50 protein-coding genes, 1 other RNA gene and 1 pseudogene (1 of these 52 running past the window's edge) are annotated in these 57671 nt (G+C 36.1%); 35 read left to right on the top strand and 17 right to left on the bottom strand.

Annotation, left to right across the window (positions count from 1 at the left end):
• From ACUTSE_RS15150 to ACUTSE_RS15115, 8 genes and pseudogenes are all read left to right on the top strand, one after another.
• Nucleotides 1-700: pseudogene (locus ACUTSE_RS15150) on the top strand (hypothetical protein); its annotated part reaches 1067 nt to the left of the window's first position; the annotation flags it as partial.
• A gap of 26 nt (nt 701-726) precedes the next feature.
• The gene (locus ACUTSE_RS15145; protein WP_445640848.1) at nt 727-3234 is read left to right on the top strand and encodes a beta strand repeat-containing protein; all 2508 of its coding nucleotides are present in this window, start codon (nt 727-729) and stop codon (nt 3232-3234) included.
• A gap of 18 nt (nt 3235-3252) precedes the next feature.
• The gene (locus tag ACUTSE_RS15140; protein WP_445640847.1) at nt 3253-5298 is read left to right on the top strand and encodes a hypothetical protein; all 2046 of its coding nucleotides are present in this window, start codon (nt 3253-3255) and stop codon (nt 5296-5298) included.
• A 7-nt stretch (nt 5299-5305) separates the two neighbouring features.
• Complete coding sequence (locus ACUTSE_RS15135) at nt 5306-5809, top strand: hypothetical protein (protein WP_445640846.1); 504 nt, start codon at nt 5306-5308, stop codon at nt 5807-5809.
• Nucleotides 5810-5881: 72 nt separating this feature from the next.
• On the top strand, nt 5882-8425 hold the full coding sequence (locus tag ACUTSE_RS15130; RefSeq protein WP_445640845.1) for a hypothetical protein: 2544 nt from the start codon (nt 5882-5884) through the stop codon (nt 8423-8425).
• Between the two features lie 15 nt (nt 8426-8440).
• Nucleotides 8441-9766, top strand: a complete 1326-nt coding sequence (locus tag ACUTSE_RS15125) for a gliding motility-associated C-terminal domain-containing protein (protein WP_445640844.1) — start codon at nt 8441-8443, stop codon at nt 9764-9766.
• Between the two features lie 11 nt (nt 9767-9777).
• On the top strand, nt 9778-10710 hold the full coding sequence (locus ACUTSE_RS15120; RefSeq protein ID WP_445640843.1) for a PorP/SprF family type IX secretion system membrane protein: 933 nt from the start codon (nt 9778-9780) through the stop codon (nt 10708-10710).
• An 11-nt stretch (nt 10711-10721) separates the two neighbouring features.
• Nucleotides 10722-12683 (top strand): OmpA family protein, encoded by a 1962-nt coding sequence (locus ACUTSE_RS15115; protein ID WP_002986169.1) that lies wholly within the window; start codon nt 10722-10724, stop codon nt 12681-12683.
• Nucleotides 12684-12797: 114 nt separating this feature from the next.
• Here the strand turns inward: ACUTSE_RS15115 and ygiD are convergent, their stop codons facing one another.
• On the bottom strand, nt 12798-13631 hold the full coding sequence (ygiD, locus tag ACUTSE_RS15110; protein WP_445640842.1) for a 4,5-DOPA-extradiol-dioxygenase: 834 nt from the start codon (nt 13629-13631) through the stop codon (nt 12798-12800).
• 343 nt (nt 13632-13974) lie between these two features.
• On the opposite strand from ygiD, the gene ACUTSE_RS15105 reads away from it, so the two are divergent.
• The 3 genes from ACUTSE_RS15105 to ACUTSE_RS15095 all read left to right on the top strand — a co-directional run bounded on the left by ACUTSE_RS15105 (nt 13975) and on the right by ACUTSE_RS15095 (nt 19452).
• Nucleotides 13975-17094 carry a SusC/RagA family TonB-linked outer membrane protein gene (locus ACUTSE_RS15105; protein ID WP_445640841.1) on the top strand — a complete coding sequence of 1040 codons (3120 nt, stop codon included), beginning with the start codon at nt 13975-13977 and terminating at the stop codon, nt 17092-17094.
• An 8-nt stretch (nt 17095-17102) separates the two neighbouring features.
• Nucleotides 17103-18770, top strand: coding sequence for a SusD/RagB family nutrient-binding outer membrane lipoprotein (locus ACUTSE_RS15100; protein WP_445640840.1), 1668 nt, complete (start codon nt 17103-17105; stop codon nt 18768-18770).
• A 178-nt stretch (nt 18771-18948) separates the two neighbouring features.
• A complete protein-coding gene (locus ACUTSE_RS15095; RefSeq protein ID WP_445640839.1) occupies nt 18949-19452 on the top strand; it encodes a DUF2199 domain-containing protein in 504 nt (167 codons plus the stop codon).
• A gap of 131 nt (nt 19453-19583) precedes the next feature.
• On the opposite strand, the gene ACUTSE_RS15090 is transcribed toward ACUTSE_RS15095, so the two are convergent.
• On the bottom strand, nt 19584-20195 hold the full coding sequence (locus tag ACUTSE_RS15090) for a hypothetical protein (RefSeq protein WP_445640838.1): 612 nt from the start codon (nt 20193-20195) through the stop codon (nt 19584-19586).
• A 302-nt stretch (nt 20196-20497) separates the two neighbouring features.
• Here ACUTSE_RS15090 and ACUTSE_RS15085 point away from each other — a divergent pair, with 302 nt between their 5' ends.
• Both ACUTSE_RS15085 and ACUTSE_RS15080 read left to right on the top strand, forming a co-directional pair.
• Complete coding sequence (locus ACUTSE_RS15085) at nt 20498-20698, top strand: hypothetical protein (RefSeq protein ID WP_445640837.1); 201 nt, start codon at nt 20498-20500, stop codon at nt 20696-20698.
• 286 nt (nt 20699-20984) lie between these two features.
• Nucleotides 20985-21545, top strand: a complete 561-nt coding sequence (locus ACUTSE_RS15080; protein ID WP_445640836.1) for a helix-turn-helix domain-containing protein — start codon at nt 20985-20987, stop codon at nt 21543-21545.
• Nucleotides 21546-21566: 21 nt separating this feature from the next.
• Here ACUTSE_RS15080 and ACUTSE_RS15075 read toward each other — a convergent pair whose 3' ends face one another.
• From ACUTSE_RS15075 to porX, 4 genes are all read right to left on the bottom strand, one after another.
• A complete protein-coding gene (locus tag ACUTSE_RS15075) occupies nt 21567-21941 on the bottom strand; it encodes a DUF4258 domain-containing protein (RefSeq protein ID WP_002986154.1) in 375 nt (124 codons plus the stop codon).
• A 62-nt stretch (nt 21942-22003) separates the two neighbouring features.
• Nucleotides 22004-23200, bottom strand: a complete 1197-nt coding sequence (locus ACUTSE_RS15070; RefSeq protein WP_002986153.1) for an alanine dehydrogenase — start codon at nt 23198-23200, stop codon at nt 22004-22006.
• A 10-nt stretch (nt 23201-23210) separates the two neighbouring features.
• Entirely contained in the window at nt 23211-23627 is a 417-nt protein-coding gene (gene tsaE, locus ACUTSE_RS15065; RefSeq protein ID WP_002986148.1) for a tRNA (adenosine(37)-N6)-threonylcarbamoyltransferase complex ATPase subunit type 1 TsaE, read from the bottom strand.
• Nucleotides 23628-25181, bottom strand: a complete 1554-nt coding sequence (gene porX, locus ACUTSE_RS15060; protein ID WP_115090930.1) for a T9SS response regulator signal transducer PorX — start codon at nt 25179-25181, stop codon at nt 23628-23630.
• Nucleotides 25182-25348: 167 nt separating this feature from the next.
• Here porX and ACUTSE_RS15055 point away from each other — a divergent pair, with 167 nt between their 5' ends.
• The 4 genes from ACUTSE_RS15055 to ACUTSE_RS15040 all read left to right on the top strand — a co-directional run bounded on the left by ACUTSE_RS15055 (nt 25349) and on the right by ACUTSE_RS15040 (nt 29345).
• Nucleotides 25349-26344 (top strand): glycosyltransferase, encoded by a 996-nt coding sequence (locus tag ACUTSE_RS15055; protein ID WP_353102124.1) that lies wholly within the window; start codon nt 25349-25351, stop codon nt 26342-26344.
• 11 nt (nt 26345-26355) lie between these two features.
• Nucleotides 26356-26955 carry a dephospho-CoA kinase gene (gene coaE, locus ACUTSE_RS15050; RefSeq protein ID WP_445640835.1) on the top strand — a complete coding sequence of 200 codons (600 nt, stop codon included), beginning with the start codon at nt 26356-26358 and terminating at the stop codon, nt 26953-26955.
• A gap of 74 nt (nt 26956-27029) precedes the next feature.
• The gene (locus ACUTSE_RS15045) at nt 27030-28616 is read left to right on the top strand and encodes a sensor histidine kinase (RefSeq protein ID WP_445640834.1); all 1587 of its coding nucleotides are present in this window, start codon (nt 27030-27032) and stop codon (nt 28614-28616) included.
• 9 nt (nt 28617-28625) lie between these two features.
• On the top strand, nt 28626-29345 hold the full coding sequence (locus ACUTSE_RS15040; protein ID WP_002986137.1) for a response regulator transcription factor: 720 nt from the start codon (nt 28626-28628) through the stop codon (nt 29343-29345).
• 126 nt (nt 29346-29471) lie between these two features.
• On the opposite strand, the gene ACUTSE_RS15035 is transcribed toward ACUTSE_RS15040, so the two are convergent.
• Genes ACUTSE_RS15035 through ACUTSE_RS15025 form a run of 3 tightly spaced genes read right to left on the bottom strand, consistent with a single transcriptional unit; the run spans nt 29472 to nt 31579 of the window.
• On the bottom strand, nt 29472-30410 hold the full coding sequence (locus ACUTSE_RS15035; RefSeq protein ID WP_002986135.1) for a LysR family transcriptional regulator: 939 nt from the start codon (nt 30408-30410) through the stop codon (nt 29472-29474).
• A gap of 43 nt (nt 30411-30453) precedes the next feature.
• Complete coding sequence (locus ACUTSE_RS15030; protein ID WP_445640833.1) at nt 30454-31065, bottom strand: hypothetical protein; 612 nt, start codon at nt 31063-31065, stop codon at nt 30454-30456.
• A 16-nt stretch (nt 31066-31081) separates the two neighbouring features.
• Nucleotides 31082-31579, bottom strand: coding sequence for an RNA polymerase sigma factor (locus ACUTSE_RS15025; RefSeq protein ID WP_002986131.1), 498 nt, complete (start codon nt 31577-31579; stop codon nt 31082-31084).
• Nucleotides 31580-31971: 392 nt separating this feature from the next.
• On the opposite strand from ACUTSE_RS15025, the gene ACUTSE_RS15020 reads away from it, so the two are divergent.
• The 10 genes from ACUTSE_RS15020 to ACUTSE_RS14975 all read left to right on the top strand — a co-directional run bounded on the left by ACUTSE_RS15020 (nt 31972) and on the right by ACUTSE_RS14975 (nt 42425).
• Entirely contained in the window at nt 31972-32622 is a 651-nt protein-coding gene (locus tag ACUTSE_RS15020) for a succinate dehydrogenase cytochrome b subunit (RefSeq protein WP_445640832.1), read from the top strand.
• A gap of 11 nt (nt 32623-32633) precedes the next feature.
• Complete coding sequence (locus tag ACUTSE_RS15015) at nt 32634-34553, top strand: fumarate reductase/succinate dehydrogenase flavoprotein subunit (protein ID WP_445640831.1); 1920 nt, start codon at nt 32634-32636, stop codon at nt 34551-34553.
• 8 nt (nt 34554-34561) lie between these two features.
• On the top strand, nt 34562-35317 hold the full coding sequence (locus ACUTSE_RS15010) for a succinate dehydrogenase/fumarate reductase iron-sulfur subunit (RefSeq protein WP_002986124.1): 756 nt from the start codon (nt 34562-34564) through the stop codon (nt 35315-35317).
• 1 nt (nt 35318) lies between these two features.
• Entirely contained in the window at nt 35319-36509 is a 1191-nt protein-coding gene (locus ACUTSE_RS15005) for a porin (RefSeq protein WP_445640830.1), read from the top strand.
• Nucleotides 36510-36528: 19 nt separating this feature from the next.
• Nucleotides 36529-37959, top strand: a complete 1431-nt coding sequence (locus ACUTSE_RS15000; RefSeq protein WP_445640829.1) for an anion permease — start codon at nt 36529-36531, stop codon at nt 37957-37959.
• A 70-nt stretch (nt 37960-38029) separates the two neighbouring features.
• A complete protein-coding gene (locus ACUTSE_RS14995) occupies nt 38030-39334 on the top strand; it encodes a cryptochrome/photolyase family protein (protein ID WP_445640828.1) in 1305 nt (434 codons plus the stop codon).
• A gap of 22 nt (nt 39335-39356) precedes the next feature.
• A complete protein-coding gene (locus ACUTSE_RS14990; protein ID WP_002986118.1) occupies nt 39357-40412 on the top strand; it encodes a linear amide C-N hydrolase in 1056 nt (351 codons plus the stop codon).
• 124 nt (nt 40413-40536) lie between these two features.
• Complete coding sequence (locus ACUTSE_RS14985; protein WP_445640827.1) at nt 40537-41517, top strand: tyrosine-protein phosphatase; 981 nt, start codon at nt 40537-40539, stop codon at nt 41515-41517.
• Nucleotides 41518-41548: 31 nt separating this feature from the next.
• Nucleotides 41549-42223 carry a DUF2461 domain-containing protein gene (locus ACUTSE_RS14980; RefSeq protein WP_445640826.1) on the top strand — a complete coding sequence of 225 codons (675 nt, stop codon included), beginning with the start codon at nt 41549-41551 and terminating at the stop codon, nt 42221-42223.
• 67 nt (nt 42224-42290) lie between these two features.
• Nucleotides 42291-42425 carry a hypothetical protein gene (locus tag ACUTSE_RS14975; protein ID WP_445640825.1) on the top strand — a complete coding sequence of 45 codons (135 nt, stop codon included), beginning with the start codon at nt 42291-42293 and terminating at the stop codon, nt 42423-42425.
• Nucleotides 42426-42490: 65 nt separating this feature from the next.
• Here the strand turns inward: ACUTSE_RS14975 and ACUTSE_RS14970 are convergent, their stop codons facing one another.
• Nucleotides 42491-43567: a glutaminyl-peptide cyclotransferase gene (locus ACUTSE_RS14970; protein WP_445640824.1), complete on the bottom strand. Its 1077-nt coding sequence runs from the start codon at nt 43565-43567 to the stop codon at nt 42491-42493.
• A gap of 88 nt (nt 43568-43655) precedes the next feature.
• On the opposite strand from ACUTSE_RS14970, the gene ffs reads away from it, so the two are divergent.
• An RNA gene (gene ffs, locus ACUTSE_RS14965) (signal recognition particle sRNA small type) lies at nt 43656-43754 on the top strand.
• A 217-nt stretch (nt 43755-43971) separates the two neighbouring features.
• Here ffs and ACUTSE_RS14960 read toward each other — a convergent pair.
• Nucleotides 43972-46938 carry a DNA polymerase III subunit alpha gene (locus ACUTSE_RS14960; RefSeq protein ID WP_445640823.1) on the bottom strand — a complete coding sequence of 989 codons (2967 nt, stop codon included), beginning with the start codon at nt 46936-46938 and terminating at the stop codon, nt 43972-43974.
• A 2-nt stretch (nt 46939-46940) separates the two neighbouring features.
• Nucleotides 46941-48098: a DNA polymerase IV gene (gene dinB / locus ACUTSE_RS14955; protein WP_445640822.1), complete on the bottom strand. Its 1158-nt coding sequence runs from the start codon at nt 48096-48098 to the stop codon at nt 46941-46943.
• Nucleotides 48099-48181: 83 nt separating this feature from the next.
• Here dinB and ACUTSE_RS14950 point away from each other — a divergent pair, with 83 nt between their 5' ends.
• Entirely contained in the window at nt 48182-48949 is a 768-nt protein-coding gene (locus ACUTSE_RS14950; RefSeq protein ID WP_002986099.1) for an XRE family transcriptional regulator, read from the top strand.
• 218 nt (nt 48950-49167) lie between these two features.
• Here ACUTSE_RS14950 and prfB read toward each other — a convergent pair.
• A protein-coding gene (gene prfB / locus ACUTSE_RS14945; RefSeq protein WP_445640821.1) for a peptide chain release factor 2 occupies nt 49168-50263 on the bottom strand; the annotation gives its coding sequence in 2 pieces (ribosomal slippage) (nt 49168-50199 and nt 50201-50263; 1095 coding nt in all).
• Nucleotides 50264-50309: 46 nt separating this feature from the next.
• Here prfB and ACUTSE_RS14940 point away from each other — a divergent pair.
• From ACUTSE_RS14940 to ACUTSE_RS14925, 4 genes are all read left to right on the top strand, one after another.
• The gene (locus ACUTSE_RS14940; RefSeq protein WP_002986095.1) at nt 50310-51335 is read left to right on the top strand and encodes a threonine aldolase family protein; all 1026 of its coding nucleotides are present in this window, start codon (nt 50310-50312) and stop codon (nt 51333-51335) included.
• A gap of 104 nt (nt 51336-51439) precedes the next feature.
• Entirely contained in the window at nt 51440-51757 is a 318-nt protein-coding gene (locus tag ACUTSE_RS14935; protein ID WP_002986093.1) for a DUF6787 family protein, read from the top strand.
• Between the two features lie 164 nt (nt 51758-51921).
• Nucleotides 51922-52422 (top strand): TlpA family protein disulfide reductase, encoded by a 501-nt coding sequence (locus ACUTSE_RS14930; protein ID WP_445640820.1) that lies wholly within the window; start codon nt 51922-51924, stop codon nt 52420-52422.
• A 12-nt stretch (nt 52423-52434) separates the two neighbouring features.
• A complete protein-coding gene (locus ACUTSE_RS14925; protein ID WP_445640819.1) occupies nt 52435-53109 on the top strand; it encodes a thioredoxin family protein in 675 nt (224 codons plus the stop codon).
• 130 nt (nt 53110-53239) lie between these two features.
• On the opposite strand, the gene ACUTSE_RS14920 is transcribed toward ACUTSE_RS14925, so the two are convergent.
• The 4 genes from ACUTSE_RS14920 to dnaA form a co-directional block, all read right to left on the bottom strand.
• The gene (locus ACUTSE_RS14920; protein WP_445640818.1) at nt 53240-53623 is read right to left on the bottom strand and encodes a VOC family protein; all 384 of its coding nucleotides are present in this window, start codon (nt 53621-53623) and stop codon (nt 53240-53242) included.
• Between the two features lie 8 nt (nt 53624-53631).
• Nucleotides 53632-54354: an SAM-dependent methyltransferase gene (locus ACUTSE_RS14915; protein ID WP_002986085.1), complete on the bottom strand. Its 723-nt coding sequence runs from the start codon at nt 54352-54354 to the stop codon at nt 53632-53634.
• A 102-nt stretch (nt 54355-54456) separates the two neighbouring features.
• Nucleotides 54457-54915, bottom strand: coding sequence for a low molecular weight protein-tyrosine-phosphatase (locus ACUTSE_RS14910; RefSeq protein WP_445640817.1), 459 nt, complete (start codon nt 54913-54915; stop codon nt 54457-54459).
• Nucleotides 54915-56354: a chromosomal replication initiator protein DnaA gene (gene dnaA / locus ACUTSE_RS14905; protein WP_002986081.1), complete on the bottom strand. Its 1440-nt coding sequence runs from the start codon at nt 56352-56354 to the stop codon at nt 54915-54917. The genes ACUTSE_RS14910 and dnaA overlap by 1 nt, the downstream gene beginning before the upstream one ends.
• Before the next feature lie 188 nt (nt 56355-56542).
• Here dnaA and ACUTSE_RS14900 point away from each other — a divergent pair, with 188 nt between their 5' ends.
• Both ACUTSE_RS14900 and ACUTSE_RS14895 read left to right on the top strand, forming a co-directional pair.
• Entirely contained in the window at nt 56543-56953 is a 411-nt protein-coding gene (locus tag ACUTSE_RS14900; protein WP_002986080.1) for an acyl-CoA thioesterase, read from the top strand.
• Nucleotides 56954-57006: 53 nt separating this feature from the next.
• Nucleotides 57007-57671 (top strand): hypothetical protein (locus ACUTSE_RS14895; RefSeq protein ID WP_445640816.1); only part of this gene is annotated, 665 nt, incomplete at its 3' end.

The following is a 57671-nucleotide window of genomic DNA, read 5'->3' as shown; positions in this document are numbered from 1 at the left end:
TGTGTTAAAACAAACATCTGCGAAAAACATGATTGAGGATGTTATCACACAAGGTGATCTAGAGGCTAAAAAGCTAAAAGGGGTAGGTATTACAGTTACTGCTGGCGAAAATGCTGGAAATAACTTGAATACAGAAGTAGCAAGTTCTTTATTAAAAGACGTGACTTTAGGTATTGCTGATAAAGCGGTAACAGCTGGTAAATTAGATGCAGGTACAAGTACTTCAGAGGCTCCACGTGTTGGAATTGCTGATCAAGAAGGAAATGTAACCTACCAAGATTTACAAACAGTAGTACAAGCAGAGCAAAAAACAGTAGTGTTAGAAAATGGTACCAATACAACCGTTTCTAAGCGTGTAGATGCTACAAATCCAAATGAGACTATTTGGAAAGTTAATGTAGCAAATGCTGTTAAAACGGTAATGGCAGCAACAGCTTTAGTAGCAGAAGATGCTGTAGTACTAGTAGATGCTAATGCAGCACCAACAGAAGGTATCGTTATCACGCTACCAGAAGCAGACGCAAATAACAAAGGAAAAAAATACACTATTAAAAAACTAGACACGAACGAAGACGGTTATGTAGTTGTTGCAGGAAACGTTGCAGGGTTAAACGGTAAAAAGCTAGAAACAGGCTTACCATACTCTGGATGGGACTTTGTATCAGATGGTACACAATGGCAAATCGTTAACAAATTTTAATCACCTTACTTAATCAGAAATTAATCATGAAAAAAATTATATTATCAGCAGCAGTAGCTTTTACAGTATTAACAACATCGAATGTTGTCGCTCAACAAGGATTTGGAACAAACACACCAGATCGCTCAGCTGCTGTAGATATCGTGTCTAGCAAAAGAGGTTTATTGATTCCTAGAATTGACATTCCTAATTTAGACCAAGCAGCACCAGTTGCAAATCCTGCAAATGCCTTAATGGTGTATAATACAGGATCAACAACGGCAGCAGGTTTTTACTACTGGGATGCAACTTATAATAATAATGCAGGTAGATGGGTGCGTTTCGTATCGTCTAACTCAGGAAACGCAGTAACGGTTTCAGCAGGAACAAATGTTACTGTTAAACCAACAACAGACGGACGTGATACAGATTACAACGTAAGTGTAAAAGGTGGTGCAGAAGCAGGACAAGTATTAGTTACGAAAATAGAAGTAGTAAATGGAGAAACTGTTCACACAACTGAATGGGTAAAGCCAGAAGATTTTATCCAAGGATCAGTAGTTGGTGTAAATGGTGTTACAGCTGAAATCGTTGGTGATAAAGTACAAGTTGGATTAGGTGGAGCTTTAGGTAAAGCAACAACAATTGAAACAACAGCTGGAGATAAAGGAAATACTTTAGCGATTACAGGTTTAGAAAAATTAGACGGTTCTACTGGAAAAGAATTTGACGCAACTGCACAAAATATTGTGATTATGGGAGCGGATGGAATCTTAAAAGTAGTAACGCCAAAAGCACTTTTAGAAGATGTGATTACAGAAGGAGTAAATGGAAAAGCATTGACTTCATCTTCTATTACAGTGGATACAAATGGAGCTACAGCACTTTTAAAAGATGTAAACATCGAGATTACACCTGGTGGAGCTGGTGGAATGGTTTTAGTAACAAAAGATGATAATGGAACTAAAACAACAGAATGGGTAACTCCAGAAAGTCTAGGAAATACAGTAACAGCATCGAACGGTTTAACGAAAGATGCAAACAATGATATCGCTTTAGGTGGTGCTTTATCAAAAGCTACTACAATTACAACAGATGAAACAAATACATTGGCATTAGACGGTTTGAAAGAGCAAGATAAAGCAGGTGTAGCTGGTAAAAATGTAGTTCTTGCTGATTCAAAAGGAGTATTAAGCGAAACAACGCCTGCAAATTTAATTGGTCAAGCAATTGAAGATGGAGGAATTGACGCTAAAACATTAAAAGGAGATGGAATTACGGTAACTGCAGGTTCAACTGTAGGCACATCATTAGAAGTAGCAAGTGCTTTATTGAAAGATGTGACTTTAGGTATTGCGAATGGAGCAGTAACAAATGAAAAAATTGATGCAGGAGCTGTAACAGCAGATAAAATGACATCGAAAGATGCAGCAAGTGGAGACAATGCTGAAGCAGGTAAAGTACCAGTAGCTGATGGACAAGGAGGTGTGACATATCAAAATGTTTCTACTGCTATCGGTAAAGATTTAACAACAGATGGAAAAATCGTTATTGGTACAAATAAAGATTCTCAATTAGAGGATGCAGTATTGGTTCCAACTCATTTAAGCATCAAAGAAGGAAGCATTACAACAGATGAAATCGCGGACGGAACAATTGCAAATATTGATTTAGGAAGTCAAGTGGTTTCTGCTGATAAAATGACATCAAATACTACAGCGAATGGAACAGCGACTCCAGCAGGAGAAGGACAAATTCCAGTAGCAGATGGAAATGGTGGAGTTACGTACCAACAAGTAACAGGTGAGTTGTTAAACGGTAAAGCGTTAACCTCTCCAACAGGATCAATTAGTGTAGTTGGTGGAGAAAAAGCGTTGTTAGATGGTACTACTATTGATATTAAAGGTGGTTCTGCAGCAGGACAAGTTTTAGTTACTAAAGAAGTAATTGATGGTAGTACTACTACCTATGTTACAGAATGGGTAACACCAAATGATTTAGGTAATACAGTAACAGCTTCTAACGGTTTAACAAAAACAGATAACGATATCGCTTTAGGTGGTACAATTGATAAAGGAACAACGCTTGCAATTGCGCCAGGAACATCAAATCCTGATGGAACAGTAACTGGAGGAGGTTCTTTAGCAATTACTGGTTTAAAAACGGCTGATTCAAAGCAAGGAAATAAAACAGTAGTGGTTCAAGCAAACGGACAATTAGCAACAATTGACACAGCTGCCGGAAATGTTACTATCAACCAAGGTGGAGATGTAAATATTAGTGATAATTCAGTAGTAAATAACTATCATCCTTCAATGAGCGAAATCGTGATTGAAGTGACATTAGGAGCTACGGATACAAACTTAAGTTTACCAGTAGTAAACGGAACTGAAGGACAAACTATTAGTGTGAAAATCGTAAATACAGACGAAGACCACAATGGTTACTTAAATATCAAATCTGGAAGTAATGTATTAGCGTATGGAGCTATGCCACACCAAGGATGGATTATCAAATCGAATGGAACGAAATGGATCGTTGTAGGTCGTAACTAACAAAAAAGAAAAACAAAGATGAAAAAAAGATACATTGGAATTGCAGGGCTTGGTTTAGTATTGGCATTAGGTACGCAACAAGTTCACGCACAACAAGGTTTCGGTACAGATAAACCAGCAAAATCAGCAGCAGTAGATATACAATCCTCAAAAAGAGGATTGTTGATTCCACGTGTGGATTTAGTTGAAACAACAAATGGTGTAACACCAGTTAATGCTCCAGCACAATCATTGATGGTGTATAATGAAAAAAAACAAAATGATGTAGTTCCAGGATATTACTATTGGGATACAAATCGTTGGGTTCGTTTTGCACAACAAGGAGATATCACAGCTATTAATTTAGCAGGTGACGTAACAGGGCCAACAAATGCTACGGTAGTAGGAGCTATTCAAGGCGTTGCTGTATCGAACGTAAATCCAACAGCCAATCAAGTATTGACTTTTGATGCAACAGAAGGAAAATGGAAAGCAGTAAGCTTAACAGAAAATAACCTGACAAGTTCAAAAGGAATTACAGGAACTGGAATTACAGTAAGTGGAGAAACAAATGGAGCGAATTCAACCTTGAAAGAGGTAGCTTTAGCTATTACACCAGGTGCAGCGAATCAAGTGATGGTTACAGATGCAACTGGGAAGTTTACAACTTGGGTGGATCAATCAACGATTGCACCAGCAACGACTCATACGATTGGTAAAGTAGAAAATACAAATGGGAATACCCTTATTTCTACTGTAAATGGTGTTGAAGCAACAACAGACATTATTGCTAATGTAAGCAATACCATTACGAATAATACAGTTTTGAATACAACAGTAAATGGACAAACAGGTCAATTAGATTTAGGTCCTGTTATTCAAGCTGGACAAAAAGTTTCTACGGTTGTAGATGGGGTAAACACAACAGTGACCTCTACTGTAGATCCAGCAAGTGCAAATACTACAGTATATCAAGTGAATGTATCGAAAGATGCGATTCAAGGAGAGCAAAAAACAACTTCTGTTGTAGGTAAAGATAATAAAGTATCTGTAGTTACTACAGGAGCGGGTACAACGGGAAACAATACAGAATACACAGTAGGAGTAGAACAAGGAAATCTTGATTTAGCTCAAATCGGTGGATCCTTAACACCAGGGCAAATTGCTCCAGGTACAGAAGGGCAAGTATTGACAACAGTAGAAAAAGGAGGGGATCTTGCTACTTCTTGGGAAACTCCTAAAGAGCATGAAAATATCTATACGCATGATGGAACGTTGATTACTTCAACTCCGAATAAAATACAACGTAAAGTTTCTTTTGGAGATTTTAAAAGCTTGTTTTTTGATCGAAATGGAGATGGTCATGATTTTACATTTGATGATTCAAGACACACTGGTTTGAACATGTATGGTGTTATGTCATCTATTGGTTTAATTGCAAGTGAACTTTCTAATGGGGTTGAATCAAAGTTGAAATTTATCCATAAAACAGATTTATCAGAAATTAATGCTAACTCTAATAAAGGATTAAAAATTGCAGCAGGATATCATAAAGACATTACATTAGGAACATTTTATTTAAATCCTGGCGAAGACAATGAAACCTATGACCCAGCATTAGTAATTAAAGGAGATAGTGGAGTTCAGGTAGTAAATATCAATAAGCCAGCATTCAAAGGAGCTGCAACAGATAAAGTAGTAGTCGCTGATGCAGATGGAGTATTAAAAGCATTAAAAGCAGTAATGCCGAAATTCTTCTATATGCCATCAGTTATGGTGCCAACTGCAGCGAATCAAGCAACGCAAGAAGGGGTTACTTTTGATAATGGAACTCATAGAGGTACTATTAATTTGTACACCATCTATCAGAAACAATTTGGAACACCAGTAATGAGCAGCCCAGGAGCAACAGCTTTACCTGTGTTACCAGCAACGGAGCTAGGTTTCCACGTAACATACGCTACTTCAGGAGTATTTACAATTGAAAGCATCGATGCTCAAGGAGTAATGACTTATACTGTAAACGCAAGTGCGAATGTAAATGCAGGAAGCTTTATTAATATTGTTTTCTCTGTTAAAGAATAACCAAATAATGAAGAAAAATATTTTATATATAACTTTAATTTTTGCTCTGTGCTTTGGAATCAAAGCACAGGCGCAAAATGGTCAAGTGAAAACGGTTGAAGAAAAAATTAGCTCTTTAACACCAAGAGAAGCACAAAGATTTGAAGAGATGATTGCAGGACAAACTTCTTTTGTACTTGTTTCACATGATAGTAATGTTTTTTTTATTGAACGTGAAGGAACCGAATCAAAAGTAATTTTATTAGAAAAAATTTCAGCTGAAACTAACTTAAAAAATTCGCCATATAGATCATCTATTCCAAGTAGTGAGATTTTACTTATTGATACAAGAAACGGAAATGATTATACTGAAATAGTAAATATTGATTTTAAGGCATATTCAAATTTAAAAACAATTGTTATTATTACATATACTGATATAGATTTAATTGCACTTCAAGAATTGGTTTCGACAGTACAAGAATTAACTCAAGTGGAAATCTTGATTGATAAGATAGAAACTGAAATATAAAAGATTATGGAAAAAAAATGGTTAAATCGTAAGATCTTTACTTTAATATTTGTTTTTTTTACATCTTTTGTGATGCTTGGACAAGTACAAAATAAAGTTGATTTTAAATTAAGAAAATCAGCACAAGCACCAGGTAATTTTAAAAATACAGAGATTTATCGTTTGCAAGGAGATTTTACTATGATTGGTAATGCGAACCTATTTGATAACCCTTATACTGATGGGGGATCTAATAGTAATAATACTAAGATGAGTTTTTATAGATTGTCAGGTGATCCAAGCCAAATTAAAAATTCATCTTCTGCAGATTTAGTACTACCAGTAGGAATGAGTAAAGAATGTACTGAAATTGTTTACGCGGGTTTATATTGGTCGGGACGTGGAAATAATAATTCTATGACTTTATCCAATGGTCTAGTAAAAAACAAAATTAAAGTAAAATTACCTGGTAAATCTACCTATGAAGAATTAACAACTTCAGAGATTCATTTTGGGGGCTCAGATGTAAATGGTATGTATACTGGATACATGGATATTACTGAAAAAGTTAGAAATCTTAAGGGAAATGCTTGGGGAACTTATGCAATTGCTGATGTAGCAACTACAATAGGAGATGGTGGTAGTGTTGGTTACTATGGAGGTTGGGGAATTGTAGTTATTTATGCAAATCCAACGATGAAATGGAAAGATATTACAGTCTTTGATGGGTTTAGTCAAATTGCATATGATGGAAAAACTGGGAATTGTATAAAATATCAATGGGGACGGTGTACAGAATATGAGAAAATAACAACTTTTGGAGAGCTAGAAGTTTCGGGTTTTAGAGCTTCTCAATCTGGTGATGTTAAGATAAAAATGGGAATGATGGCTGGAGAAGGTGATAGAGGAATTGAAGGAGATGTTTTTGATATTTTAAAGAAGACACCGAATAATCCTTCAAATTCAGATTGGTATCGTTTAAGTCATAGCAGTAATCAGGAAAATGATTTTTTTAATTCATCTATTTTAACAGGTGGAAACCCAAGAGTTCCAAATCGACTGAATAATTATGGAATGGATGTCGTTATGTTTGATTTACCAAATTCAAATAACCAAATTATTGGAAATAATCAAACTCGTACCAAATTTCGTTTCGGAACTGTACAAGATACTTATGTAATTTATAATATCGTTTTTGCAGTCGATGCCTACGTCCCTGAGATTATTGGAGAAAATAAAGCAATTGCTGTAGATGGCAGTGCTCTTCCAGTGCATAACGGAACAATTACGCCAGGACAGCAATTTGGTTTTGAACTAGATGTATTTAATAAAGGAACAGAAGCGGTAAACGATTCAAAAATAGAAATTCCTGTACCGTCCAATTTACATTTTGCAGGTGCAAATGTACAAACTGGATTTCCAGTAGGTGGAAGCGTAACTTGGTCACCTCCAACAGGTGGTACAAATGATCCTAATGTTACTGCAGGAGGAACTATTGTATGGAATATAGGAGTTTTACCTTTAGATCAACGTGCAGATAAAAGTACTCTATTAGCGAAATTGAAATACTATTTTAAAGTATCAGATAACTGTGTATTATTATCTACGAATGTTTGTGGTTTAGAAGTGCGTATCAATGGTAAAATTTCTGGAACAGGAGCTACTTCTAGAACGAATGTATCTTCTGAATTAGTGAGAGATTACGGAAGTGGTGCGTGTGCAGGACCTGTATACGATGATTTTATGTCAACGATTTCTTTGAGTGTTGATTTCTTACAAAACTGTAACCCACCAGTTGAAAATAATGTCATGCAATTCAAAGCTTTTTGTGATGTTCCAGCTAATGGTTATTCAAGAGAAGAAGTTATTGCTAAATACCCTGTAGGAGCTAAGTTCTTTAGTACAATTCCATCATCTTATGACTCTACTACAGGGGTAGTATTGAATGATTTTGTAGTTAACACAGATGGAAGTAAGAAAATGTACTATGTGATGACACCTGGTATGGGGGATGGATGTTATGCTAGATTAGAAATTAGTGTAGACAAGGTGGTAACTGAACCAACAGCTAAAAATGTGATTGTATGTTTGGGAGAACCAATCGTTTTAGAAAACGCTTTATCTCAAACAGGAGTGACAAATCAATATGCTTTGGTATATTTTGATGCTAATGGAACGACTAAACTTGAAGGTGAACCAAATCCTACAACAGTAGGCGTACATAACTACTTTGTAGCAGAAGGAAAAGACGGATGTGTGGGACCAAAGAAACCATTTACGATCACAATTAATGCTTTACCAGTTATCAATGGTGAAGTAGCTGATATGGAGATTTGTTCGAATTTTGATGTTACAACAACAGTGCAAACAACGGGTTCAGGATTGAGTTATACTTGGGAGTATTCAACAACAGGTACAACATGGCAAACGTTAACGGACACTACTTTTTCGAATAAAGTTGTGGTTACGAATAATACGATTGCAGTGAAACATGCGGATACTCAATTAAACGGTACAAAATTGCGTTTAAAAGTACGTAACAATACTTGTACAGCGACGTCTAATGTATTTGAAATTAAAGTAAAAGATTGTCCTGCTGTAACGAATCCAATGTTGTTAAATTCTGCTATTCAATAATCTAAACGAAAGAGTATGAAAAAAATATATAGCAACCGAGTACTTTTCCTAAGTTTATTAGGTGTTAGTGTAGCGGCAGTAGCACAAGAGAACCAAGCTTCTTTTGTTAACCAAGGGGAGATGGTTGTAGGTAAAGATGGAATTATTTCCACCATCTACAGCTTTGATAACCAGGAGGGAGCTTCTGTAGTGAACGCAGGAACGGCTTATTTTTACCGTGATTTCAACAATAATGGATATTATTCTTTTGATGAAGAAAGAAAGAATAACAGTACAAGTACGGCTGTTTTTACCCGTTATGAAGATGAGCGTGGATCACAGTTGCTAAGTGGTAAATCTCCTTCTAAGTTTTATAATGTACAGCTGAATAACGATACGAAAGAAGTAGCGTTTGATTTGCAAAACAACATCGACGTTCATGGAACAATGGACTTTCTTGATGGAATCATAAAAGTAGATCCTACAATTGATCCAGGAGAAAAAGTATCAAAAGGGATGTTGAGTTTCCACCCTGGATCTAAAGCAACGAATGTAGATGATGCTTCACACGCAGAAGGTTTAGTAGAAAAAATCGGAAATGAACCTTTCCAATATCCAAAAGGAGATAAACAGATGTATCGTTATGCACGTATTACTGCGCCTAAAGATATTAAAGACGTTTTCCTTGGAGAATACCGTACAGATGACAAACAATTCTTTACTGCGCGCGCAGCAACAGCTGGTGTAATCAAAGAATTGGATAAGAATGAGTACTGGTTAATCGATAGAGGAAGTGATACAAAAAGTGATATCCTATTAACGTTGAGTTGGGATGAGCGTACAACGCCAGCTTCTATTATTGCAGATCCAGAAAACGAATTGCACATTGTGCGTTGGGATGCTAAACAACAACTATGGGTAGATGAAGGTGGAGTTGCGGATATGTCAACGAAAGAAATCACGACGGTAGCAGCAGTAAAAGGATATGGATTCTTTACATTAGCAACCGTGAAAAAAGACTGGATTTTAGATGGTGATATCGTAATTTATAACTTGGTAACACCTGATGGAGATGGTAAAAACGATTACTTTATCATTGACAATATCAATAAATATCCAAACAATACCGTAGAGATTTACAACCGTTGGGGGGTAAAAGTATACGAAACTAAAGGCTATGACCCATCAGGAGACGGAAGTTCAAATGTATTCAAAGGATATTCTGAAGGACGTGTAACCATAGATAAGAGCAAGAAATTACCAAGCGGAACATACTATTACGTAGTAACGTATGAGTACAAAGACCAAAATGGTAGTCGCATGATTAAGAAAGCTGCAAATTTACATTTGGAGTCTAATTAAATCAAAACTAGATGAAATTAAAAAACACAATACAGACGATTGTTCTTGGAGGTATAGGTTTGCTCAGCATGACGCAAACCTATGCTCAACAAGATCCACAATATACGCAATACATGTATAACCATTCCAATATCAACCCGGCGTATGCAGGGAGTAGAGAAGGGTTAAACATCTTCGGTTTATATCGCACCCAATGGGTAGGATTAGAAGGAGCTCCTAAGACAGCAACCCTATCGGTGAATACACCTTTAGGAGATTCAGGATTGGGATTAGGAGTGAACTTTGTGAATGATCACTTGGGGGTAATGGATGATAATACACTATCCGTTGATTTATCCTATGCAATTGATTTGAATTACCACACTAAATTAGCCTTTGGATTAAAAGGATCGGCAAATTTATTAGATGTAAACTACAGCAAATTGCATATTTACAATCCGACAGATCCAGTAGCAGAAAATGATATCAAGAATAAATTCACACCCAATGTTGGAGCAGGATTATTCTTATACTCAGATAAAGCGTATGTAGGATTATCTATACCAAATATGTTAACGCGTTCACGTTATAACGACAATGACACGAAAACACTGCGTCAAAAAATGCACGTGTATTTAACAGGGGGGTATGTGTTTGATTTAAATAACGATATCAAATTCAAACCTGCAGCTATGGCAAAAATGGAGCAAGGATCTCCATTGCAAGTGGATCTATCTGCAAACTTTATGTTTGTTGATAAATTTACAGCGGGAATTGCGTATCGTTGGGATGCTTCTGTAAGTGGTTTAGTTGGTTTCCAAGTGTCAGAAAATATCTTTGTTGGATATAGCTACGATGCCGAAACAACGAAATTAGCCAATTATAACTCGGGATCTCACGAGATATTCATGCGATTCACTTTGTTTAACAGCTATAAGCGTATTACTGCGCCAAGGTTCTTCTAATTGTTACAAGTATGGTAAAACAGATAATACAACTGGCAATTCTGAGTGCAGCCTTGAGCTTTAGCTTCTCGGGATACAGCCAGATAAAAAAAGAAAAACAAGCGGATAAAAGTTTTGATCGCTTGGCGTATATTGACGCAATTAAAGTATATGAACGTATTGCCGATAAAGGATTCGTTAATACGTCAATTTTACAAAACTTAGCGGATGCTTACTATTTCAATGGAAAGTTAGTAGAAGCAAATAAATGGTATACGGAGCTATTTGATGGAAATTACGAAGACAAAGATGTAGCCGCTCTATCTTCTGAATATTACTATCGTTATGCACAAACGCTAAAAGCAGCGCAAGAGTATACCAAATCAAAAGAAATGATGGATCGTTTTGCCGCATTAGAGCAAGAGGATTCTAGGTCAGCGTTGTACAACAAAAACCGCGATTACTTAGAGCATATCGAAAACTTTTCGGATCGTTACGACATTAAATTGTTAGACATTAATACGGAGTACTCAGATTACGGAGGAACCCTATTAGGAGATCAATTGGTATTTACTTCAGCACGTGCAACAGAGCACGAAAGTGGAAGTAAAATTCACTCGTGGACCAACGAAAGTTATACTAGCTTATATAGCTCGAAAATTGACCAAAATGGTTTTGGAGAACCTGTGCTTTTCGCACCAGAGATTGAATCAAAGGTGAATGATGCCACAGCTGTTTTTACACAAGATGGAAATACGATGTATTTTACACGTAACAATTCCAAAGCCAGTGGAAAAAGCAAACAAAATAGAGATAAAACTTCTTTATTAAAATTATACAAGGCAGTAAAGCAAGCGGATGGGAAGTGGGGACTAGTAGAGGAATTACCGTTTAATTCGGAAAATTTCAATACAGCCCATCCTGCTTTAACTCCTGACGATAAATGGTTGTATTTTGTCTCAGATAGAAAAGAAACACTTGGACAATCGGATTTATTCCGCGTAGCCTTATATGAAAATGGAGGGTACGGACCAGTGGAAAACTTAGGAAAATCAATAAATACAGAAGGAAGAGAAAGTTTTCCTTTCATATCTTCGGATTTTCAACTATATTTCTCCTCTGATGGGCATCCAGGTTTAGGAGGAATGGATATATTTGTAGCTAAATTATATCCAAACGGTACTTTCGGTCCTGTGGTAAACATGGGAACGCCAATTAACAGCAGCCTTGATGATTTTGGATTCTATCTGGACCCAAAACAAAACAAAGGATTTGTTAGTTCAAACCGCGCAGAAGGTAAAGGATCAGATGATATTTATTTCCTTGCAGAGAAACCGTGTAAACAAACAATTGAAGGTACGGTATACGATAAGGATACCAATGAAGTATTAGCTGATGCCCTTGTGGTAATTTCTGATGCGATGTATCAAAAATCAGATACAATTTATACGAATAGCAAAGGTTATTACGTTACTTCTTTATTAGACTGTGGACATAAGTACCGCATCAAAGCAGAGAAAAAATTATACAATACTGTTGAAGTTGCTTTCAACGTAAATCGCGAACCAGGGGTTAAAACCGTAAATATCGGATTAGAGAAAACGGAAAAACCACTAGGTGTAAATGACGATTTATTCAAGAAGTTAAAACTTCAACCGATTTACTTTGACTTTGACAAGTCGAATATCCGCAGAGATGCTTCGATTGAGTTGATGAAAGTAGTAGAGGTAATGAAAGAATACCCAACATTGAAAATCGATGTTCGTTCGCATACTGATAGTAGAGGAAATGACGAGTACAACATGAGTTTATCTGATCGTCGTGTGAAATCAACAATCAAGTGGATGATTGGACAAGGAATCGATCCAAGCCGTTTAACAGGTCGTGGATATGGGGAAAGTCAATTGCTAAACAAATGTAGTAATGGCGTACCATGTACAGTGGAAGAACATCAGTTAAACAGACGAAGTGAGTTCATTATTATAGAAATGTAATACAAACACATAACAAACAACAAAGCAATTTTTTTTCGATGATCCTGCTGTAGGATTTAAAATAAGCAGCACTAAGCCCACAAGAGCGCTCGATTTATCGAGCGCTCTTACTTTTTATTGGTAGTACATAAAGGAAGTCATACTTAATGAGCCCCCTACATAGGCATCATTGAAGAACATTAACTCATCCTTCTTGTCTTTTAAACCTAAATTGTATAGCATGGGGATATAATGCTCCAGTGTAGGAATAGCAAGGGAAATATGTGGATGTAACTTTTCATAGTCAAGCAGTCGCTTAAAATCATGGTCAACAATCGCTTGTTGAAGCACAGCATTAATTTCTATCGCCCAATCAAACCCGTAATTGTTTTCCATTTGATCCCAAGATAACAAACGCAAATTGTGAATCATATTACCACTGCCAATCAGTAAAACGCCTTTTTTGCGCAATTCACGCAATTGTAAGGCCAATTGATAGTGATAGTCCAATGGTTTATAATAATCAATACTCAGCTGTAAAACAGGGATATTCGCCTGAGGAAATAGATGTCTGGTAATAGACCAAGTACCGTGATCCAATCCCCAATCGTGATCTAAATGAAGATCAAACGGTTGAACTAATTGTTGGGTTTCAACGGCTAAAGCAGGATCGCCAGGTGCGGGATAAGACACTTCAAATAAAGGTTGTGGAAACCCTCTAAAATCGTGTATAGTCTCAGGAAAGTCCATGGCGGTAATCGCACTTCCTTTCGTTAACCAATGAGCAGAAATAACTAATATGGCTTTAGGGGTTGGTAATGACTGACCTAAACTATGCCAATTCTGTGAAAATACAGTATCTGTGATGGCATTCATAGGAGAACCATGTCCAATAAATAAGGTGGGCATCACCTGTTCACTATAGGATAAAGTCTGTGAAAAGCGATAAAGATCTTGAAGTGATTGCATAGTATTTCATTTTGATACGTAAAGTTCTACATTTTATTTTTCTCTTTTGGCTTAAATGTTAAACGTTTAACTACCTATAGAAAAGAAATAAAACCAATGTATTTGGTTGGAATCCTGCTAAATTCTGAAAAACTGAATCTTAAAATTAGTATAAAGTAATGGTGTTTTTTACTTCGATTTTGTGTTGGAACGAGGTAAAAAATTTGAATGTTATAGTTTTTTTGAGATTGTAGTTTTAATAGTATAAGGTGTTTAAAATTGGTTATTAATACCCCTTTGTTTTCTTAATTTTTTATAAAAAGGATGGAATTAATTTTGGTGAGGAAACTAATCAAAAGATATAATGAATTCAAAATTAAGGTATTACTTTCTCTGTTTGTGTTGCTTATTTATTCAGTTCGCACACGCACAAGAGAAAGAACTTGCGGGAACGGTAACAGAAGGCGGGATGCCTTTGCCAGGGGTAACGGTTTTAATTCAGGGAACTCAACAAGGAGTTCAAACGGATTTAGATGGAAAATACATTCTAAAAGTAAAACAAGGGGATGTACTTGTGTTTTCATTCATCGGTATGAAAGAAGTAAAATACAAGGTAACCAATTCAAGTGTTTTTAATGTTGAAATGACAGCAGAGGAAAACATGCTTGAAGCAGTTGTTGTCACAGCTTTAGGAATCAAAAGGGACAAGAAAAAACTGGGGTATTCTTCTCAAGAAGTGAAAGGGGAAACGTTAGCTAGTGCTGGAGAATCTAATGCGGTAAATGCACTCTCAGGAAATGTGGCTGGTTTACAAGTAACTGCTCCATCGACGATGGGAGGTTCTACTCGTATTGTATTACGCGGTGTGAAATCTGTAGTCGGAAATAACCAACCTTTAATTGTTATTGATGGGATTCCACTGGATAATAGCAATTTTGCCGATACGAATATGCAAAGAGGCGCAGGTGGACGCGATTATGGGGATGGATCTGCAGATATTAATCCTGATGATATCGAGTCTGTAACGGTCTTAAAAGGCGGGCCTGCTTCGGCACTTTATGGAAATAGGGGAGGAAATGGCGTAATCATTTATACCACCAAGTCCGCTAAAAATGGTCGAACTGTAATTGAGTTTAATTCAGGACTAGCCTTTGAATCTGTTAATATCATGCCTCGATTGCAAACGCAATACGGTGGGGGGTCAACGGAAACATTTAGAAAACAAGATATTAACGGAAAGACCTACAATATTTCAGAGTATATTCTAGATGAAAGCTGGGGGCCTAAATTGGATGGAACTCCCTATCTTCCTTGGTATGCGTTTGATCCTGAATTTGAACAAGACTACATGAAAGAAGTGCCTTGGGTCAAGGCAAAAAATGATGTAAAATCCTTTTTTAATACAGGAGTAACGTATAATCAATCCGTTTCTATTGCCAAATCCTTCAAAGAAAGCAATATCAGGATGTCCTTCAACAACAACGTAACGGAAGGTATTGTTCCGAATTCAAAACTACAGCGCAATAATTTTACCTTGAATGCTTCAACGCAAATTAGTGAACAGTTAAAAGCGGAAACTAATATCAATTATGTGTATACAAAAGGATTTAACCGCCCAGAAATTGGGTATGGGGATAATTCGGTTGCGGAACGATTCTTTCAGTGGGGACAGCGACAGTTGGATTTCAATAAACTCAAGGATTATAAATTAGCCAATGGAAGTCAACGTTCTTGGAATCGAACGGCTTGGGATAATGGAATGCCCGCTTATTCGGATAACCCGTATTGGGTAGTCTATGAGAATACAGCGCAAGATGTGCGAAATAGACTGTTCGGAAACGTAAAACTAACGTATAATTTTACTGATAATCTATATGCCGTAGGAACGGTATATGGTGATCGCTATGATCTGAGCATAGAAGAACGCGTAGCTGTTGGATCTCAAAGTATGCCTTCTTTTCAAGTGACGAAACGAAACGTTTCAGAATACAATTACGAAGGCCGATTGCATTATGATGCTCAGTTTAACGAGATTGGATTCAATGCCTTTGTCGGTGTAAATAGAAGTGAAAAACGCAATGATTTTGTGCGAGGGGAGAGTGTTGGTGGATTAAACTTACCTAACCTATATAACTTGGATAACAGTGTTTCAGCTGCCAAAGCAACAAATAGGTTTATTCATTCTCGTACCAATTCCGTTTTTGGATCGGCTAGTGTGAATTATCGTGAATTTGCCTTTCTAGAAGGAACTGTACGTACGGATTGGTTTTCAACAGTCAAGCAATCGGTAACTTATCCTTCTTTAACGGGAACGTTTATCTTTTCTAATGTACTCAGTGATGTGGATTGGTTGAGTTTTGGTAAAATTCGCTTGGGTTGGGCACAAGTAGGAAATGATACGGATCCTTACAGAACCAATGATTATTATAGGTTGAATGGGCCATTCTTAGATCAGCCAACGTACGCACTAGAAAATACAGCCAATAATCCCGACTTAAAACCAGAGTTGATGACAACCAAAGAAATTGGCTTGGAAGCGGCTTTTCTCAATAATCGCATCGGATTTGAAGTGTCTTACTATGAAATTAATACCCAAGATTTAATTACTAGAGTACAATATGACGCCGCTACTGGGTTTTCCTACCGATGGATGAATGCTGGAGATATGAGAAATAGAGGAATTGAAGCAACGGTCAATGTAACTCCAATTCAAACGACTGATTTTTCATGGCAAGTCACTTGGAACATAGCAAAAAATAAAAATACGCTAACCCGATTGGCAGAGAGAGTAGAATCCGTAGAAATTGCTAGAGCACCTTTTCGAGTTTCCCTACAAGGAAAAATAGGAGAAACGTATGGACAAATCTATGGAACCGACTATGTCTATGATGATCATGGAAATAAGAAAATTGGAGCAGATGGATTGTATTTAGCCTCAGAGGTAAAAGCATTGGGCTCATATTTGCCAGATTATAATATGGGAATTAGAAATAGTTTTCGCTATAAGAACCTCAATATAGGGGTGCTAATTGATATGCAAAAAGGTGGGAAGTATTTCTCTACAACACATATGTATGGGATGTATTCCGGTATGTTGGAGGAAACTGCTGCAAATAACATTCGAGAAACAGGTTTGATATTGGATGGAGTAAAAGAGGATGGAACGCGTAATGATCAAGTAATTAGCGCTATTGATTGGGCAAAAGGATATAATTCTACCGTAGATAGGCAAAATGTTTTTGATGCTGACTATGTCAAGTTGAGAGAAATAACGCTAGGATACGACTTGCCAACCAAATGGTTAGGGCCTTTTAAAGGGATTACCCTCTCGTTATATGCACGTAATCTCTTTACCTGGAACCTTGCTTGGAAAGGGATGGATCCTGAAATGGCCTCGTATGGAAGTGGGAATATTCAAGCAATTGAAGGGGCATCCTTGCCTTCTACAAGAAGCTATGGGATGAATGTCAAATTTAAAATATAATGAAGCACATGAAAAAATATATCATTCAAGTCGTATTAGCGATGAATCTTATCCTGTGCATAAGTTGTGACAAGGATTTGGAAAATATCAATGTGAATCCAAACCAACCTTTAGAAGTGACAACCAATGGATTGTTTAACAATACCAATAAGGAATTAATGACTCGAACAAGAAGAGGGATGCCTTCAGGACGTATGGCTCTACCTTGGATTCAATATTCGGCTCAAAGAAATTATACCGCAGAAGATCGTTATTTATTTAGAGGGGAAGTGAATAATAGTTTATATACGGATCTCTTTTTAGCAGTAAAAGGGTATAAACAAATTATAGATATTGTAAAGAACCCTGCTAATGCAGCTAAAGTAGCTACTTATGGAGATCCTGCGAATCAATTGGCCGCAGCGCGTATTATGATTGCCTATGTACAATTGCAATTGGTCGATATGTATGGGGATGTTCCTTATTATTCGTATGCCACAAAAGATCCCGATTTTCAGGCCATGACCTTGGGAACAGAGCAAGAAATAACAACGCCTAAGTTTGCTCCTCAAGAGAAGATTTATACGGATCTGATGAATGAACTGAAGGAAGCAGCAACATCCATCAATATGGAAGCTACGAATGTTTTTAATGCTGGAGATTTTTTATTCGGTTCTCCTCTGAAGTTAAAGAAATTTGCGAATTCACTGCGCTTGAGAATTGCCAATCGCGTGAAGGAAGTCATTCCTAGTGCACAAATGCATATTGCGGAATTAACTGCGGATCCAACAAGTTTGATGCAATCCAATGAGGATAATGTCGGACAAAAATTTCAAAATGATCCTGTGAACCCCGCGCCTTTTTATTTTGATGCTTTTATTTCCAGAAGAAATGACTTTTCACCAACGAATACTTTTGTTGAATTACTAAAAGGAGAAACAAAAACGACACATGCGAATCCTTTTGCGAATAGGGTAGATCCTAGATTATTCAAAATGGTTGCGCCGATTAGTCAGCTTGTAGAAGATGATGCCGGAAAAGAAACAGAAGTAACCTTGGCCTTTTATTATGATGCTTCTAAGCCTGAACCAAGTGTGGAAAAAAATGATTACGTGGAGCGTACGCCTGATTTCTATACGGGTATGCCTATTGGAATTATTGACGCCTATACGGGAAGTCAAGCCGATTACGCATGTCAATTTGGGGGGATGGTATATAGAGCCGATTATACCGAGATACTGATGGAATACGCTGAAGTAGCTTTTATATTGGCGGAACTCGGTGTAGACCCACAAGAGAATTATACCAATGGAATTAAGGCTTCAATGCAAAAATGGAACGTAGCGACTACGGATATTGATGCTTATTTAGCACAAGGTGTAGTTGTAAATCAGGAAACAATACTCACCCAAAAATACATTGCTTTATTTTTACAACCGTATGAAGCATGGGCCGAATATAGAAGAACAAAATATCCTAAAACATTGTTGTTCCCTGGGCAAAGTCATGAACTAATTGCACCAGGTCCTCAACAACAAACAGACTATACATTCACACCTGCCAATGGATTGACGGATTTACCAGAACGAGTTACTTATCCAACAGATTTAAATCTCGTTAATAAAGCAAACAAAGACGCAGCAGCTGCAAGAATAGGAGGGGATCTCATGAATTCTAAATTAATCTGGGCACAATAATTTTTTTTTTTGTTAACTGAAAATGGATACACTTTTTAGTGTGTCCATTTTTTTTGGAATCAGAACATAGTCTGCCGTAACTTGAATACAAATTGGATTTATTCTGCTGTACAGTCTAAGTCATTCATCAAAAACAACCACAGCATCCTAAAAAAAACGTAATATTGTAAATAAAAAAATGAAGTATACGTGTGAAAATTGTGGACAAGAACATGAAGATTGGCCTGCATTAGTCTATCCAACGCCTTTGAGTTATGCACAATTGACAGAAGAAGAAAAAGAAGATGCGGAAGTAACCAGCGATTTTTGTGCCATTATTAATCCAGAACATACGTACTATTTTATCCGTGTTGTCCTGATTCAAACAGTAGCAGATGCATGTCAAGATTTGGACTATGGTGTTTGGGTTTCACTCAGTGAAAAGAGCTTCAAAGAATACTACGAAAACTTCGATAATAAAGCATTTAAAACAACCTATTTTGGATGGCTCAATAACCATATTGCTCCCTATTCATTTACGACCTGTATGGAAGTTGGGGTTAATGTAGAAGTAGATAATGAAAGAGGTCGCCCGTTTATTTACCTGCATCAAAAGGAAAATAATGATCTCGTTCGCGATATATACAGTGGAATTAGCCTAGAGGAAGCAACCAATCGAATTCAGGCTGCTCTAGGGAATTAAAAAGAAAGCATGAAGCTTTGTTCAGATAATCGAGTTAGAAGCTAACAAACTCTCGTAAAACAAAAAATCCTATCCTAACAGCTCGTTGTTTAGAGCGGTTAGGATAGGATTTTTTTATTGAATTGTTTTTTTTAAAACGAAAGCTTGATGATACGATCCAAGTGTTTTTTATTAATATCCGTTGGAGCTGCATTGTACAACTCTAATTTTAAAAGGGAAACAATAGCAAAAAAATCTGTAGCTAAGACTTTGTAATACCCTTCAAAATCTTTTTCGGTTTTATCCGCAAGCAGCTTGATCTTTTTGCTTTCTTCCATTAAATTTCCAACACATAGTAAGATTTGATCAAAAGTATCTGTAGAGGTATGCATCTGTAAAAAACCAAATTCAAAAAGTAAATCTTGTAAACTGTTTACTTCTCGCTCCAAGGTTTTATCATGACTCAAATGCAGTGTTAGTTTTTCTTTTTGTAAAATAGTATTTAATTGCGTTAAGAAATGAAAGAAAACTTCCTGTTTCTTTTCAAAGACCATGAGGTTTCGCTCTCTTGATTCTTCGCTTTTCGTTTGCCCTTGTAAAAGTAAAACAGTAATAATAGCCGTAATGACTACACCTAATAAGGTACCAAAAAATTGGGCAGGTAAAGAACTCAGCTCGAAAATTTCAAAAGTAACGGCAGTAATTAAGAATATAATCGTTAAAATAAGCACAGCGCCACGTGAAAAATTAGATTTTAACTTCATTGTCAAAGGTTTGAATAGGTAATACTAAATTGAAATGTTAAGGGATTAAAGTACAACTTATTTTGAATGTAGGTACGACTTTTTTACGATTACACGCGTATAAGTAAGTAGAATTTTAGTATTCCTAATAAAAAGGACTTATTTTTATACTTCGTATAATAAGTCTTGTTTTTTTACGTTTAATAGAGGTGTTTAGCCTAAAAACATGAAGTATTAAAAAAATATTAAAATATAGGCTGTAAACTTGATTTGAATAAAAAAAGAAGTATGTTTATACAGAGTAAGATTTAAAATATAGAGTTATGAAAACAAGAATAATGTTGAACTATGCAACGACTATCTTAGAGAGTGTTAGTTTTGACTCGAAATTGTTTTATAAAGAGTTACAAAAAGCATTAAATCATTTAGTGCCTTATGATGTTGAACAATTGGGAAAATGGGTGAGCAGCTTTGTGCAAGAAAAGCCAGAATTAAGCGATTCACTACATTTATTAGCCGTATAAAAAAAAGAGCTATCTCTCAGAGATAGCTCTTTCTTTATGTTCATTTTTATGGTAGCTGAGGAGGGATTCTTAGATTCAGCTCCTTTTCTCTATCTTTGAGAGTAAAATGAACCGTAAGATGAAAATATATTCCAATATAATAAATAAGACAAGGTTGGTGCTCTCAGATAATAAGGAGCATCATGACTCTTGTGTTGAGTCAAGTAAGACTAAAAAAAGAAGCAATGAAGGTACTAGTTACAGCGTACAACAGATAACTTACAAATCAGTAAAAGCCTAGACAAAGATGAAATTATATGTGAAAAATATGGTTTGTCATCGTTGTATATTAGCCGTAGAGCAGATTTTACAAGGAATGAACCACACAGCTGTTGCCATTCATTTAGGAGAAGTAGAACTACAAGAGCAATTGACAGAAACAGAATTACAGCAGCTGACTCAGAAATTAGAAGAAATTGGCTTTGAGCTACTCAATGACAAAGAACGTCAGTTGGTTACTCAAGTTAAATCCTTGTTGATTGGGTTATTGCAATCGGATCAATTGGTATTAGAAACTCCTTTATCCGCCTATTTATCTGCAAAATTAAATAAAGATTACCTGTATTTGACACAGCTTTTCTCTCAAATTGAATCAACGACGATTGAACAGTACTTTATTCATCTCAAGATTGAAAAAGTAAAAGAACTACTAATTCATGATGAGTTAACTCTGAAAGAAATTGCCTTTCAATTAAACTATAGCAGTGTAGCACATTTGAGTACACAGTTTAAAAAGATAACAGGTATGACCCCAACAGCGTTTAAGCAAGTAACGCCATCCCATCGAATACAAATAGATCCAGTATAAAAAGACAAAAGCCCTAAAAAATTAGGGCTTTGTTATATCTAAAAGTTTGATTTTATCACTGTAATTGACAATCTTAATTGTAATTGGATCATTGTTGGCATTACGACCACTGATGACATAAAGCTTACCCTTTTCAAAATCAACATTACTTTGATCAAAGTCTACCTTGCCATATTGTAGTGATTTTCGAATATCATCTTCTACAACCCAACCTTCTTTTAATTTAAATTCTGCGTCTGAACTATATTGAACAGGCTTGCTTCTCAAGTCTTTCAACACTCTACAATTTGGTAAATAGCAAAACTCTGTTTTCTTTTCTCCAAAAAAGTAAAATAAAAACATGCAGCCAATTAATAGACCAAACAAATAATACGCAAGTCTTTGTATAAAACTCATTTCTTTAAAATTTGTACAAAAGTAGCAATATAGCGTTGTAAAACTAAATAATTGGCAAAAAATTAGAACGCAAAAAGTCGAATGTCTTTGTAATCTAAATTGAACCAATCTGCAACCACCTTATTTGTGATTAACCCTTTATACGTATAGATACCAGATTTTAAGACATTATCTGTGAATACGGTACCTTCTAGGCTACCATTGTCAGCAAAATCTAATAAAAAAGGAGTAATGACATTGCTAACCGCCATAGAAGCGGTTTTGCAATAACGTGAAGTAATATTAGGAACGCCATAATGGATGACTTCAAATTTTCGTTTGATCGGATGTTCATGCGTCGTCAATTCAGACGTTTCAAAGCATCCACCATTGTCAATTGCTACATCAATGATTACGGCATCTTTTTTCATGCTTTCTACCATAGTTTGCGTCACGACAATCGGAGATCGGTTTTTACCGCGAATAGCACCAATAACAACATCACATCGCATTAGCGCTTTCAAAAGAATTTTATCTTGAATCGTAGACGTAGAAACAGGGAAGGGAAGGTTGTTTTGTAAACGTCTTAATTTTTGAATGGAATTGTCAAAAATACGAACGTTTGCTCCCATACTGATGGCCGTTTTAGCAGCATATTCCGCTACAATTCCCGCGCCTAAAATCACAACTTCTGTAGGAACTACTCCTGTGATATTCCCCATTAATAAACCTTTTCCATTATTGGTTGTCGTCATTAATTCAGAGGCAATTTGGATGGATGCTATTCCCGCAATTTCACTTAAAATACTAGTGGCAGGAAAAGAACCGTGTTTATCTTGAATGAATTCAAAGCCAATTGCAGAGATTTTCTTCTTCGCTAAAGCTTTAAAGTAAGCAGGATCTAATGTCTTTAATTGGATGGTAGACCACAATACACTATGTGGTGTCATGAGCTTAATTTCCTCCAAGGTAGGAGGAACCACTTTCACTACAATAGGGCAGCCAAATACCTTTTTTGGATCTGTTGTAATTTCAGCCCCTGCTTTGCTATATTCTAAATCACTATAACTAGAAGCCTCTCCAGCTCCTTTTTCAATTAATACACGATGTCCATAGGCATGTAGGGTTTGCACAGCCTCAGGGGTGATGCAAATTCTCTTTTCAACCTTGAAGTTTTCTTTAGGCACGCCAATGAACAATTCTCCTTTGCGTGGCTCTACAAGCAAGCACTCCTCTTGAGGCATCAAGGTTTTTTTAGAAAAAGGATACATTTTGGACATAGGTTTTTAGTTAAGCATTCGTAAGCGTTAATTTTCTTTTTAGCGTATCTAAGATAGCGATTTCTATTGTGCAGTGATTGTCTGGAATTAAATTGGGCGTTTTGTCTGGCCATTCAATAAAACACCAATCTCCACTATATAGATATTCCTCGAATCCAAAGTCATACGCCTCTTCTTCTTCCTCTAAACGATACAAGTCAAAGTGGTATAAAGAAGCAGTAGAATCAGGAATTTTATAGGCATTGACGATAGAGAAAGTTGGGCTACTCGTCATTTCGGTAATACCCAATTGTTTCGCTAATGCTTTAATAAAAGTAGTCTTTCCTGCTCCCATAGGAGCTTGAAATAATACAATTTTATGGGTTAATAAAGGTAATACTTGAGCTGCAATGCTGTCAATTTCTTCAAGCTGATAAGTGAATTCCATTTATTTAGGGTTTAATATGATAAAAGGAACAATCATTTCTTCTAGCGAGATACCTCCATGTTGATAGGTATTTCTAAAATAAGATACATAATGGTTGTAATTATTTTGATACGCCAAGAAACAATCATTCTTTGCAAAAATAAAGGAACTACTTAGATTTATAGCGGGCAGCTGAATCTTTTTTGGATCTTTCACCATATAGACATCTTTCTTTTCGAAAGTTAAGCTTTTCCCAGTTTTATAACGAAGATTTAAACTCGTGTTCTTATCACCTATAACCTTAGAAGGCGTATTGCAATTGATGGTGCCATGATCCGTAGTGATAATAAGTTTAAAACCAGCTTGTTGTGCTTGCTGAATAACATCGAGTAAGCTCGAGTTTTTAAACCAACTAGTTGTCAGTGAACGATATGCTTTGTCATTGGATGCTAGTTCTTTAATGACTTCCATTTCTGTTTTAGCATGCGAAAGCATATCAACAAAATTATAGACAATCGTAATGAGTTGATTGTGTTTAATTGCATTGAAATTATCAACTAATTTACGGCCATCTTTTTGCCCGACAATCTTAAAATACTCATTGGGAATAGTCAGACGTAAGCGCTGTAATTGTGCTTGTAAAAAGTCATTCTCATGTAAGTTTTTTCCGCCGTCATCCGTATCGTTTTTCCACCAACTTGGATGCATTTGCTCCATCTGTAAAGGTGTTAACCCAGAGAAAATGGCATTTCTAGCATATTGCGTTGTTGTGGGTAAAATAGAGAAAAACGTATGTTCCGTTTCAATTTTATAATGATTTGATACAATGGGTTCAAAAGAGCGCCATTGGTCATATCTCATGTTATCTATAACGAGGAATAAAACTTTATTGTTCTCTTTTTTTAGTTCAGGAACCACCCATTTCTTAAAAATCTCATGCGAAAAAGTAGGACGATCGGAAGTAGAATTGATCCACGTTTCGTATTTCTTTTCAATAAATTTACCAAATAGACTATTGGCTTCACTTTTCTGACCTTCTAAGATATTGATTAGATTTTGATCCTCAATATCTTCGAGTTTACTTTCCCAAAACAACAGCTTGCGATAAAGTGAAATCCAATCTTCATAGGTATTGATAGCCATCAAATCCATCGCAATATTGCGAAATTCCTTTTGATAACTTAAAGATGATTTTTCAGAGACAATTCGAGAATCGTCTAGGTTCTTTTTTAAACATAAAAGAATCTGATTGGGGTTGACAGGCTTGATTAGATAATCCGCAATTTTAGCACCAATAGCTTCTTCCATGATATATTCTTCCTCGCTTTTTGTGATCATCACAACAGGAAGACTATTTTTGATACTTTTGATTTCGTTTAACGTTTCTAACCCCGTTAAACCTGGCATGTTTTCATCAAGGAAGACAATGTCAAAATGATGCTGATTGACGAGTTCAATCGCATCAGCTCCATTTGTGGCAGTTGTAACAGCGTAATTTTTTTTTTCTAAAAAGAGAATATGCGGTTTTAATAGATCAATTTCATCATCAACCCAGAGTATATTAATTGCATTCATATAATAAAAGTTCAACTATTTAAATCCATTACAGTAAGCTGTAACAGTTTTTATTTTGAAATATTACAGTTTATAACGTAAAAATTATAAATATATATATAAATATAGGGAGTAAATTTTGTATTCCAATTTAGGAAGCGATATTTTTGTAGTTATTTAAGAAGTTAATGTATTACTCATTTATTATTCCTGTTTACAATCGACCCGATGAAACAGATGAATTGTTGGCTAGTTTAACCAAGCAAACTTTTCAAGGCAACTTTGAGGTGGTAATTGTAGAAGATGGATCAGCTGTTGATTCGAGAGCTATCGTGGAAAAATACCAAGATCAACTTGATATATCGTATTATTATAAAAGTAATTCGGGGCCTGGAGATTCTAGAAATTACGGCATGCGAAAAGCAAAAGGAGATTATTACATTATCTTAGATTCGGATTGTATCATACCGGAAGAGTATTTGCGTGTGGTTGATCAGTACTTACAAGAAAAATACGTCGATTGTTTTGGAGGGCCTGATCGCGCATTGTCTAGTTTTACAGAAGTGCAAAAAGCCATTAATTTTGCAATGACTTCATTTTTGACTACTGGAGGAATACGTGGAGGATCGGAACGACTCAGTAAGTTTCAACCTCGTAGTTTTAATATGGGAATTTCTAAAAAAGCCTTTTTAGCATCTGAGGGATTTGGTAAAATTCACCCAGGTGAAGATCCAGATCTTACGATTCGACTTTGGAATTTAGGATTTCAATCGGAGCTTTTTCCCGAAGCTTATGTATATCACAAAAGGCGAATTGATTGGAAGAAATTTTTTGTACAAGTCAATAAATTTGGAAAAGCAAGACCAATTCTCAATCAACGATATCCAGAATATGCCAAAATGACGTATTGGTTTCCAAGTCTTTTTATTGGGGGGCTTGTAGTAAGTCTTTTGTTCCTATTGGTCGGGTTTTATTCGCTTTTTTCTCTTTATTTATTATATTTTTTCTTTGTTTTTGTGATATCTTTGATGAAAGAAAAGAGTTTTAAGGTGTCAATTTTGTCAATTTGTGCTGTTTTTGTACAATTTTACGGATATGGTATAGGTTTTGTTAAATCAAACTATATCTTATATATTTTAAGACGCAAACCTGAAGAAGGAATGCCTGAAATGTTTTTCAAATAACAACAAAGAAGATGAGTATTATTGTAGGTTTAACAGGTGGAATAGGCAGTGGAAAAACAACTGTTGCTAAATTGTTTCAAAAGCATGGGGTTCCCATTTATATTGCGGATGAACGGGCGCGATTGCTAATGGAACGCCCAGATGTCGTGGAGGCCGTACAACAAATATTTACAACCTCCGTTATTAATGAAAATGGATTATTAGATCGCGCTAAAATCAAACAATTGGTTTTTGATAATAAAACACTGTTGGAGCAACTGAATCAGGTTGTACACCCTCGCGTTAAAAAAGATTTCGAAGATTGGTTGGAAGAACATAAAGACAGCCCTTTCGTTATCAAGGAAAGCGCCATATTGTTTGAGAGCGGTTTGGAAACAAGTTGTGATTTAATTATTCTAGTTGTTGCGCCTGAGGAAGTTAGAATTGAAAGGGTTATGGCTCGTGATGGAATTTCAAAAGACCAAGTACTAAAAATTATTGATAATCAAATGAAAGACGAGGAAAAGGTAGGAAGAAGTCAATATATAATTGAAAATAATAACAAAAAAACAGTTGAAAGTGATATTATTACGATAATACGTGATATTAATTTAAAAAATCATTTAATTTAATCGGTTAATTTTATCGGTTAATTTTATGTTAACTACTAGGGAATATACATTATTAATCATAATTTTGAATTGCGATGAATAAATTACGATTTAGAGTACTTGTCGGTATAATGAGTTTTTCATTGATTGGAATCATCATCGTACAATTATATTGGATTGTTAGTTCGTATAACAACAATGAGGAACAATTCAAGTACCATGTTCAACAGGTTATTGGAAATGTAGCAAATGCAATGGAACAAAATGAAGCCATGGAGTTCTACAAAATGTACAATGACTTGAAGGATAGTATTGGCGAACCGCCAAAACAAAGTGAATTAAAAGAAATCGTTTTTTATGAGCGCAATCCAAGAACAAATGAGTCTATATTTTACTCAAACACATTGGTTCTTGAAGATTTTAATTTGCGAAGCTCGTTCTTTGATAAAAGAGCCGATAGCACCAATATTAAAAGTTTTGTTGCTAGGCGAAAAACCGAAATCCACAAAGGAAATTCCTTTGATAGAGGAGGAGATAATTTACACCAAAACTATCCAGATGAGGTAATTGAGAAATCAGGAAACCTCGGAGTGTTAGATAAAGCGCAATTTGAAATATATTTCAAAGATATTGTTGCACTAAAACGAGTAGATGAGCGAATCTCAAAAGAAAAGCTAGATGAATTACTCGAAAATGAATTGCATCAATATGGAGTAAATGCCAAATACGAATTTGGTGTGTATAATAAAGGATTGGCAACAAAAATCAAGTCGGATGACTTCGAATACAGTGAAGGATCGACGTATGGAGTGCCAATTTTAAAGAATAATGATGGAAAAAGTAAGTATCATTTGTATGTTACGTTCCCGGAAAAAAGTAAATATTTATTTTCTTCTTTAATTGGGATTACATTTTTGTCTATCTTGTTTACAGTTGTGATTATTGCAGCTTATTTGAATGCGATCAATCAGTTGATTAAACAGAAGCAGATTTCAGAAATGAAAACAGACTTCATCAACAATATGACGCATGAGTTTAAGACGCCTATTGCAACGATTAACCTAGCGTTGGATGCCATTAAGAATCCAAAGGTTATAGGAAACCCCGAGATGGTTGAGCGGTACCTCAATATGATTCGGGAGGAAAACAAACGCATGCATGCACAAGTGGAAAACGTGCTTCGAATTTCAAAACTCGAAAAGAAAGAATTTGAGTCAGATAAAGAAGCAGTTGATATTCACGAGATTATTGAATCTGCCGTTGATCACGTCGGTTTAATTATCCAGGATAGAGGAGGAGAAATCAACCTACATCTTGATGCAAGAAGATCGGATATTTTAGGAAACGATTTTCACCTGACGAGTGTCATGGTTAACATGCTAGACAACGCGATTAAATACTCGAAAGAAAGACCTATTATTGATGTATATACAGAGAATATCAAAGATTTTATTTTGATAAAAGTAGTCGATCAAGGGGTAGGAATGAGTAAAAATGCACAAAAGAGAATTTTTGATAAATTCTATCGTGAACATACAGGAGACTTGCACGATGTGAAAGGACACGGATTAGGGCTGGCTTACGTTCAGCAGATCGTAGAAGATCACAACGCACAGGTATATGTTGAAAGTGAGAAAGGAAAAGGAAGTACGTTCATTATTAAAATGCCATTAATAAATTAATCAATATATATGGAAACAACAAACAACAAAAAGATTTTATTAGTAGAGGACGATCCAAACTTTGGAGCGATCTTGAAAGATTATTTAGCGATTAACGACTTTGAAGTTACGTTAGCTAAAAACGGAATGGAAGGTTTTGAAAAGTTTAAACGCGATACTTTTGACCTTTGTATTCTTGACGTCATGATGCCTTATAAAGACGGGTTTACTTTAGCCAAAGAAATTCGCGATAAAAATAAGGAAGTGCCTATTATTTTCTTAACTGCAAAATCAATGAAAGAGGATGTATTAAGAGGGTATAAAGTAGGAGCGGATGACTATTTAAATAAACCTTTTGATTCAGAGGTATTATTGATGAAAATCAAAGCGATTATTCACAGAAAAACATCTGAAGTTAAAACAGATAACACAAAATTTGAGTTCCAAATTGGTAAATTCCACTTGAACTCTAAATTGAGATTCTTGACGTTCCAAGATCAAGAGCCAATCAAGTTATCCCCAAAAGAAAATGAATTGCTTAAATTATTGGCAATTTATGAAAACGACTTGATGCCAAGAGAAGTTGCTTTAACGAAAATATGGAGAGATGATAACTATTTCACTTCTCGTAGTATGGACGTTTATATTGCAAAATTGAGAAAGTATTTAAAATTAGACGAAGCTGTTGAAATTTTAAATATCCACGGAGAAGGATTCCGTTTGGTAGTAAAAGGAGAAGGAGAAGAGTAATCTTTTCTTGAACAACATAAAAGGGAGTAAGATTTTTTCTTACTCCCTTTTTTATTTTATGATGAGGTTTATTTTTTGCGTTTTGTGAGTACGAAATAACGACTTTATATCTTTACATCGATCTACTTATTTCTTCTTTGGACTTATAATTTTTACATCTTGAAATGCAATTGCGCCGCGAATAATTCCCAATATAGTCTCGTGTAAGGCTTGAATAATTTGAAGCTTTAGATCATTTGTTGTGTGAATCAAACTAATCTCTCTAGCGGGTTGCGGAGAGGCAAACTGCATCAAATTACGTTGATCTTCTGTATTGAGCTGTAAGGTGTGTAAATACGGTAAAAGTGTATAGCCTAACCCTTCTTTAGATAATTGGATTAACGTTTCGAAACTTCCGCTTTCTAATGAAAAGGGACGATCTGTATCCGCACTTTTATTCTTGCAAATATTGATGATACCATCTCTAAAACAATGGCCATCTTGAAGCAATAAAAGCTTCTTTAAATCCAATTGATCTGTCGTGAGTTTACCATCGAATTCCTGTTGGAAATGTTGGGGAATATAACCGACAAAAGGTTCATAATAGAGTACTTTTTCACGAATATCTTCTAATTCCAAAGGCGTTGCTACGATAGCCGCATCGAGATACCCACCGCGTAGTCGAGTGATAATTTCTTCTGTTGTATATTCCTCAATAATCAAATGTACTTTGGGATATTTTCCTACAAAGGATTTGATAAACATCGGGAGTAAAGTAGGAGTGACTGTGGGAATAATTCCCAGTTTAAATTCCCCTCCGATGAATCCTTTTTCCTGATCAATAATATCTTTGATTCGATTCGATTCATTGACTATTTTATGCGCTTGTTCAATAATAACAGCTCCAATGGCGGTCAATTGAATAGGTTTGGTTGTGCGATCAAAAATTTGAACACCTAATTCGTCTTCTAATTTTTGAATTTGCATGCTCAAAGTAGGTTGAGTTACAAACGATTTTTCTGCTGCGAGCGTAAAATTTTTGTGCTCTGCAACAGCCAAGGCATATAATAATTGCGTGATAGTCATAACTTGAATGATGAAAGATAAAATGAGTATCCAAGATACAACATTAATCCTCTATCTTTTCAAGTTCTTGGTAATTTTTCATCAAGCGTTTGATTAAAATTCCATATACAACGCGGTAGTATAACCAGATGATTCCGAAGAAGATCAAAAATAAAAATAAGAATATACCAATAATAAAGATATAGTATGACCATCCATGTGAAGGGTCTTTATCTGCAGTTAAAATGGTAATAGCTGCAAAAAGAGACAAGATGGAAATGATTGAAATATTAATTGCGATATAGTAATTGACCATTTTCTTCGTTTGAAGAATCTGTTTCATTAAATTTTTGGTGTTATCTGCTACGCAAATTTTGCGGTATTTGATGTAAAATGCCACAATGAATATCACGGAGATTAAACCGCTGACGTAATCGATATTATTGACGATAAATTCAAAAATTAGATTGTTGTTCCCTTTTAATTCACTGTCATCATTAAAGAGGAAAAAACTAGCCAAGTTTAAACCTAGAAATTCGATGACACTGATGATAAATATCCACATCACAATAGAAGATGATTTTTTGTGAATCATCCCACTAATCTCGTCCTTTGACACTTTTGGAAAGTTATGGTTGGCGTTCCAATGTTTTTTTAATAAGTCAAGTTCATCCATACTATATAGTGAATCCTTACGGATTTAATATTTTTTTTAATTTACTTTTAATTCGATTCATTTTTACTCGAGCATTGACCTCACTTATACCGAGTGTATCAGCAATCTCTTCATAGGTTTTGTTTTCGAGATACATGAAAACTAAGGCTTTGTCAATGTCATTCAATTGGTGAAGCGCTTGATACATCAATTTGAGTTGCTGTTCTTCTTCTTCGTTGTACTCCTGGTATTCAAAATGATGAATAATCGGATTATAGCTCGTCGTGGTGATTTGCCGGTTTTTCTTCCGGAAAAGTGAAATGGCAGTATTTAAACCAATTCTGTACGCCCAAGTTGTGAACTTGGATTCTCCTCTAAAACTAGGATAAGCTTTCCATAGTTGAATCGAAATTTCTTGAAACAAATCTTTATGAGCAGATTCTTCATCTGTATACAAGCGACAGATTTTATGGATGAGATTTTGGTTCTCTTCCAATAAAGATATAAACTCTTGTTCTACATTATTTTGTTTCATATTACAATTAGTTGACCAAATATGATATTTGTTACATTTTTAAGTAAAATATTTTTTTAATTTCATTTTTTCAAAATAACCATTTCTTTGGAAAGCTGATTCTTAAAATTTAAATAAATACTACGTTAATTTATAATCATTCTGTATTATTTGTAATACGTGTAAAACGAATCTATTTTTTTAAAATTATTTAAAATAATTATTAAATTTAGTACAAAATAAAAGTATTTGATTGTATAAGTTGTAAAATACTGTCTATTTGGTGTTTTGTTTGTAATTGAGAAAAAATAAAGCGTATTTAATTTTGGTATTATTTATGTGGGTATACTCAAGAAGCAAAGAAGGAAGGTTATTGGATGATTTAAAGGATTAATTATTAAAACAAAAATAAGATGAATACACTCTCAAGAAAGATTGTAATGGCAGGGACTGGGTTGTTTCTGTGTTTCTTTTTACTGATTCACTTTTTAGGGAATACACAGTTGTTTCTAGAACCTGAACATGCACAAGAAAGCTTTAATGCTTATTCTCATTTTTTAACTGGGAATCCCTTGGTAAAAGCCGTCTCTTATGTGCTTTATTTATCCATTTTAGGGCATGCTATTTATGCGTTAATTATCACCTCAAAGAATCAAAAAGCAGGAGGTAGTTACAAGCGCGATAATAGAGGTAGAGCCAGTAAATGGTATAGCCGAAATATGGGAGTATTAGGCGTAATTATCTTGATTTTCCTCGTACTGCATTTTCAAAACTTTTGGTACGTCTATAAATTTGGTGAGATTGGGCTAGATGCAAAGGGTAATAAAGACCTGTATACTGTTGTTGTTACGGCATTTCAGGAACTTTGGTTAGTTGTCGTTTATGTAATAGCGATGATTGCGCTTGCTTATCACTTAATTCACGGTATCACGAGTGGTGTTCGTACACTAGGGTTATTTCACCCTAAATACGTAAGATGGATTAATGTATTCGGAATCGTGTATGCGGTTATCTTATGTGTTGGTTTCGCTTTAATGCCTATTTATATTTATATCACCCATTAATACAAGTTGTTATGAAATTAGATGCAAAAATTCCTGAAGGACCATTAGAAGATAAATGGTTTAACTATAAAAAGAATGCTCGTTTGGTTAACCCTGCAAATAGAAAAAAACTGGATGTTATTGTAATTGGAACTGGATTAGCAGGTAGTTCTGTAGCAGCCTCTTTGGGAGAGATGGGATATAATGTAAAATCGTTTTGCTTTCAAGATACTCCACGTCGTGCACACTCTGTAGCGGCACAAGGAGGAGTAAATGCGGCTAAAAATTATAAAAATGATGGAGATAGTATCTACAGAATGTTTGTGGATACATTAAAAGGAGGAGACTTTAGAGCAAGGGAAGCGAATGTTTATCGCTTGGCAGAATGTTCGGTGAATTTAATTGACCAAGCTGTTGCTCAAGGAGTACCTTTTGGTAGAGAATACGGAGGATACCTAAACAATCGATCATTTGGAGGAGTTCAGGTGAGTCGAACATTTTATGCTCGTGGACAAACGGGACAACAATTACTTTTAGGAACGTATCAGGCGCTTATGCGTCAGGTAAATAAGAAAACGGTAGAACTGTTTTCTTCACACGAAATGTTGGATTTAGTATTGATTGATGGAAAAGCCCGTGGGGTTATTGTTCGAAATCTTGAAACAGGAGAAATTGAAAGACATGCGGCACATGCGGTTGTTTTAGCAACAGGAGGATTCGGGAAGATTTACTATCTATCAACGCTTGCTATGGGATGTAATGGCTCTGCTATTTGGAGAGCACATAAAAAAGGAGCCTATTTTGCTTCGCCAAGCTGGACACAAATTCACCCAACATCCTTACCACAGTCTGGAGATTATCAGTCTAAATTGACCTTAATGTCTGAATCATTGCGTAATGATGGACGTATTTGGGTACCTAAAAATTTAAATGAAACGAGAGTCGCTAATGATATTCCAGAAGAGGAAAGAGATTACTATTTAGAAAGACGTTATCCTGCTTTTGGAAATTTAGCCCCTAGAGATATTTCTTCTCGTGCTGCTAAAGAGCGCATCGATGCTGGTTATGGTGTTGGACCTTTAAAAAATGCAGTATATCTAGATTTTTCTAAAGCAATTAGAGAGCAAGGACAAGCGAAAATCGCTGAAAAATATGGCAACTTGTTTACCATGTATGAGAAAATTACAGGAACAAATGCTTATAAAGAACCGATGATGATTTCCCCAGCAGCTCACTTCTCTATGGGAGGACTTTGGGTAGATTATGAACTAATGACTACGATTCCAGGATTGTTTGCCTTAGGGGAAGCTAATTTTGCAGACCACGGTGCTAATCGATTAGGAGCAAACTCTTTACTGCAAGCTTCTGTTGATGGCTATTTTATCGCTCCGTATACGATTGCTAACTATTTAGCAGATCAAATTCGAATCGGTAAAATTTCTACAGATCATCCTGAATTTGAGAAAGCAGAACAAGAGGTTAAAGACAAATTAGAAAACCTATTGAAAATTAACGGGGATAAAACGGTTGATTATTACCATAAGAAATTAGGTAAATTACTTTATGATTATTGTGGTTTAGCGCGTACCAAAGAAGGCTTGACATTTGCTATTGAGGAAATCAAGAAGTTGAGAGCTGAATTTTATCAAAATGTCCATGTTCCTGGAACGAATGCAACAATCAATTCAGAATTAGAAAAAGCAGGACGCGTAGCAGATTACTTAGAAATAGGTACACTGATGTGTTATGATGCTTTGACGCGTGATGAATCTTGTGGGGCTCACTTCAGAGAGGAATACCAAACAGAAGAAGGGGAAGCTGCTCGTAACGACGAGAAATTCCAGTTTATTTCTGCGTGGGAATGGCCCGGATCACTAGATCAAGAACCAATTTTGAATAAAGAAGAATTAACATTTGAATACGTAAAACCGACTATCCGTAGTTATAAATAATAGAGGCTATGAAATTGAATCTTAAAATATGGAGACAGAAAGATCGTAAATCGGAAGGTAAACTTGTAGATTATGCGATAGATAATGTAAATACACACATGTCTTTTTTGGAAATGTTGGACACACTAAATGAACAATTAATTTCAAAAAAAGAAGATCCTATTGAGTTTGATCATGATTGTAGGGAAGGAATTTGTGGGCAATGTGGAGTTGTGATCAATGGAAATGCACATGGACCGCTAGAAAATACTACGACTTGTCAGTTGCACATGCGAGAATTTAAAGATGGGGAGACGATTTTGATTGAGCCTTTTAAAGCCGCAGGTTTTCCTGTTAAAAAAGATTTGAAAGTGGATCGAAGTGCGTTTGACCGCATTATTTCGGCTGGAGGATATGTATCGGTAAATACGGGACAGGCGCCAGAAGCGAATACGATTCCTGTATCACATGAAACGGCAGAAGCCGCTTTTGACTCAGCTGCTTGTATTGGGTGTGGAGCTTGTGTCGCTACGTGTAAAAACGGAAGTGCGGCTTTATTTACCTCTGCGAAAATTACGCAATTGGCCTTATTACCTCAATCGCAACAGGAGCGAAAAGAACGCGCACTGCATATGATTATGCAAATGGATGAGGAAGGTTTTGGACACTGTTCGAATACAGAAGCTTGTGAGGTAGAATGTCCACAAGGAATTTCTGTATTGAATATTGCTCGAATGAACTACGAGTACAATCGCGCTAGTTTTTTCAAGTTTAAAAAGAAATAAGATGAAAAGTAAAATTGGGATGATAAAAAGCCTATTTCTCTGTGGAATAGGCTTATTTACTGCAATGAATACTTGGGCGCAAGAGCTTGAAATCGCACAAGATACCATTCGAATTTTCGAAGATAAAATTGTATTAAACGATGCAACGCAAAAATACCCTCAATTTAAGGTAGGAGGGGTTTTTCAAACCCGCTATTTAGATAATTTCAAACGAGGTGTTGATATCAATGGTATGCATTATGGTGAGGGAGAAGGTACAAATAACTCCTTTGAAATTAAGCGTATGCGTGTTTCGATGAATGCGAAGGTTACAGAAAATTTAGAGGTAGTAGCTTTAGTGAATTTAGCGGATTTTAAATCAGATCCAAAAACGAAAGTCCTAGAAAATGCGTATGCAAAATATACGCTCAATCGATATTTACAATTTACGGTAGGACAGTTTAGACCGTTATTTGGCATGGAGGAAACCTATCCAGTGGATGTAGTAAAATCTATTGATTATTCAAATTCATACTATATGTTTGGCGATAATGGATGGACTAGTTTCCAAATTGGAGCTGCTGTTACAGGTAGTGTAGATTTAGGATCTGTTCCTATGAGTTATGGGGTTTCTGTTACCAATGGAAATGGTAAAAACAAAACAGACAATGACGATGGGAAACACTATTCGAGCCGCTTGTTGTTTAATGTGGATCCCAAGCATAAAATTAATGTCGGAATTAGTGGAGGGATTGGCGAAGTACAACGACAAACTGTTTATGCAGTTGGAGCAGAAGCAACCGCCTTTTTCCCAATGGGCGACCGCTGGAGTATTGATTTTCAATTAGAGGCAAAACAAGGGGTGAATCACCAATTGTATTTTAGCCAACCGGTGGATCAACGCCTAGGGGATATCGATGATTATTTGATGAAGAGTTTTTATATTCTACCGAATGTCCGTTATGATTTAGGTAAAAAGCGTCTACAAACTATTGAATTTGCTTGTCGATACGAATATTTAGATGGTAGTGCGCATTTCAATTCTAATGGTAGACAAACTTGGGTTCCTATGGTGAGTTTGGAATTCTTAAAGAATTATGGTGCTCGTCTACAAGTAGGGATGCAAATAGATAATTATAAAACGAATATTGAGCAGACAAAATCATATAACTCAAATCTCGCCTTTATTCAATTTCAGTGTCGATTACAATAACGTATAAAAACCTCCTTCTATGAAAGAAGTAAATTTAAAAAATTTCGGAATTACCGTAGTAATAGGGATATTACTTTGGTTCTGTCCCATCCCAGAGGGAGTAACGCCAGAAGCTTGGCATTTGTTTGCCATTTTTGTGAGTACCATTTTGGGGATTATCCTCAAAGCTGCTCCTATGGGGACCATGTGTATGATTGCTGTGGGACTTACCGCATTCTTTCAATTGTTAGCGCCTGGAAATGCAGGGCAATCGATTACGCTTAGTTTAAAAGGATTTGGAGATAAGGTTATTTGGTTAATCGGAATCTCCTTCTTTATTGCCCGAGGTTTTATTAAAACAGGGTTAGGTAATCGTATTGCTTACTTGTTTATCCGTGCTTTTGGTAAAAGTACTTTGGGACTAGCTTATGGATTAGGATTGGCTGATTTGGTATTAGCGCCTGCTATTCCAAGTAATACAGCTCGTGGAGGAGGAATTATTTATCCCATCATGAAATCGATGGCGATGAACTTTGGGTCTGATCCAACTAAAGAAGAAACGAAAAAGAAAGTAGGTTCTTTTTTAACGTTGAATTGTTATTATTTGAACTTGATTACATCAGCCATGTTCTTAACAGGTACGGCAAGTAATCCGATGTGTCAGAAGTTTGCTGCAGATATTGGAATCAATATCAGTTGGATGAATTGGGCTGTTGGAGGTTTTGTTCCTGGAGCGCTTGCGTTCCTCCTTACTCCTTTGGTGTTGTATAAAATTTATCCACCAGAGTTAAAGAAAACAGGGGATGCTCCTAAAATAGCTGCACAGAAATTAAGAGAAATGGGGAAATTAACGCTACCAGAAAAGTTGATGTTAGTGACCTTTTTTATCTTGCTTTTCTTGTGGATTACAGGAGATCTATTCACGATTGATGCAACAACTACGGCTTTTATTGGATTGGCTATCTTATTGTTGACTTCTGTATTAACATGGGAGGATGTCAAATCAGAAAAAGGTGCTTGGGATACCATTGTGTGGTTCGCTGTATTGGTAATGATGGCTAGTTCATTGAATACACTTGGGTTTATTGGCTGGTTTAGTGATTTAGTAAAGGCACAAATGGGAGGAATTGATTGGCATTATGCTTATCCTTTAATTATCATTGTCTATTTCTTTAGTCATTATATTTTTGCCAGTGCAACTGCTCACGTAGCGGCAATGTATGCTGCACTTTTGGGGGTTGGTGTATCTTTAGGTGTGCCACCCATGTTATTGGCTTTAACCCTTGGATATATGGGATCGATTTACGGTACTTTGACACATTATGGACATGGCCCAGCTCCGGTATTTTTCGGAAGTGGCTATGTTGAATTGAAGTCTTGGTGGACCTACGGATTGATCATCGGTCTTTTCTTACTCGCGATTTATTTAGTAGTAGGAACAACTTGGCTCAGTATTATTGGTTATTTTTAAATAAAAAAAGTTATCTTTAAAGACCCTTTATTAAATAGAATAAAGGGTCTTTTTAGTAGGACTTACTAATATGGAAGAAATTGTAATTTTTTGGTTTCGAAGGGATATTCGCTTACATGATAATGTAGGCTTATACCATGCGATACAGTCAGGAAAAAAAGTACTACCCATCTTTATTTTTGATCCAGCAATCTTAGCTCAATTTCCAGCAAAAGAGGATCGACGCATATCATACTTTTATAAAGCATTAGCACAAGTCGATAGTCATTTACAACAGTTAAATAGTCAGGTGGTTTGCTATCATGATCATGTACTAGATGTATTCAAACAACTGATACAAACTTATACTGTTTCAGCTGTTTATACGAATGCAGATTATGAACCTGCAGCTCGAAAAAGAGATGCAGCGGTGCAAGCCTTAGTAGCTGAACATGCCATTGCTTTTTATGCTTATAAAGATCAAGTGATTTTTGAGGCTAATGAATTGCTGAAAAGCGATCAAACTCCTTATAAAGTTTATACGCCTTATTCTAAGTTATGGAGAAGTCGGTTAACAGAACAACACCTACTAGCTTGGACATTGGAATTAAAGGCGGATTATTTTGTAGCTCAAAAGGAGTATCAAGTAATGCCAAGTTTAACCCAGTTGGGGTATAAAGAAGAAACAAAATCTCGTTTTAAAGCACCTGTATTTGATTCATTTCTTATTCAAAATTATACAGCCAATCGCGATTTTCCAGCCCTAGATGCTACCACGCGTTTGGGAATAGCGTTGCGATTTGGAACGGTATCTATTCGCGCTTGTGTGCGACAAGCGTTGCATAATAATGATACCTGGTTGAGCCAATTGATTTGGAGAGACTTTTTTATGGCAATCTTATATCACTATCCGCATTCGGCAAGAGCTTGTTTTAAAAGGGAATATGAAAATATACAATGGCGTAATAATGAAGTAGAATTTGAGGCTTGGTGCAAAGGGGAAACAGGATATCCACTTGTGGATGCGGGTATGCGCGAATTGAATCAAACGGGATATATGCACAATCGCGTGCGTATGGTAGTGGCTAGTTTTTTAGTAAAACACTTATTAATTGATTGGCGTTGGGGAGAAGCATATTTTGCTCAACAACTCAACGATTATGACCTGGCTCTAAATGTAGGAAATTGGCAATGGGCTGCGGGATGTGGTTGTGATGCTGCTCCTTATTTTCGAGTGTTTAATCCCACAGAGCAACAAAAGAAGTTCGATAAAGATTTTAATTACATAAAAAAGTGGATCCCTCAGTATGATGAATCTACTTATATTACTCCTATAGTGGAGCATAAGCTAGCTAGAGAACGAGCGTTACTAGCTTTTAAACAAGCATTAAAATAAACACACATAAAACCCTTGAACTATGAAAAAATGGAAAATCTGGGTCGCTAATTTAGCTTTAGCAGCTTTTTTACTACCTGTAGCATCAGATGCTTATGCGTGTACTCGAGTGGTATACAAAGGACCTAATAACACAATTATCACAGCGCGTTCGATGGATTGGAAAGATGAAATTGATCCAAATATCTGGGTATTCCCAAGAGGAATGGAACGCACCGGTGAAGTGGGTAAAGCATCAGCGAAATGGAAATCAAAATACGGAAGTGTTATTGTATCAGCTTTTGATATTGCTACAACTGACGGAATGAATGAAAAAGGTCTTGTGGCCAATATTCTGTGGTTAGTAGAATCACAATATCCTGATTACGATCCAAATGGAAAGCAAAAGGGAATGAGCTTGGCTATATGGGCGCAATATGTATTAGATAACTATGCAACAGTAGCAGAAGCTGTAACGGATTTGCAGAAAAATCCTGTTGCAGTGGTTACAGCTAATACCCCAGGTAGAACAACATTAGCTACGGTGCATTTGACGATGTCTGATGCAAAAGGAGATAATGCCGTTTTAGAGTATATCGACGGAAAATTAGTGGTATATCACGATCCTTCTTATACGGTAGTTACCAATTCACCTACTTATGATAAGCAATTAGCTATTCGAGATTATTGGGCATTTTTACCAGGAAATCAAGTGTTACCGGGTACAGGAAGATCAGAAGATCGCTTTGCAAGAGCCTCTTATTATGCAACAGCAGTAGATCAAAGTGATGATACGATGGTTGCTGTGGGATCGGCATTTAGTGTAATCCGCAACTGTTCTGTTCCGTATGGAGTACATATCGAAGGATATCCTAACTTGTCTTCTACTAAATGGAGAGCTGTGTCAGATCAAAAGAATTTAGTTTATTATTATGAAGATCCATTGACGTTATCGCCTTTGTGGTTGGATTTGAAAACATTGGATTTCAGCGAAAAAAATAAGGTGAAAAAATTAGATGTTTCTAAGAGACAACAATATTTCGGTTTAGCGAATAATCAATTAGTAGAGAGCAAACCGTTCCAGTTTATGGGAATTTAGTTTGAATTAAATGGAGAAATACAAAAGCAATGCCGTAACGCATTGCTTTTTTTATGGAAACGGGTTAAAAACAAAAATAGGTTAGAAATGCTTAACTTTGAGAAAGGTTAATATAAAATGAGTTATGAAAAAATATGGAATCCTTGTTTTAGTAGGAGGTATGTTGATGTTAGGCAGTTGTTCTTATAAACACGCCTATCAGCCAATTGCATTTTCTAAGTTGGATACTACTGAAAATTATGAAGCCTTAACCCAGCGATATGCCATGGGAGAAGAAAAAGAGTTTACTCCCAACGTGAAACAGAAAGAACTATATTTAGAAGTGAATCAGGGAGTTGAAATTCCCAATGTTTCTAATGTTCGAGAATTAGGGGGAATTATCACACAAGATCAACGAGTAATCAAATCGGGGCATTTTTATCGCAGTGGTCATTTAGGGAAATTAAAAAAGAAACATTTTAAGACGCTAGAACAATATACAATTACGCAGGTCATTGATTTAAGAACCGATCGAGAAATTAAAAAACACCCAGATCATCTACCAACTACTATTCAATATTACAATGAACAGGCGTTTGAAGATTCAGAAGACATGTTTAGCAAGGCCAAAAAAGAGGTGTTAAAAGGAAGAGTAACAGTAGAAGAATCAAATAAAGCAGTGGAGGATTTTTATGGGGTTTACGTTTTGGATAATCCTCAAAAGATTCGCGAGATTGTATTGCGTATGCTGGATCATGACGAAGCCACTTTGTTTCACTGTTCTGCAGGAAAGGATCGTACAGGAATGATTGGTGCTATACTATTGAGTATTCTCAATGTTGATCGAGAGACCATTATGGAAGAGTATTTACGTTCTAACAATGAACGTATTGATGATGTTTCTGGAAGAATGAAATTAGCAAAGTTTGGCAAGTTTATTTTTCCTAAAATTGACTATGAAGTAATTGAGAATTTCTCGTGGATTAAACCCAATTATTTAGAGGCGATGTTTGCTGCAATAGAAGCAAAGTATGGATCGATGGATAATTATATTCACAATGGATTATCCATTACAAAAGAACAACGTCAAAAGTATATCGAAAAATATACCGTTATTTTAAAGTAAATTTGTCATTCAACTGTTGGAGAAAAAGTATATGAATCATTTGAAACAAGAGCATTTCGCCCTGTTAGAGGAGATTGCAAAGAATAATAATAAACCTTGGTTTACTGAAAACAAACCGCGAATTGATGCTGATTTTACAGAAGTAAAAGGCTTTTTTAAAAGCGTTTTTGACGAGATGGCAGCGGTGGATGAGGTTGAATTATTTCACGTTCATCGCTTGTATCGAGATGTGCGTTTTTCAAAAGATAAAACCCCATATAAAACCTATTTTGGTTTACACATTGGAAGGAAAAAACCTTTACTACGCGGAGGATATTACCTCAATGTAGAACCTGGGAAGAGTTTTGTTGGAGGAGGATTTTGGGAACCCAATAAAGATGATTTATTGCGTATCAGAAAAGAAATCGCCTTAGATGATTCTGAATTACGTGAAATAATCACTAATCCTGTATTTGTACAAGCATTTGGAGGATTAGTAGGAGAGGAGTTGAAAACGGCTCCTAAAGGCTTCGATAAGGAGCATCCCGCTATTGATTTACTGCGCAAAAAACAGTTTTTAGTCATGCGATCTTTTACAGATGAAGAAATGATACAACCAGGATTTATCAAAGAAGTTATTCAAACGTTTGAAGCAATGAAGCCCTTTTTTGATTATATGTCTGAAGTATTGACAACAGATGTCAATGGAGTGAGTTTGTATGAATAATGGAAAGAGGAAAGCGGAGAAGGGAAAGTGGAGAAATGGGTATACGATGAAAAATCAGTAGTGGCAAATGGCAATTTGCCAATTGGCTGGAAAAAATGAAGAAGAGAAATGGGTATATGATGAAAAATCAGTAGTGGCAAATGGCAATTTGCCAATTAACTGGACAAAATGGAAAAGGAAAGTACTTATAGAAGCTTACTGAATCACATAAAAAAAGAGGAACTCGACGAGCTCCTCTTTTTTTATGTTCAGTTTTCTGTTCTCCACCTAGTCAATAATCTTGATTTCAAACATTTTATTCCAGTTCTTACCTGTTACAAAGAATGTATTTGTTTTAGCGTTGTACGCAATACCGTTCAACACATCTAAATCAGCATGTCTTTCAACTAAATCATACAGCTGAGAAAGGTCAAGAACCCCTTCTACAGACCCTGATACTGGATCAATGACAGCTACACCACTTTTACCGTAGAAATTAGCGTAAATCTTACCATTTACCCATTCTAGTTCATTGATGTTTACTAAGATTTCTCGTTGCGCTGCAACTGTTATCTCATCTACTTTCTCAAACGTATCTGGATTTAATTTGTAAATCTTTTCAGAACCATCTGTCATATAAAGATGCGTTCCATCATTACACAATCCCCAACCTTCCATTTTTTGGAAGTAAGGAAGTGTCGCGATTTTTTCAAAGGTATCCGGATTGTATACATAAGCTTCATTGTTTTTATAAGTCAACTGATACAGCTTGTTGTTTAGAATCGTACAACCTTCTCCAAAGATTGCTGCTGGAAGTTCTTTAATCTTGATTACTTCTCCAGTTTTAGGGTTGATTTGGCGAACACTAGATACCCCTTTAGTACCCGTTCCGATTCCTTCACCATTTCCGGTGCTTTCAAATAAAATACCATTGTGGAATTCTAGCCCTTGCGTATAGGCTTTGATATCATGCGGAATAGTATTGACAATCGTATAATTGATCATTTGAGGAGCAACAGAAGAAAGAATAGCGATATGAGAAGAAACTTCTTTACTCTCTTTATTGAGATAAGCTGTTCCTTTCAGCGTGTATTGCCCGAATTTTTGTCCTTTCAAAGGAGCATTTAGTACTTCATTTCCCTTTACTGCACCTAAACGAATATCGTTTAAGTGATAAACTACAGAGTCTAGCTCGGTGTTTGGCGCGAGATTTAAGCTTAATTTTATAGCCTCTTTATCGTTGTAAACCTGCTTTAATTCGGATGTATTTAAAGAAATTACATTTTTTTCTAAATTATTTTTTTCAGAACAGCTGAAAATAGCGAAAGATAAGGCTAAGGGTATAAGCATGTTATGTCTTTTCATCGGTCATTTTAATTTTATTACAATATACAAAAGTTATTATAATAGTTGTAAACACTTGGAAAAATATAAAATGGTTGTATATTTGCAACGGCAAGTCCTACACGACCAGCTCCTGCAGAATCCTCCAGGGTGGGAACGCAGCAAAGGTATGTGGTTGTAGCGGTGCGATGTAGGTAGCTTGCCATTTTTTTCTTATTTGATCTCCTTCTTAGGGGATTTTTTTTTGCCTTTTTTTGTTGTTTGTAAACTGTTTGAAAAATTCGTCTGGAAATAGATCCGTTGTTTCCATAATTTATCTTGTTACTTGGCAAATTGCCATTTGCCATTACGGGATTTTACATCTCAACTTCTCATCGCCTTACCTCCTCATCGTCTTCTCACCACCTCATCGTCTTCTCACCACCTCACCCTCTCATCGCCACACCTTCCCCTTTCACATGATACCTAGGATCTGCCATATACGGGAGTTTTGCCATTTTTAGAACCTGTAAGGTAGGTACCTCATATTCGATTTGAATAGTACCTAATAACAAATAGCATCCACTACCTTGAAAAGGATATTGTTGTAGACTATGCGGAAAGTGCACACTGTCAAAATAATCTCCCTGGCTGTCAATCCACGTACCGAAGTACATGAGTCCGCTTTTAATTTGGATGGGCTTTAACGCGATTAAATAGCCCACTAAGCGCGTATTTTCATCCTTGTGGTATAGGAAGTCCTTGGTTGTTATTTCTCCTCTAAATTTCGTCTGTAATAAGCTAAACGGACTAGAAGTAACAGGAAACCCTAAATATTCTAATTCATCAAAGGCATCTTCTGCTTCCGTTCGTTTCAATTGAGGAAAAGAAAAAGACTTTATGGGTTCTTGAAGCAATTGCCAAGTGGGATTGGATTTGTTTTTGTGGTACAATAATTTAGCTTGAATAAGCAATTCGTTTTTTTGGAGTCCAGTGAATTGAAAGGCACCAATAAAAATAAGTGTTTCTAAAGCTTCGAGGTTAATATTGACGCGTTGTATGAAGTTCGCCAAGGAAGTGTAATTTCCATTTCTTTGACGTTCAGTCAAGAACGTATCGATTAAAGCAGTATTTAAATTTTTAACCAATTGAAAGCCCAAGAAGATATCGCGTCTTCGTAAGGTTGCCCCTAGGTTACTACGATTGATACAAGGAGGAAATACACGTGCGCCAGACATCTTCGCTTCGTGAACGTAGACTTCGGTGCGGTAGAATCCCCCTTGGTTGTTGATGACAGCAACAATAAACTCTAAGGGGTAATGTGCTTTTAAATACAAGCTTTGATAGCTCTCAATCGCATAAGAAGCAGAATGAGCTTTACAGAACGAATACCCCGCAAACGATTCTATTTGGCGGTAAATCTCTTCACTGAGTGCTTGTGGATGCCCTTTCTCCTCACACAGTGCAAGGAAACGTTGACGAACCGCTTGCAATCCTTCTTTTGAGCGACTCTTTCCACTCATCGCACGACGGAGGATATCCCCATCTTCTGCAGGTAGACCACCATAATGAAGGGCAATTTTAATCACATCTTCTTGATAGACCATGATACCATAGGTTTCTCCCAATTGATCTTTGAAAACATCGTGGAAATACTCAAATTGAGTGGGGTTGTTGTGTCTGTAAATATATTCTTGCATCATACCGCTTTGCGCAACCCCTGGTCTGATAATAGAAGAAGCTGCTACTAGTGTTTTATAATTATTACATTTTAGTTTTCTCAATAAACCGCGCATAGCAGGACTTTCAATGTAAAAGCATCCAATGGTATTGCCTAGTTGTAAATACGCATTGGATTTCACTTCGTTTTTAGAAAGCGAAATATCGCGGATGTCTACGGTAATTTGTTGATTTTGTTCAATTAACTCTACCGTTTCATTGATATGCCCAATGCCTCGTTGGCTGAGAATATCAAATTTTTCAAAGCCAATATCCTCTGCAATATGCATGTCAAATTGAGCTACAGCATAACCTTTTGGAGGATAATCCAACGCTGTAAAATGCGTGATGGGATCTTCTGAAATAATTATCCCACAAGCATGCATGGTGCGTTGGTTTGGAAATCCTTCTAGTAATTGACTATAGTGATGAATTAGCTGTACAATGGAATTATTGTCCTGGTATTCCCTTGTATGTCGCTGATTCAATTGATCGAGTTCTTCTTTAGCTAAACCGTATACTTTGCCAATCTCTCTTGCCATTGAACGCGTTTTAAAGGTAGACATGGCTCCACAAAAAGCAACGTGCTCTTCCCCATACGTTTGGAAGATATAATCAATAATAGCATCGCGATCCGTCCAAGACCAATCAATATCAAAATCAGGAGGCGATTTGCGGTTGACATTTAAAAATCGCTCAAAGTATAAATCGAGTTCTAACGGACAAACATTGGTAATTCCAATGCAATAACCCACTAAACTATTGGCCCCACTTCCTCGACCAATATGCATAAAGCCACGTTTTGTGCTATATGAAATAATATCCCAGATGATTAAGAAATAGCTGGCAAAAGATAGCTTTTCAATAACATCAAGTTCCTTTGCTAAGCGTTTTGTAGCCTGTTCGTGGTTGGCACCATAGATGCGTGTTAATCCCTTTTGTGCAAGCGTAGTAAGCAGTTGTAAATCATCGGCTTTGTTGGCTGTGAAATGTAGCTTATTTCTACTTTTTTTAAATTCAAAGGAGAACTTTGATTCCCTTACGATGTGTTGCGTATTGGCAATAAGCGTAGGGAAAGATTCAAAATGACGTAATAATTCCGCTTCAGATAGTAGTATTTCATCTGGTGAAGCACAAGTAGTAGCATCCAATTTACTTAAGAGTGTATTTTGATCAATGGCTTGGAGGATACGGTGTAATTCATATTCACCTGCTTGTTGAATTGTCACGGGATGAAGGATAACCATTTTGTGAATCAACTGCTTCCATTGCTCTTGGTATAGTAAATTGCGTTGATTTAATTTAACGCCAATATATTCGTGATCGGCTAGTGTTGGCGGACAGTTTTCCAGTGGATAGATGACAAAAGTATGTGCAAAATCAGGAGCTTTTTTAGGGAAAGGCTGTTTGGTTTTATTGTGTAGGGTTATGCATTGATTCATTGCTGCAAATCCCAATTGATTTTTAGCAATCCCAATGTATTGTAGGTGTTGATCTACGCGAAATTCAGCACCAATAAGCGGTTTGATATTTGCTTGTTGACAAAGGCGAATAAAATCGTAAACACCATAAAAGGTATGAATATCCGTGAGTGCTAAGGCAGAGATATGAAGTTTTTGTGCTGCAGCAACCAATTGCGCTAGTGGAATAGTGCCAAAGCGTAAACTATAGTAAGAATGACAATTTAACAACATAGCTATTTCTTTTTAGATTTGAGTAGGGCACTGGAGCAACGGTGAACTGCCTGCATGCCGTATTGTTTTTTGATGTGATCCATGGTTTCATACAGTGCCATGATTTCCTGTGAGTCTTCAAATAGGTTAATCTGATAATTTCCGCGGACTAAACCACTGAAATTGATACCAATTAAGCGGAGACGCATCCGGCGCTGGTAGTGTTTTTCAAACAAATCCAACACATAGGCATTGAGGATATGATCTGCGGATGTATAGGCAATTTTACATTGCTTGGTTTCGGTATCGAAATTGGTATAGCGAATCTTGACAGAGACAACAGAAGTAAGCCAGCCTTCCGAGCGCAATTGAAAAGCCAATTGCTCTACCATTCCCAATAACGTTGTCCTCAGTAAGGTCAAGTCAATGGTGTCTTGTGAAAATGTATGCTCGGTTGATATAGATTTGCGTTCTCGATAAGGTTCAACGGGAGTAAAATCAATACCATTGGCTTTTCTCCAAAGGTCTAAACCATTTTTACCGAGCAATTGGGACAAAATTTCAGCAGGCATGGTAGATAGCGTTTCAATCGTTCGAATACCCAAACGCGCCAAAGAATCATAGGTAGCTTGTCCTAGCATGGGGATTTTTCGAATGGATAAGGGATTGAGAAACGGCTGTACTTCTTTTTCGGGAATAATCAATGCACCTGAAGGTTTGGCTTCATTGGTTCCCATTTTAGATACCGTTTTATTGATGGACATGGCATAGCTCAACGGTAGATGCGTTTCTTTTTGAATGGTCGCGATTAATTCGGAGGTCCATTGGAGGGTACTGTGAAAGCGATCCATTCCCGTTAAATCAAGATAGAACTCATCAATACTGGCTTTTTCCATTACAGGAGCTTTTTCAGCTATAATTTCGGTCACTTCCGCAGACATTTTACTATAGAGTTCCATGTCGCCTTTGATGATTTTCGCTTGAGGACACAAACGCATAGCCATGCGAATTGGCATAGCGGAACGCACGCCAAAAGCACGAGCTTCATAGGAGCAGCTCGATACCACGCCGCGGTCTCCTCCACCTATAATAAGAGGAATACCAGCGAGTTGTCGATTGGTTAATCGCTCACAAGAAACAAAAAAACTGTCCAAATCTAAATGTACAATAGCGCGTTGCATCTTCCTAATAGTAAAATATTTTAAACAAACTTACTACGTATGTTAGCAATTATTAGTATATTTGATGCTATAAATAATAGCAAATGTCATACTTATCAGATAACATCAGGTATTTACGAGCACAGAAAGAATTGTCTCAGCAAAAAGTAGCCGATTCGCTACTTATTACGCGTGCCCGTTACTCAAAATATGAAGAAGGAGCCTCTGAACCTCCTTTGGAAGTTTTGTTGAAAATCTCTCGCTATTTTCATGTGAGTGTGGATCTACTCATTTCAGTTGATTTGAGAAAGGTACCTATGCAGGATTTATTAAAATTAGAGGATAATCGTATTTTATTGCCGATTATGGTAGATCCCAATGGCAATAATTTTATCGAAATAATTCCACATAAGGCAAGAGCAGGATATTTATCTGGGTATGCTGATCCAGAATTTATTCAGAACCTCGATCAGATTTCATTGCCTTTTCTACGAGAGGGCAAATACAGGGCTTTTCCGATTGAAGGAGATTCTATGCCTCCACATCAGGAAGGTTCGTTTATTATTGGTAGTTATATTGAGCAATTAGAGGATATCCGCAATGGGCGAACGTATATTATTATGACCGCAAATGAAGGAGTAGTGTACAAACGCGTGTATCGCATTGATAAGGAAACGTATGAATTGCATTCAGATAATACATTTTATGAACCGTACCGCATTAAGGCCTATGATATCTTGGAAATTTGGGAGTATGCTTCGAGTATCGCTACAGAAGAATTTAAACCAGAAGATTTAGGAGAGGCAGATACCAAAGCAATGTTTCAGGAAATTCGCCACATGTTGAAAGATGTAATGAAAAAGGTGAATTAAAGGAGTGGAGAAGGTGAGGTGATGAGAATGGGTGAGGGGATGAGATAATCGACAAACTCCTAACCTTTAACTCTTAACTCTTAACTCTTAACCCTTAACCCTTAACCCTTAACCCTTAATCCTTAACCCTTAATCCTTAACTCATAACCTTAACTCACAAAGCACAAACCTCACAATAATAAAAAAAAAGTGCTAACCTTCTTGGTTAGCACTTTTTTTTATTCTTCTTGTTGTCCCATCATCATTAAATACGCTTTTAAGAAAGCGTCAATTTCACCGTCCATCACCGAATCAACATCTGTTGTTTCATGGCCTGTTCGGACATCTTTGACTAATTTATACGGATGCATAACGTAATTGCGAATTTGCGATCCCCATTCAATTTTCTTCTTATTGGCTTCAATCTCATCGCGCATGGCTTGTTTTTTCTTCAACTCAATTTCATAAAGTTGAGATTTTAAGAGCTGCATCGCTTTGATTTTATTATCTAATTGAGAACGTGTTTCAGAATTTTCAATGATAATACCCGTTGGGTGGTGTCGTAAACGAACCGCAGTTTCTACTTTGTTTACGTTTTGTCCACCCGCGCCACTAGAACGCATGGTTTCCCAAGAAATATCTGAAGGGCTAATTTCAATTTCAATCGTGTCATCGGCTAATGGATATACATAAACAGAGGCAAAAGAAGTATGACGTTTGGCATTACTGTCAAAAGGAGAAATACGAACTAAGCGATGTACGCCATTTTCACCCTTTAAGTAACCAAAAGCAAACTCGCCTTCAATTTCTAAGGTAACTGTTTTTACACCTGCAACCTCACCTTCTTGATAGTTGAGCTCCTTCACTTTATACCCGCTGTTATCAGACCACATGATGTACATACGCATCAACATAGCAGCCCAATCGCAACTCTCTGTTCCACCAGCACCAGCTGTAATTTGCAAGACAGCACTCATGTTATCTCCTTCATCGGATAACATGTTTTTGAATTCCAAATTCTCAATTAGTTCGAGTGTACTCTTATATTGCTCTACAACTTCTTCTTCCGTTACTTCTTTGGCGTTGTAGAACTCAATTAGAATCTGAAACTCTTCCAAATAATTTTTGGCTTGCTCATAATCCTCAATCCATTTTTTCTTGGATTTTAGATTTTTGACAATAATTTCAGCTTCTTTTGAATTATTCCAAAAGTCTGGAGCAAACGTTTTTTCTTCTTCGTTTGCAATTTCAATTAACTTCTTATCGACGTCAAAGATACCTCCTTAACGCACCAAGGCGATCAATAATGTCCTTCTGTTGTTCTGTGGTTACCATAATTTTTAATACTTTTACAAGCAAAAATACTTATTCCTGCGAATTTATGGAAATTAATTTAATTAGCGATACAATTACAAAGCCTACTCCTGAAATGTTAAATTATATGTTGAAAGCGAGAGTAGGAGACGATGTTTATAAACAAGATGGTAGTACCAATGAATTAGAAACGGCTGTGGCTGAATTGTTTGGAATGGAAGCTGCTTTGTTTTTCCCTTCGGGAACTATGGCTAATCAAGTTGCTATCAAATTACATACACAACCCGGAGATCAATTGATTTGTGATCGAAGCTCTCATATTTATCAGTTTGAAGGCGGAGGAGCTGCGGTAAATCACGGGGTAAGTAGTGCCTTAGTTGATGGAGATCGCGGACGAATTACAGCTGAAGATGTACTCTATCACTATACCGACCCTAACAATATCCATTTACCTGTTACCAAATTAGTTTGTTTAGAAAATACGACGAATATGGGTGGCGGAGCTTGTTACGAGTTGAGTGAAATTGAACGCATCAAAGAAGTATGTGAAGCGCGCAATATCAAATTGCATTTAGACGGTGCACGTTTGTGGAATGCTTTAGTAGCTAAATCTCAGCATCCAACACAGTTTGGAGCGCTATTTGATACCATTTCTGTTTGTTTTTCTAAGAGTTTAGGAGCTCCTGTAGGTTCTGTGTTATTAGGATCTAAAGAATTGATTCAACGTGCCATTCGCTTGAGAAAAGTAATGGGTGGAGGGATGAGACAGACAGGATACTTAACGTCTGCTGCTTTGTTTGCGTTAAAAAATAATGTAAGTCGCCTACAACGAGACCATTATCGCGCCAAGCAAATTGAAATGTTACTCAATAAAAAAACATGGGTAAAAGAGATTTTGCCTGTACAAACAAATATTCTGGTTTTTCGATTGGAAGATGATGCGAATATCAAACCCTTTTTAGATAAACTCAAACAAAAAAACATCCTAATTAGCGAAATCGGCAAAGGGTGGTTGCGCATTGTAACGCATTTAGATTATCGCGAAGTGATGCATGAATATGTACTAGAAACACTGAATCAAATTGAACTATAAAAAATATAAAAGCCATTCATTTGAATGGCTTTTATATTTAAGTAAAAATTAGTTTTTTACTACTCAAAAAAAGCACTACTTTTGTTTAGATTTAAAATAAATAAATGGAAAAGTTAAAGCAACGTTGGGGACTTACTTCTAATTTTCAAGTTGTAATAATAGTAATCGTATTTGCAATTACGGGTTCAACAGCAGCGTTTATTTCGAAACCTATCTTGACTTATTTAGGAATAGAAAGAGGATTGACCCATCCTTTGTTGTATTGGGTGCTATATGTTTTAATTATTTTCCCCATGTATAAAGTTATCTTGATTTGCATCGGAACTTTATTTGGGCAACGTGAATTCTTCTGGAATTTCGTAAAAAAAATGTTGACTCGAATGGGATTAGGGTTTATTTACCCCAAAGAAAAAACAAAGTAAGACTGAATCAGTCTATCAGATAAAGAAATATTAAAATAGCGAAGCAGAAGCTTCGCTATTTTTGTTTGCGGTTTTACCTAGCACAATGCGATAAAAGTAAAAAACGAAAACACACCCTCATAAAAAAAAATTATATTTGTTAGAGACTCATAAGTATAGATTAGATGACTAGATATGTAATACTAAGTTTACTCTTCTTCGCAGCAATAGGTTGCAAGAAAGGAGAGGTACAAAAAGAACCTTTTGGATTAGAAGGAGTCGTGGAGGATTATCATGTACTTTTAGAAGCTGTTAATCACCAAGATGACAAAATGTACGTGGTGAATTTTTGGGCCACTTGGTGTGTACCTTGTGTAAAAGAATTACCTGATTTTGTTCAATTGTACAATGAAAATAAAGAGCGAACTGATTTTGAAATGGTTTTGGTTAGTTTAGATCGAGCTCGCGATTTTGAAACCAAAGTAAAACCTTTTGTTACAGCACATCAGTTAACCCCTCCTGTGGTAGTATTGGCAGATGTGAAACGGATGAATGAATGGATTCCTGCTATTCACAAATCTTGGAGTGGAGCTATTCCTGCTACAGCTATATATAAAAATGGGAAACAGGTGTATTTCCATGAAGGAATACTCACTTATGAAGAACTTAAAAAATTAACGCAATAAAAAAATAGAATTATGTTGAAAAATGTTGGTTTAGCAGTACTATGCAGCCTTGCTTTTATGGCTTGTAAGAAAGATCCAAACAAAATTGAGGCTATTGACCCTACAGAAGAGGTTATCGAGCCTGTAAATGACTTTAAAGAGGTTGCAGGGTATAAAGTTGGGGATGTAGCGACTGATTTTAGTTTAATCGGAACAGATGGTCAACAACACCGTTTAGCTGATTTTGCTGAAGCGAAAGGGTATATCGTTATTTTTACTTGTAACCACTGTCCTTATGCACAAGCGTATGAAGAACGCATTGTTGCTTTAGATCAAAAATATAAAACATTGGGGTATCCAGTCATAGCGATTAATCCGAATGATCCAGTTGCTCAGCCAGAAGACGGATTAGAGTTGATGAAAGTGAGAGCGAAAGAAAAAGGATTTACATTTCCTTATGTATTAGATGAAGGGCAAAAGATTTATCCACAATATGGAGCAACAAAAACGCCACATGTCTTTATCTTGCAAAAAGAAGGAGATAAAAATGTAGTGAAATACATCGGAGCTATCGACGATAATTATGAAGATGCAAGTCAAGTTTCTGAAAAATACGTAGAAAAAGCAGTCGATGCTTTACTAGCAGGAAAAGCAATTGAACAAACGACAACTGTAGCTATTGGTTGTACAATTAAGGTGAAAAAATAATGTATTGGAGAGTGGAGATGGGTGAATCACAATGTAGAAAATAAGTAATAAAACAAAAGCGAAAGATTTAATCTTTCGCTTTTGTTTTATAGCTACTTTCGGTAGGTCAAAATTATTTCATCATTCCGTTCTATTCTCCTACTTCCAATAAGATTTGATGTAATCCAATGCGATTGCCTTCAGAATCCTCAAATTCAGCAACGGCAAAACCTGCGTTTTCATGTCGATGAATAGGGAAGAGGATTTTGGCACCTTGGTGTACCACGCGTTGTATTGTTTGTTCAATATCAAAGGTATTGAAATACAGTAAAACACCTTTAGTAGTAGGTTTGTAAATTTCTCCTTTTACCAAAGCACCACTGATGCCTTTTGCTTGTGTATCTAAAGGAAAATAAGCCATTTCAAGGTTGTCAAAAAAATCTTCTTCTAAGGTTACTTCAAATACCGCACTATAAAATTCAATAGCACGTGGCATATCGGTAACGGGAATTTCAAAATAAGACGCTACATTCATTTGGAATTTTAATTTTTATGTAGAATAAAAATACATGGTCTTTTATGCAAATCAATTGTAGTTCTCTTCCAAGCAGCTATTGGTTTCGTTTGGATGAATTCACTCTCTAGTGTAATATCACAAGCGATACACAGTAGCGTATTGGGATGTAAGGTTTGAATTAAATCTTGCAACAGTTGATTGTTTCTATATGGAGTTTCGATAAAGATTTGCGATTGACTCTTTTCAAAAGACAAACGTTCAAACGTTTTTAAAGCTCCTTTTTTCTCATTTTTATCTATGGGTAGATACCCGTTAAAAGCAAAACTCTGTCCATTCATTCCAGAAGCCATCAGGGCAAGTAGGATAGAAGATGGCCCCACTAAGGGTAATACGCGAATGTTTTGTTTGTGCGCTAGTTCAACAATAGTTGCGCCAGGATCAGCAATACCGGGGCAACCTGCTTCACTAATGACTCCTACGTCTTTGCCTTCTAATAATGGCTGTATGTACTGTTTGTATGTTGCAGGGTCTGTGTGTTTATTTAATGGGAATAAAATTAATTCCGATTGTTTCTTATCTGGTGCAATTCGCTTGATGAATTTTCGAACTGTTTTTTCATTTTCGACGATGAAAATAGTCAATCGATCGATTGTCTCTTTAACAGCTTGCGGAAGTACTTGCATGGGATCATTGTCTCCCAATGTGGTCGGAATCATGTACAAGTTTCCCGTTTGAGTGGCTTTATCCATAATATTTTGGAACTGTGTTTAAACTACAAAGGTAAGTAAAGCAGTTTAGAAAAAATAAAAGGAAGAAATACAATTTCCTCCTTGAATCTATTATATAAATTACTAAGATTTTAAATCTTTAGCGATAAGCGTACACGCTTCATCAACCAGTTGAAAAACATGCTCAAATCCATCAGGACCTCCGTAATACGGATCGGGAACTTCTGCTTTTTTACCTGGATGAATGACATCCAATAACAGGCGAACCTTTTGTGCGTCTTCTGGCTTTTCTGCCAACTGAACTACATTGTTGTAATTCGATTGATCCATGACAAAAATATAATCAAAAGTAGAAAAATCACTCTTTTTAAATTGTCTGGCTCTTTGTGTAGTTAAGTCAATACCGTATTTTCTAGCTACTGCAATGGAACGTTGATCGGGTAATTCACCCACATGCCAATTTCTAGTGCCCGCAGAATCTACTAAAAAGTCTTCTTGGGGAAGTTTAGCTTGTAGAATACCTTCGGCCAAGGGTGACCTACAGATATTACCTAAACAGACCATGAGTACTTTTGCTTTCATTACATATTGAACTTTTGGTTGATTTCATCGTGGAATTTCTTGAATTCCTTATCCGTTTCTAATAGGTTATCTACTGTTTTACAAGCATGTAATACGGTAGCGTGATCGCGTTTTCCTATTTGAGAACCAATATTAGCCAAAGAAGCTTTCGTGTACTTTTTAGCAAAGAACATAGCTAATTGTCTTGCTTGTACAATATTGCGTTTACGCGTTTTTGATTTCAATGTTTCAATATCCATTTCAAAGTAATCAGAAACCACTTTTTGGATGTAGTCAATTGAAATTTCTTTTTGCGTATGCTTGATGAATTTCTCAATAACTTGACGAGCTAAATCAATAGTAACTTCTTGTTTGTTGAAAGAAGATTGAGCGATTAATGAGATAATAGCCCCTTCTAATTCACGAACGTTTGTCGATACATTTTTAGCCATATACTCGATGATGTTTTCTGGCATTGTCACACCATCGCGGTATAAAATATGTTTAACAATCTTAACTCTAGTTTCAAAATCTGGTGTTTGAATCTCTGCAGATAATCCCCATTTAAAACGAGATAATAAGCGTTGCTCAATATCTTGCATGTCAACAGGAGCCTTATCTGATGTTAAGATAACTTGTTTTCCATTTTGGTGTAAGTGGTTGAAGATGTGGAAAAATACATCTTGTGTTCCCGACTTACCGGATAAGAATTGAATATCATCGACAATTAATACATCAATTAATTGATAAAAATAGATGAAATCATTTCTTGTTTGTTTGCGAACAGAGTCCACATATTGTTGTGTAAATACTTCTGCAGAAATGTAAAGTACAGTTTTGTCAGGAAAGTATTCTTTGATTTCTACACCAATTGCATGTGCTAAGTGAGTTTTTCCTAATCCAACACCACCAAAAATCAATAAAGGGTTGAATGAAGTTCCTCCTGGTTTTTTAGACACAGCCATACCTGCAGAACGCGCTAAGCGGTTTGCATCTCCTTCTAAGAAATTGTCGAAAGAATAGTTTGAGTTTAATTGTGACTCAATCTTTACATTTCGAATTCCTGGTATAATGAAAGGGTTTTTTAGTTCAGGATTTTTATTCTGAACAGGAACATCCAATTCTTGTGGTTTTACAGGTCCTCGTTGCGAACTAGGTAACTGTTCTGTAAATGGCTGCTTGTTGCCAGATACATTTTCCATTTGTATTTTATATAGTAACTTTGCATTTCCACCTAACACTTTTGTCAACGCAACTTTCAATATACTTACGTAGTGCTCTTCTAGCCATTCATAAAAGAATTTGCTAGGCACTTGTATATAGAGCTTGTCTTCAGTTAATTCAATGGCTTTAATAGGCATGAACCAAGTCTTAAACGCTTGTTCGCCTATGTTGTCCTTTATGAATTCAAGACAAGCATTCCAAGCAGATTGCGCTGTCATGTCTTTGTATTCGTGCATTTTTGGTTAGATTTTTAAAAAAACAGTTACTATTTTTGAATGTTTTTTGGATTGATGTCGGTGTCGAATCAGATGGCAAATATGTGAACAATTTTTGGGATAAAAAAACGAATTAGTCATTGTAATTTTCAAAAAAAAATGGTAAGTACATTTATAATTCAATTAGTCAAATAAAATTTAAAAGGAATATGAAAAAATTCGATTACACAGTACGTGTGCGTTATGCAGAAACAGATCAAATGGGAGTCGTGTACCATGGTAATTATGCACAATACTTTGAAATAGGGAGAGTTGAGTGGTTGCGAAACTTAGGGATTTCGTATAAGCAAATGGAGGAATTGGGAATCATGCTTCCAGTTGTATCCTTAACTATGAACTATAAAAAACCAGCAAAGTACGATGAAGACTTATGTATTCGCACCATATTTAAAAAATGCAGTGGAGTGAAAATTGAATTCGATTATGAATTATATAATCAAAATAACGAGTTATTAACAACGGGATATTCTATGCTGGTGTTTGTTGATATGCAAACAGGTCGTCCAACTGTACCTCCTCCGTATGTGTTAGAAAAAATAAATACAATGCTAGAGGAATAATTTTTTTTATTCTTTGAAGTAATTATATCTTTATCAAAACAAACTAGTAAATTATGAAAAACCTATTGGCGTTATTGAGTATAGTATGTATTGGCTTGAGTGCTTATGCTCAAAGACCAACTTTAATAGATGGACGCGTTCGATTGTACAATGGACAAATTATTCCAGTTTCTATTGAAAATAAAAATACAAAGGAGAAAACTCAATCGGATCAAACAGGTTATTTTTTAATACAAACCCATTTAGGTGATACACTGCGTTTTTCAAGTGAATACAGTGCAACGATGCTCTATGTCATTGATGAAGGAGATTTACAAACAAAACGCATTACGCCTGTATTAGTAAAACCAGGCCAGAAATTAGAAGAAATCGTAATCGTTAAGAAGGAGTTTGGTGAAGGTGAAATGAATTTTGGCGGTAAAAAATTAACACCAGCCGAAAAGCGATACAATAAAAATAATCGCGTATTCATGTCGACTAGCGATTTAAAAATGGGAATCACAATTGATGGAATTATCAATCGATTGAATGGAACGCGAAAACGCGATTTGCAAATGATTGAATATGAAAAGATCGAAAACAATGTTGCCTCTTTTTATAAACAATACCCAAGAGAAGAGCTAATGAAAGATTTGGGAATTCCAGAATATCATGTGGATGCTTTTGTTATTTATTTTGTTTCTCAACCGGATACAGATAAAATGAAAGTAGATCAAAG

Source organism: Myroides sp. TSA_177.3 (assembly GCF_052691955.1).
This window is presented reverse-complemented; position numbering and strand designations above follow the sequence as displayed.

What these genes read in the sequence shown, in the direction of transcription:
- ACUTSE_RS15145 (WP_445640848.1), top strand. Translation starts at nt 727, where the DNA reads ATGAAAAAAATTATATTATCAGCAGCAGTAGCTTTTACAGTATTAACA.
- ACUTSE_RS15140 (WP_445640847.1), top strand. Translation starts at nt 3,253, where the DNA reads ATGAAAAAAAGATACATTGGAATTGCAGGGCTTGGTTTAGTATTGGCA.
- ACUTSE_RS15135 (WP_445640846.1), top strand. Translation starts at nt 5,306, where the DNA reads ATGAAGAAAAATATTTTATATATAACTTTAATTTTTGCTCTGTGCTTT.
- ACUTSE_RS15130 (WP_445640845.1), top strand. Translation starts at nt 5,882, where the DNA reads ATGCTTGGACAAGTACAAAATAAAGTTGATTTTAAATTAAGAAAATCA.
- ACUTSE_RS15125 (WP_445640844.1), top strand. Translation starts at nt 8,441, where the DNA reads ATGAAAAAAATATATAGCAACCGAGTACTTTTCCTAAGTTTATTAGGT.
- ACUTSE_RS15120 (WP_445640843.1), top strand. Translation starts at nt 9,778, where the DNA reads ATGAAATTAAAAAACACAATACAGACGATTGTTCTTGGAGGTATAGGT.
- ACUTSE_RS15115 (WP_002986169.1), top strand. Translation starts at nt 10,722, where the DNA reads ATGGTAAAACAGATAATACAACTGGCAATTCTGAGTGCAGCCTTGAGC.
- ygiD (WP_445640842.1), bottom strand. Translation starts at nt 13,631, where the DNA reads ATGCAATCACTTCAAGATCTTTATCGCTTTTCACAGACTTTATCCTAT.
- ACUTSE_RS15105 (WP_445640841.1), top strand. Translation starts at nt 13,975, where the DNA reads ATGAATTCAAAATTAAGGTATTACTTTCTCTGTTTGTGTTGCTTATTT.
- ACUTSE_RS15100 (WP_445640840.1), top strand. Translation starts at nt 17,103, where the DNA reads ATGAAAAAATATATCATTCAAGTCGTATTAGCGATGAATCTTATCCTG.
- ACUTSE_RS15095 (WP_445640839.1), top strand. Translation starts at nt 18,949, where the DNA reads ATGAAGTATACGTGTGAAAATTGTGGACAAGAACATGAAGATTGGCCT.
- ACUTSE_RS15090 (WP_445640838.1), bottom strand. Translation starts at nt 20,195, where the DNA reads ATGAAGTTAAAATCTAATTTTTCACGTGGCGCTGTGCTTATTTTAACG.
- ACUTSE_RS15085 (WP_445640837.1), top strand. Translation starts at nt 20,498, where the DNA reads ATGAAAACAAGAATAATGTTGAACTATGCAACGACTATCTTAGAGAGT.
- ACUTSE_RS15080 (WP_445640836.1), top strand. Translation starts at nt 20,985, where the DNA reads ATGAAATTATATGTGAAAAATATGGTTTGTCATCGTTGTATATTAGCC.
- ACUTSE_RS15075 (WP_002986154.1), bottom strand. Translation starts at nt 21,941, where the DNA reads ATGAGTTTTATACAAAGACTTGCGTATTATTTGTTTGGTCTATTAATT.
- ACUTSE_RS15070 (WP_002986153.1), bottom strand. Translation starts at nt 23,200, where the DNA reads ATGTCCAAAATGTATCCTTTTTCTAAAAAAACCTTGATGCCTCAAGAG.
- tsaE (WP_002986148.1), bottom strand. Translation starts at nt 23,627, where the DNA reads ATGGAATTCACTTATCAGCTTGAAGAAATTGACAGCATTGCAGCTCAA.
- porX (WP_115090930.1), bottom strand. Translation starts at nt 25,181, where the DNA reads ATGAATGCAATTAATATACTCTGGGTTGATGATGAAATTGATCTATTA.
- ACUTSE_RS15055 (WP_353102124.1), top strand. Translation starts at nt 25,349, where the DNA reads ATGTATTACTCATTTATTATTCCTGTTTACAATCGACCCGATGAAACA.
- coaE (WP_445640835.1), top strand. Translation starts at nt 26,356, where the DNA reads ATGAGTATTATTGTAGGTTTAACAGGTGGAATAGGCAGTGGAAAAACA.
- ACUTSE_RS15045 (WP_445640834.1), top strand. Translation starts at nt 27,030, where the DNA reads ATGAATAAATTACGATTTAGAGTACTTGTCGGTATAATGAGTTTTTCA.
- ACUTSE_RS15040 (WP_002986137.1), top strand. Translation starts at nt 28,626, where the DNA reads ATGGAAACAACAAACAACAAAAAGATTTTATTAGTAGAGGACGATCCA.
- ACUTSE_RS15035 (WP_002986135.1), bottom strand. Translation starts at nt 30,410, where the DNA reads ATGACTATCACGCAATTATTATATGCCTTGGCTGTTGCAGAGCACAAA.
- ACUTSE_RS15030 (WP_445640833.1), bottom strand. Translation starts at nt 31,065, where the DNA reads ATGGATGAACTTGACTTATTAAAAAAACATTGGAACGCCAACCATAAC.
- ACUTSE_RS15025 (WP_002986131.1), bottom strand. Translation starts at nt 31,579, where the DNA reads ATGAAACAAAATAATGTAGAACAAGAGTTTATATCTTTATTGGAAGAG.
- ACUTSE_RS15020 (WP_445640832.1), top strand. Translation starts at nt 31,972, where the DNA reads ATGAATACACTCTCAAGAAAGATTGTAATGGCAGGGACTGGGTTGTTT.
- ACUTSE_RS15015 (WP_445640831.1), top strand. Translation starts at nt 32,634, where the DNA reads ATGAAATTAGATGCAAAAATTCCTGAAGGACCATTAGAAGATAAATGG.
- ACUTSE_RS15010 (WP_002986124.1), top strand. Translation starts at nt 34,562, where the DNA reads ATGAAATTGAATCTTAAAATATGGAGACAGAAAGATCGTAAATCGGAA.
- ACUTSE_RS15005 (WP_445640830.1), top strand. Translation starts at nt 35,319, where the DNA reads ATGAAAAGTAAAATTGGGATGATAAAAAGCCTATTTCTCTGTGGAATA.
- ACUTSE_RS15000 (WP_445640829.1), top strand. Translation starts at nt 36,529, where the DNA reads ATGAAAGAAGTAAATTTAAAAAATTTCGGAATTACCGTAGTAATAGGG.
- ACUTSE_RS14995 (WP_445640828.1), top strand. Translation starts at nt 38,030, where the DNA reads ATGGAAGAAATTGTAATTTTTTGGTTTCGAAGGGATATTCGCTTACAT.
- ACUTSE_RS14990 (WP_002986118.1), top strand. Translation starts at nt 39,357, where the DNA reads ATGAAAAAATGGAAAATCTGGGTCGCTAATTTAGCTTTAGCAGCTTTT.
- ACUTSE_RS14985 (WP_445640827.1), top strand. Translation starts at nt 40,537, where the DNA reads ATGAAAAAATATGGAATCCTTGTTTTAGTAGGAGGTATGTTGATGTTA.
- ACUTSE_RS14980 (WP_445640826.1), top strand. Translation starts at nt 41,549, where the DNA reads ATGAATCATTTGAAACAAGAGCATTTCGCCCTGTTAGAGGAGATTGCA.
- ACUTSE_RS14975 (WP_445640825.1), top strand. Translation starts at nt 42,291, where the DNA reads ATGGCAATTTGCCAATTGGCTGGAAAAAATGAAGAAGAGAAATGGGTA.
- ACUTSE_RS14970 (WP_445640824.1), bottom strand. Translation starts at nt 43,567, where the DNA reads ATGAAAAGACATAACATGCTTATACCCTTAGCCTTATCTTTCGCTATT.
- ACUTSE_RS14960 (WP_445640823.1), bottom strand. Translation starts at nt 46,938, where the DNA reads ATGTTGTTAAATTGTCATTCTTACTATAGTTTACGCTTTGGCACTATT.
- dinB (WP_445640822.1), bottom strand. Translation starts at nt 48,098, where the DNA reads ATGCAACGCGCTATTGTACATTTAGATTTGGACAGTTTTTTTGTTTCT.
- ACUTSE_RS14950 (WP_002986099.1), top strand. Translation starts at nt 48,182, where the DNA reads ATGTCATACTTATCAGATAACATCAGGTATTTACGAGCACAGAAAGAA.
- ACUTSE_RS14940 (WP_002986095.1), top strand. Translation starts at nt 50,310, where the DNA reads ATGGAAATTAATTTAATTAGCGATACAATTACAAAGCCTACTCCTGAA.
- ACUTSE_RS14935 (WP_002986093.1), top strand. Translation starts at nt 51,440, where the DNA reads ATGGAAAAGTTAAAGCAACGTTGGGGACTTACTTCTAATTTTCAAGTT.
- ACUTSE_RS14930 (WP_445640820.1), top strand. Translation starts at nt 51,922, where the DNA reads ATGACTAGATATGTAATACTAAGTTTACTCTTCTTCGCAGCAATAGGT.
- ACUTSE_RS14925 (WP_445640819.1), top strand. Translation starts at nt 52,435, where the DNA reads ATGTTGAAAAATGTTGGTTTAGCAGTACTATGCAGCCTTGCTTTTATG.
- ACUTSE_RS14920 (WP_445640818.1), bottom strand. Translation starts at nt 53,623, where the DNA reads ATGAATGTAGCGTCTTATTTTGAAATTCCCGTTACCGATATGCCACGT.
- ACUTSE_RS14915 (WP_002986085.1), bottom strand. Translation starts at nt 54,354, where the DNA reads ATGGATAAAGCCACTCAAACGGGAAACTTGTACATGATTCCGACCACA.
- ACUTSE_RS14910 (WP_445640817.1), bottom strand. Translation starts at nt 54,915, where the DNA reads ATGAAAGCAAAAGTACTCATGGTCTGTTTAGGTAATATCTGTAGGTCA.
- dnaA (WP_002986081.1), bottom strand. Translation starts at nt 56,354, where the DNA reads ATGCACGAATACAAAGACATGACAGCGCAATCTGCTTGGAATGCTTGT.
- ACUTSE_RS14900 (WP_002986080.1), top strand. Translation starts at nt 56,543, where the DNA reads ATGAAAAAATTCGATTACACAGTACGTGTGCGTTATGCAGAAACAGAT.